The 55,299-nt window shown below is 74.3% G+C and carries 52 protein-coding genes and 1 pseudogene (1 of these 53 only partly in view); 30 read left to right on the top strand and 23 right to left on the bottom strand.

Features of this window, described 5'->3' with window-relative positions; genetic code table 11:
* Positions 1 to 834: the 3' portion of a glutathione S-transferase C-terminal domain-containing protein gene (locus tag ACWD3O_RS15485; protein WP_451416201.1), read on the top strand. Its footprint begins 90 nt before the window's first position; the window shows 834 of its 924 coding nt (coding positions 91–924); the start codon falls outside the window, past its left edge; the stop codon is at positions 832 to 834.
* A 31-nt stretch (positions 835 to 865) separates the two neighbouring features.
* Here the strand turns inward: ACWD3O_RS15485 and ACWD3O_RS15480 are convergent, their stop codons facing one another.
* Both ACWD3O_RS15480 and ACWD3O_RS15475 read right to left on the bottom strand, forming a co-directional pair.
* Positions 866 to 2,824, bottom strand: a complete 1,959-nt coding sequence (locus ACWD3O_RS15480) for an FAD/NAD(P)-binding protein (RefSeq protein ID WP_451416200.1) — start codon at positions 2,822 to 2,824, stop codon at positions 866 to 868.
* Positions 2,821 to 3,822 (bottom strand): amino acid ABC transporter permease, encoded by a 1,002-nt coding sequence (locus ACWD3O_RS15475; protein WP_451408866.1) that lies wholly within the window; start codon positions 3,820 to 3,822, stop codon positions 2,821 to 2,823. Before ACWD3O_RS15475 ends, ACWD3O_RS15480 begins: the two co-directional genes overlap by 4 nt.
* A gap of 628 nt (positions 3,823 to 4,450) precedes the next feature.
* On the opposite strand from ACWD3O_RS15475, the gene ACWD3O_RS15470 reads away from it, so the two are divergent.
* The 5 genes from ACWD3O_RS15470 (at position 4,451) to ACWD3O_RS15450 (ending at position 10,692) form a co-directional block, all read left to right on the top strand.
* Positions 4,451 to 5,422, top strand: a complete 972-nt coding sequence (locus ACWD3O_RS15470) for an ABC transporter substrate-binding protein (protein WP_451416199.1) — start codon at positions 4,451 to 4,453, stop codon at positions 5,420 to 5,422.
* 101 nt (positions 5,423 to 5,523) lie between these two features.
* Positions 5,524 to 6,276, top strand: coding sequence for an amino acid ABC transporter ATP-binding protein (locus tag ACWD3O_RS15465; RefSeq protein WP_451416292.1), 753 nt, complete (start codon positions 5,524 to 5,526; stop codon positions 6,274 to 6,276).
* Positions 6,277 to 6,405: 129 nt separating this feature from the next.
* On the top strand, positions 6,406 to 7,668 hold the full coding sequence (locus ACWD3O_RS15460) for an LLM class flavin-dependent oxidoreductase (RefSeq protein ID WP_451416198.1): 1,263 nt from the start codon (positions 6,406 to 6,408) through the stop codon (positions 7,666 to 7,668).
* The gene (locus ACWD3O_RS15455) at positions 7,665 to 9,071 is read left to right on the top strand and encodes an NtaA/DmoA family FMN-dependent monooxygenase (RefSeq protein WP_451416197.1); all 1,407 of its coding nucleotides are present in this window, start codon (positions 7,665 to 7,667) and stop codon (positions 9,069 to 9,071) included. The genes ACWD3O_RS15460 and ACWD3O_RS15455 overlap by 4 nt, the downstream gene beginning before the upstream one ends.
* Before the next feature lie 166 nt (positions 9,072 to 9,237).
* Positions 9,238 to 10,692 (top strand): amino acid permease, encoded by a 1,455-nt coding sequence (locus ACWD3O_RS15450; protein WP_451416291.1) that lies wholly within the window; start codon positions 9,238 to 9,240, stop codon positions 10,690 to 10,692.
* A gap of 105 nt (positions 10,693 to 10,797) precedes the next feature.
* On the opposite strand, the gene ACWD3O_RS15445 is transcribed toward ACWD3O_RS15450, so the two are convergent.
* Positions 10,798 to 11,469 carry a lytic polysaccharide monooxygenase auxiliary activity family 9 protein gene (locus tag ACWD3O_RS15445; protein WP_451408861.1) on the bottom strand — a complete coding sequence of 224 codons (672 nt, stop codon included), beginning with the start codon at positions 11,467 to 11,469 and terminating at the stop codon, positions 10,798 to 10,800.
* Between the two features lie 207 nt (positions 11,470 to 11,676).
* Between ACWD3O_RS15445 and ACWD3O_RS15440 the strand changes: the two genes are divergently transcribed.
* The gene (locus ACWD3O_RS15440) at positions 11,677 to 12,153 is read left to right on the top strand and encodes a macro domain-containing protein (protein ID WP_451416196.1); all 477 of its coding nucleotides are present in this window, start codon (positions 11,677 to 11,679) and stop codon (positions 12,151 to 12,153) included.
* 15 nt (positions 12,154 to 12,168) lie between these two features.
* Here ACWD3O_RS15440 and ACWD3O_RS15435 read toward each other — a convergent pair whose 3' ends face one another.
* The 3 genes from ACWD3O_RS15435 to ACWD3O_RS15425 form a co-directional block, all read right to left on the bottom strand.
* Positions 12,169 to 12,837 (bottom strand): class I SAM-dependent methyltransferase, encoded by a 669-nt coding sequence (locus ACWD3O_RS15435; RefSeq protein WP_451416195.1) that lies wholly within the window; start codon positions 12,835 to 12,837, stop codon positions 12,169 to 12,171.
* Between the two features lie 26 nt (positions 12,838 to 12,863).
* The gene (locus tag ACWD3O_RS15430) at positions 12,864 to 13,742 is read right to left on the bottom strand and encodes a fructosamine kinase family protein (protein WP_451416194.1); all 879 of its coding nucleotides are present in this window, start codon (positions 13,740 to 13,742) and stop codon (positions 12,864 to 12,866) included.
* Positions 13,743 to 13,831: 89 nt separating this feature from the next.
* Complete coding sequence (locus tag ACWD3O_RS15425; RefSeq protein ID WP_451416193.1) at positions 13,832 to 15,127, bottom strand: MFS transporter; 1,296 nt, start codon at positions 15,125 to 15,127, stop codon at positions 13,832 to 13,834.
* Positions 15,128 to 15,290: 163 nt separating this feature from the next.
* Here ACWD3O_RS15425 and ACWD3O_RS15420 point away from each other — a divergent pair, with 163 nt between their 5' ends.
* Both ACWD3O_RS15420 and ACWD3O_RS15415 read left to right on the top strand, forming a co-directional pair.
* The gene (locus ACWD3O_RS15420) at positions 15,291 to 15,944 is read left to right on the top strand and encodes a ThuA domain-containing protein (RefSeq protein ID WP_451408856.1); all 654 of its coding nucleotides are present in this window, start codon (positions 15,291 to 15,293) and stop codon (positions 15,942 to 15,944) included.
* Between the two features lie 116 nt (positions 15,945 to 16,060).
* Positions 16,061 to 16,966, top strand: coding sequence for a DUF72 domain-containing protein (locus ACWD3O_RS15415; protein ID WP_451408855.1), 906 nt, complete (start codon positions 16,061 to 16,063; stop codon positions 16,964 to 16,966).
* Here ACWD3O_RS15415 and fahA read toward each other — a convergent pair.
* Genes fahA through ACWD3O_RS15400 form a run of 3 tightly spaced genes read right to left on the bottom strand, consistent with a single transcriptional unit; the run spans position 16,935 to position 20,231 of the window.
* A complete protein-coding gene (gene fahA, locus ACWD3O_RS15410) occupies positions 16,935 to 18,137 on the bottom strand; it encodes a fumarylacetoacetase (RefSeq protein ID WP_451416192.1) in 1,203 nt (400 codons plus the stop codon). The two genes, ACWD3O_RS15415 and fahA, sit on opposite strands and share 32 nt — an antisense overlap.
* Positions 18,138 to 18,162: 25 nt before the next feature.
* Positions 18,163 to 19,035 (bottom strand): hypothetical protein, encoded by an 873-nt coding sequence (locus ACWD3O_RS15405; protein WP_451416191.1) that lies wholly within the window; start codon positions 19,033 to 19,035, stop codon positions 18,163 to 18,165.
* Positions 19,032 to 20,231, bottom strand: a complete 1,200-nt coding sequence (locus tag ACWD3O_RS15400; protein ID WP_451416190.1) for a cupin domain-containing protein — start codon at positions 20,229 to 20,231, stop codon at positions 19,032 to 19,034. Before ACWD3O_RS15400 ends, ACWD3O_RS15405 begins: the two co-directional genes overlap by 4 nt.
* A 258-nt stretch (positions 20,232 to 20,489) precedes the next feature.
* On the opposite strand from ACWD3O_RS15400, the gene ACWD3O_RS15395 reads away from it, so the two are divergent.
* Entirely contained in the window at positions 20,490 to 21,176 is a 687-nt protein-coding gene (locus ACWD3O_RS15395) for an IclR family transcriptional regulator (protein ID WP_451416189.1), read from the top strand.
* Between the two features lie 132 nt (positions 21,177 to 21,308).
* Here ACWD3O_RS15395 and ACWD3O_RS15390 read toward each other — a convergent pair whose 3' ends face one another.
* Genes ACWD3O_RS15390 through ACWD3O_RS15380 form a run of 3 tightly spaced genes read right to left on the bottom strand, consistent with a single transcriptional unit; the run spans position 21,309 to position 24,392 of the window.
* Positions 21,309 to 22,799, bottom strand: coding sequence for a tripartite tricarboxylate transporter permease (locus ACWD3O_RS15390; protein ID WP_451408850.1), 1,491 nt, complete (start codon positions 22,797 to 22,799; stop codon positions 21,309 to 21,311).
* A gap of 1 nt (position 22,800) precedes the next feature.
* Positions 22,801 to 23,412, bottom strand: a complete 612-nt coding sequence (locus ACWD3O_RS15385) for a tripartite tricarboxylate transporter TctB family protein (RefSeq protein WP_451416188.1) — start codon at positions 23,410 to 23,412, stop codon at positions 22,801 to 22,803.
* Positions 23,409 to 24,392, bottom strand: coding sequence for a Bug family tripartite tricarboxylate transporter substrate binding protein (locus tag ACWD3O_RS15380; RefSeq protein WP_451416290.1), 984 nt, complete (start codon positions 24,390 to 24,392; stop codon positions 23,409 to 23,411). Before ACWD3O_RS15380 ends, ACWD3O_RS15385 begins: the two co-directional genes overlap by 4 nt.
* A gap of 90 nt (positions 24,393 to 24,482) precedes the next feature.
* Here ACWD3O_RS15380 and ACWD3O_RS15375 point away from each other — a divergent pair, with 90 nt between their 5' ends.
* The 4 genes from ACWD3O_RS15375 to ACWD3O_RS15360 all read left to right on the top strand — a co-directional run bounded on the left by ACWD3O_RS15375 (position 24,483) and on the right by ACWD3O_RS15360 (position 29,215).
* Positions 24,483 to 24,662 carry a hypothetical protein gene (locus ACWD3O_RS15375; protein ID WP_451416187.1) on the top strand — a complete coding sequence of 60 codons (180 nt, stop codon included), beginning with the start codon at positions 24,483 to 24,485 and terminating at the stop codon, positions 24,660 to 24,662.
* 150 nt (positions 24,663 to 24,812) lie between these two features.
* Positions 24,813 to 26,462 (top strand): ATP-binding protein, encoded by a 1,650-nt coding sequence (locus ACWD3O_RS15370; RefSeq protein WP_451416186.1) that lies wholly within the window; start codon positions 24,813 to 24,815, stop codon positions 26,460 to 26,462.
* Positions 26,459 to 27,223: a response regulator gene (locus ACWD3O_RS15365; protein ID WP_451416185.1), complete on the top strand. Its 765-nt coding sequence runs from the start codon at positions 26,459 to 26,461 to the stop codon at positions 27,221 to 27,223. The genes ACWD3O_RS15370 and ACWD3O_RS15365 overlap by 4 nt, the downstream gene beginning before the upstream one ends.
* Before the next feature lie 567 nt (positions 27,224 to 27,790).
* Complete coding sequence (locus ACWD3O_RS15360) at positions 27,791 to 29,215, top strand: FAD-binding oxidoreductase (protein ID WP_451416184.1); 1,425 nt, start codon at positions 27,791 to 27,793, stop codon at positions 29,213 to 29,215.
* A 125-nt stretch (positions 29,216 to 29,340) separates the two neighbouring features.
* Here the strand turns inward: ACWD3O_RS15360 and ACWD3O_RS15355 are convergent, their stop codons facing one another.
* On the bottom strand, positions 29,341 to 29,811 hold the full coding sequence (locus ACWD3O_RS15355) for a DoxX family protein (RefSeq protein ID WP_451416183.1): 471 nt from the start codon (positions 29,809 to 29,811) through the stop codon (positions 29,341 to 29,343).
* 731 nt (positions 29,812 to 30,542) lie between these two features.
* Between ACWD3O_RS15355 and ACWD3O_RS15350 the strand changes: the two genes are divergently transcribed.
* The 4 genes from ACWD3O_RS15350 (at position 30,543) to ACWD3O_RS15335 (ending at position 36,225) form a co-directional block, all read left to right on the top strand.
* Positions 30,543 to 33,047 (top strand): glycoside hydrolase family 2 protein, encoded by a 2,505-nt coding sequence (locus ACWD3O_RS15350; RefSeq protein WP_451416182.1) that lies wholly within the window; start codon positions 30,543 to 30,545, stop codon positions 33,045 to 33,047.
* Positions 33,044 to 34,069: a LacI family DNA-binding transcriptional regulator gene (locus ACWD3O_RS15345; RefSeq protein WP_451416181.1), complete on the top strand. Its 1,026-nt coding sequence runs from the start codon at positions 33,044 to 33,046 to the stop codon at positions 34,067 to 34,069. Before ACWD3O_RS15350 ends, ACWD3O_RS15345 begins: the two co-directional genes overlap by 4 nt.
* 30 nt (positions 34,070 to 34,099) lie before the next feature.
* Entirely contained in the window at positions 34,100 to 34,831 is a 732-nt protein-coding gene (locus tag ACWD3O_RS15340; RefSeq protein ID WP_451416180.1) for a Type 1 glutamine amidotransferase-like domain-containing protein, read from the top strand.
* Positions 34,832 to 34,971: 140 nt separating this feature from the next.
* Positions 34,972 to 36,225 carry an MFS transporter gene (locus tag ACWD3O_RS15335; RefSeq protein WP_451416179.1) on the top strand — a complete coding sequence of 418 codons (1,254 nt, stop codon included), beginning with the start codon at positions 34,972 to 34,974 and terminating at the stop codon, positions 36,223 to 36,225.
* Positions 36,226 to 36,260: 35 nt separating this feature from the next.
* On the opposite strand, the gene ACWD3O_RS15330 is transcribed toward ACWD3O_RS15335, so the two are convergent.
* Positions 36,261 to 38,102 (bottom strand): glycoside hydrolase family 3 protein, encoded by a 1,842-nt coding sequence (locus ACWD3O_RS15330; protein ID WP_451416178.1) that lies wholly within the window; start codon positions 38,100 to 38,102, stop codon positions 36,261 to 36,263.
* A gap of 90 nt (positions 38,103 to 38,192) precedes the next feature.
* On the bottom strand, positions 38,193 to 39,086 hold the full coding sequence (locus ACWD3O_RS15325; protein WP_451416289.1) for a pentapeptide repeat-containing protein: 894 nt from the start codon (positions 39,084 to 39,086) through the stop codon (positions 38,193 to 38,195).
* A 435-nt stretch (positions 39,087 to 39,521) separates the two neighbouring features.
* Here ACWD3O_RS15325 and ACWD3O_RS15320 point away from each other — a divergent pair, with 435 nt between their 5' ends.
* From ACWD3O_RS15320 to ACWD3O_RS15305, 4 genes are all read left to right on the top strand, one after another.
* Positions 39,522 to 39,617, top strand: coding sequence for a putative leader peptide (locus ACWD3O_RS15320; RefSeq protein ID WP_359270157.1), 96 nt, complete (start codon positions 39,522 to 39,524; stop codon positions 39,615 to 39,617).
* A gap of 261 nt (positions 39,618 to 39,878) precedes the next feature.
* Positions 39,879 to 41,285 carry a sulfatase family protein gene (locus tag ACWD3O_RS15315; RefSeq protein ID WP_451416177.1) on the top strand — a complete coding sequence of 469 codons (1,407 nt, stop codon included), beginning with the start codon at positions 39,879 to 39,881 and terminating at the stop codon, positions 41,283 to 41,285.
* A 198-nt stretch (positions 41,286 to 41,483) separates the two neighbouring features.
* Positions 41,484 to 42,131, top strand: coding sequence for a maleylpyruvate isomerase family mycothiol-dependent enzyme (locus ACWD3O_RS15310; protein ID WP_451416176.1), 648 nt, complete (start codon positions 41,484 to 41,486; stop codon positions 42,129 to 42,131).
* A 428-nt stretch (positions 42,132 to 42,559) separates the two neighbouring features.
* Positions 42,560 to 42,865 carry a peptidoglycan-binding domain-containing protein gene (locus ACWD3O_RS15305; protein WP_451408838.1) on the top strand — a complete coding sequence of 102 codons (306 nt, stop codon included), beginning with the start codon at positions 42,560 to 42,562 and terminating at the stop codon, positions 42,863 to 42,865.
* Positions 42,866 to 43,003: 138 nt separating this feature from the next.
* Here ACWD3O_RS15305 and ACWD3O_RS15300 read toward each other — a convergent pair whose 3' ends face one another.
* Entirely contained in the window at positions 43,004 to 43,900 is an 897-nt protein-coding gene (locus ACWD3O_RS15300; RefSeq protein WP_451416175.1) for an AraC family transcriptional regulator, read from the bottom strand.
* A gap of 49 nt (positions 43,901 to 43,949) precedes the next feature.
* On the opposite strand from ACWD3O_RS15300, the gene ACWD3O_RS15295 reads away from it, so the two are divergent.
* Positions 43,950 to 44,402, top strand: coding sequence for a DUF2000 family protein (locus tag ACWD3O_RS15295; RefSeq protein ID WP_451416174.1), 453 nt, complete (start codon positions 43,950 to 43,952; stop codon positions 44,400 to 44,402).
* Between the two features lie 175 nt (positions 44,403 to 44,577).
* The gene (locus tag ACWD3O_RS15290; RefSeq protein ID WP_451416173.1) at positions 44,578 to 45,318 is read left to right on the top strand and encodes an SDR family NAD(P)-dependent oxidoreductase; all 741 of its coding nucleotides are present in this window, start codon (positions 44,578 to 44,580) and stop codon (positions 45,316 to 45,318) included.
* On the opposite strand, the gene ACWD3O_RS15285 is transcribed toward ACWD3O_RS15290, so the two are convergent.
* Together ACWD3O_RS15285 and ACWD3O_RS15280 are read right to left on the bottom strand one after the other, a co-directional pair.
* A complete protein-coding gene (locus ACWD3O_RS15285; protein WP_451416172.1) occupies positions 45,311 to 45,679 on the bottom strand; it encodes a hypothetical protein in 369 nt (122 codons plus the stop codon). The genes ACWD3O_RS15290 and ACWD3O_RS15285 overlap by 8 nt on opposite strands.
* Positions 45,680 to 45,810: 131 nt before the next feature.
* Positions 45,811 to 47,250 carry an FAD-binding oxidoreductase gene (locus ACWD3O_RS15280; RefSeq protein WP_451416171.1) on the bottom strand — a complete coding sequence of 480 codons (1,440 nt, stop codon included), beginning with the start codon at positions 47,248 to 47,250 and terminating at the stop codon, positions 45,811 to 45,813.
* A gap of 263 nt (positions 47,251 to 47,513) precedes the next feature.
* On the opposite strand from ACWD3O_RS15280, the gene ACWD3O_RS15275 reads away from it, so the two are divergent.
* The 4 genes from ACWD3O_RS15275 to ACWD3O_RS15260 all read left to right on the top strand — a co-directional run bounded on the left by ACWD3O_RS15275 (position 47,514) and on the right by ACWD3O_RS15260 (position 49,477).
* Positions 47,514 to 48,251 (top strand): SOS response-associated peptidase, encoded by a 738-nt coding sequence (locus ACWD3O_RS15275; RefSeq protein ID WP_451416170.1) that lies wholly within the window; start codon positions 47,514 to 47,516, stop codon positions 48,249 to 48,251.
* Positions 48,252 to 48,330: 79 nt separating this feature from the next.
* The gene (locus tag ACWD3O_RS15270) at positions 48,331 to 48,762 is read left to right on the top strand and encodes a glutaredoxin domain-containing protein (RefSeq protein WP_451416169.1); all 432 of its coding nucleotides are present in this window, start codon (positions 48,331 to 48,333) and stop codon (positions 48,760 to 48,762) included.
* A gap of 86 nt (positions 48,763 to 48,848) precedes the next feature.
* Positions 48,849 to 49,004 (top strand): hypothetical protein, encoded by a 156-nt coding sequence (locus ACWD3O_RS15265; RefSeq protein ID WP_451416168.1) that lies wholly within the window; start codon positions 48,849 to 48,851, stop codon positions 49,002 to 49,004.
* Positions 49,005 to 49,039: 35 nt separating this feature from the next.
* Positions 49,040 to 49,477: an ankyrin repeat domain-containing protein gene (locus ACWD3O_RS15260; RefSeq protein WP_451416167.1), complete on the top strand. Its 438-nt coding sequence runs from the start codon at positions 49,040 to 49,042 to the stop codon at positions 49,475 to 49,477.
* Positions 49,478 to 49,492: 15 nt separating this feature from the next.
* On the opposite strand, the gene ACWD3O_RS15255 is transcribed toward ACWD3O_RS15260, so the two are convergent.
* Entirely contained in the window at positions 49,493 to 50,038 is a 546-nt protein-coding gene (locus ACWD3O_RS15255) for a GIY-YIG nuclease family protein (RefSeq protein ID WP_451416166.1), read from the bottom strand.
* 195 nt (positions 50,039 to 50,233) lie between these two features.
* Here ACWD3O_RS15255 and ACWD3O_RS15250 point away from each other — a divergent pair, with 195 nt between their 5' ends.
* Together ACWD3O_RS15250 and ACWD3O_RS15245 are read left to right on the top strand one after the other, a co-directional pair.
* Positions 50,234 to 51,160: a phosphorothioated DNA-binding restriction endonuclease gene (locus tag ACWD3O_RS15250; protein ID WP_451416288.1), complete on the top strand. Its 927-nt coding sequence runs from the start codon at positions 50,234 to 50,236 to the stop codon at positions 51,158 to 51,160.
* Positions 51,161 to 51,223: 63 nt separating this feature from the next.
* Positions 51,224 to 51,880 (top strand): DUF1963 domain-containing protein, encoded by a 657-nt coding sequence (locus ACWD3O_RS15245; protein WP_451416165.1) that lies wholly within the window; start codon positions 51,224 to 51,226, stop codon positions 51,878 to 51,880.
* A gap of 78 nt (positions 51,881 to 51,958) precedes the next feature.
* Here the strand turns inward: ACWD3O_RS15245 and ACWD3O_RS15240 are convergent, their stop codons facing one another.
* The 4 genes and pseudogenes from ACWD3O_RS15240 to ACWD3O_RS15225 all read right to left on the bottom strand — a co-directional run.
* Positions 51,959 to 52,357, bottom strand: coding sequence for a VOC family protein (locus tag ACWD3O_RS15240; RefSeq protein ID WP_451416164.1), 399 nt, complete (start codon positions 52,355 to 52,357; stop codon positions 51,959 to 51,961).
* Positions 52,354 to 53,919: a PH domain-containing protein gene (locus ACWD3O_RS15235; RefSeq protein WP_451416163.1), complete on the bottom strand. Its 1,566-nt coding sequence runs from the start codon at positions 53,917 to 53,919 to the stop codon at positions 52,354 to 52,356. Before ACWD3O_RS15235 ends, ACWD3O_RS15240 begins: the two co-directional genes overlap by 4 nt.
* Positions 53,916 to 54,449, bottom strand: coding sequence for a PH domain-containing protein (locus tag ACWD3O_RS15230; RefSeq protein ID WP_451408812.1), 534 nt, complete (start codon positions 54,447 to 54,449; stop codon positions 53,916 to 53,918). The genes ACWD3O_RS15235 and ACWD3O_RS15230 overlap by 4 nt, the downstream gene beginning before the upstream one ends.
* Positions 54,450 to 54,707: 258 nt before the next feature.
* Positions 54,708 to 55,196, bottom strand: a pseudogene (locus ACWD3O_RS15225) (sugar nucleotide-binding protein); the annotation flags it as partial.
* Positions 55,197 to 55,299 lie beyond the last annotated feature (103 nt).

Below are 55,299 nucleotides of genomic sequence, written 5' to 3'. Positions count from 1 at the left end.
CGCTACCGGCTCCACCTCGCCCTCTCGTGTCCGGACGGCCTGCGGATCGCCGTCACGCACAGCCTGCTCGGCCTCGGCGACACCCTTCCCGTGACCCTGCTGCCCGCCGTGCCCGACGCGCCCGGCGGCGGACACCGGGCACTGCGCCCGCTGTACGAGGCCAGCTCGCACGCCTACGCCGGTCCGGCCGTCGCGCCCGTGCTCAGCGACAACTGGACCGGGCGGATCGTCAGCACCCACGCCCCCGACATCCTGCGCGACCTGGTCGCGCGGTTCGGCGGACACGGCCCCGACCTGCGGCCGCACGGCGTGGAGGAGGAGCTGGAGGACGTGCGCCGGCTCTGCGCGGAGGACATCGGCGAGGCCGCGCAACGCGCCGGGCAGGCCGACGCGGGCACCGGCAGCGGCACAGGCACCAGCACCGGCACCGGCACGGACGCCGCGGTGAGGCGTGACGCCGCGTCGGCCACCCTGCTGCGCACCCTCGACGTCCTCGAACGGCGCCTCGCCTTCCGCAAGTTCATGGTCGGCGGGCACATCACCCTGGCCGACGTCGACCTGTGGGTGGCCCTGGTGCAGCTCGACACCGTGCACCGCCACCACCTCGACGCCGTCGCGGTGCACCGGATCGCCGACCACCCCCGGTTGTGGGCCTACGCGCGCCGGCTGACCGCGCACCCGGCCTTCGGCGTCCACCTCGACCTGGACGGCATCGCCCGCAGGCACCACGCCCACTGCCGGGGCGAGGAGGCCGCGGGCGCGGCCGTGCGGATCGTGGACTGGGAGGCGCACACCGGCCGGCGGCGGCCCGAGGCGGACCGGCTCACCGGCTGACCGCCCGGCGCGCGCGTGGTCCAGGGGCCGCTCAGCGCGACCGCTGGACCACGGCAGGGGCGGGGTCCGCGGCCAGTGCGCGCAGCAGGGTCCGGGCCGTCGCGTCGTTGTACCGGAAGGCGGGGGCGTCGGTGAGCGGTCGGGCGAAGGCGGCGACGGCGCGCTGGTTGGTCGGCGCCCCGAGCGCCAACCGGCGGGGGTGCGGGCGCCCGCCCAGCCGCGGATCGACCAGGCGGCCGTCCGCGGGCGAGACGCTGAGCAGCCCGGAACGGTGCGTGTGGGTGCGGTCGGTGAGGACCTCCTCGGCGACCGCCCCGCGGACGTCGAGGTCCCTGAGCAGCGGGTCGGTGGTGCGCCGCAGCGAGGGAGCGGGCAGGCGGGCCTCGACCAGACCGGTGGCCCGCACGGTGTGCCCCGGCACCGTGGGACTGGTCGCGGTGAAGACGCCGGCCTCCTCGTCGGTGCCGATCAGCGGCTCCGCGCCCAGGAACCGGACCACCCCGGCCCGGGACAGCGCGAGCAGCTGCCGCAGACGGAAGCCGGGCGGGCCGGAGGCGAGGGAGTTGAAGAAGCCGTGCCACCAGCCGTCCAGGTCACGCGCGACGGAGCGGGCCGTCAGGGCTCCCGTCTCCACCAGGCGGGGGAGCTGACCGTACACGGAGAGCAGCGCGAGGAAGGCGCCCAGGTCCGCGCTGTGCGCCGGGTCGGCCCGCCGGGCCACGTCGCGCCGGACGTGGTCGCGCAGGTGTTCCTGGAACGCCTCCGGGGAGGGGAAGGAGAGACCGGCCAGGGGGCGGTCCAGGGCCTCCAGATCGAGCCGGTCGGCCGGGTCGGGGACCGCGGCGGCGACCAGGGCCCGCAGGTCGGCGGAGTACCAGCCGAGTTCGTCGTAGGCGGCCTCGAAGTCCGCCCAGGCCACGGTGGTGCGGTCCGGGTGGGCGTGGAAGAGCTCGTGGTAGTGGCCGTAGCCGATCTCCTTCGCCATCAGGGGCCAGACGTCCCGCCGGAGGTCGAGCGGACCGGCCGCGGCCGACCGCGCCACCTGCGCCGGGCCGAAGTACCTCGGGAGCGGGGGCCTCGGTCCCCGCAGCCGGTAGTGCGTCTTGGAGTGGTACGGGACGCCGCGCCGGGACGCGACGTGCAGCACCGGTTCGCGGCCGGACGGCCGGTAGGCGAGGGTGCCGTCTGCCTCCCGGCGGTACGTGCCGCCACGGCCTTCGGTGAGCAGGGCCATCAGATCGACGAAGGCCAGCCCGAACCCGCGGACCAGGAGGTGCTGCCCGGGCCGCACCGCGGACAGGTCGACGTCCGCCGTGTAGGCGGGCGGAAGGTGGAACAGGCCGTGCCTGCGGGCGAACGCGGCGTGGGTCCGGTGCTCGGCGGGCGGCGCGGAGCCCAGGTGGCCCTGGGCGAGGACGACCAGGTCGGCGGTGAGCGGCAGGTCGCGGCCGGCCAGGTGGAGCCGCTGCGGGCCGTCGGCCGGGCCGGTGACGGAGGTCGCGGTGGTGGCGTGCCACTCGACCCGCACCCATGGCGGGAGTTCGGCCAGGACCCGCCGGAACACCCAGTCCAGGTAGGCGCTCTGGGCGCGGCGGGTGGGGAAGTCCGCGCCGCCGAGGGAGCGGAGCTCGGCGAGGACCTCCGGATCCGCGGGCTCGGCGTACGGCTCGTGGCGTGGACCGCGCCCGGAGAACTGGGCGGCCCACGCGGCGAGGGAGGGCCCCGGACGCACCGGCCCCTCCACGGTGGACGACTCGTCGGTGAACATGGTGACGTCCTCCGCCATGGAGTTCATCCGCAGCAGCGGGGACTGGTCGTGCCGCCAGACGCGCCCGGGCCCCGGCGGGTGCGGATCCACCAGGTGGACGTGGAGCGGACGCCGCTCGGGCCAGAGCTCGGCGAGGTTCGCCGCGATCCGCTCCAGCAGGCCGGTGGCGCGCGGCCCCGCCCCGACGACGGCCAGCACGGCGGGACGTCCGTCCGCCGTCACCGCGCACCGCCGGAGCTCCGCACGACCGCACGCGACCGCCGTGCCAGGCGGCCCAGCCCGTCCCCGAGCCGCCGCACCGGGGTACGCGGCAGCGCGCGGGCCGACCCGCGCGCGTAATGGCGCTCGACGTAGAACTGGCCGACGCTCAGGACGCTGGTCACCGCGACGTACCAGAGGGTGGCCACCATCAGCAGCGGGATCACCTGGTAGGTCTGGTTGTAGACCAACTGCACCGAGAACAGCAGGTCGTGGACGGCCAGCACGCTCACGATGCTGGTGCCCTTGAGCGTGCCGATCAGCATGTTCCCCGCGGTGGGGACGATCGACCGCATCGCCTGCGGCACCACGATCCGGCGCAGCGTCCGCCACCGGCCCAGGCCCAGCGCCCTGGCGGCCTCGGTCTGGCCGTCGTCCACCGAGAGGATCCCGCCGCGGACCACCTCGGCGGCGTACGCGGCCTCGTGCAGGGTCAGGCCCACCACGGCGGTGAGCGTCGGCCCGAGCAGGTTCACCGTGTCCACGCTGACCAGCTGCGGGCCGAACGGCACGCCGAGACCGATCCGCGGGTACAGCGCGCCGATGTTGAACCAGAACAGCAGCTGCACCAGCAGCGGAGTGGACCGGAAGATCCACACGAAGCCCCAACTCAGCGTGGCGAGCACCGGGTTGGACGACAGCCGCATGACGGCGAGCGGAATGCCGAGCAGGAAGCCCAGCACCATGACCACGGCGGTCAGCCACAGGGTCAGCAGCAGTCCGTCCAGCACGGCCGCGGTGGTGAGGTACCGGCCGACCACGTCCCACCGGAACGCGTCGTTGCGCAGCACCGAGTTGACCACCATGGCCAGGACCAGCAGTCCGAGGGCGCCGGCCAGCAGGCGTCCGGGCCGCCTGCGCGGCACGATCTCGGGCAGCGCGTCCGCGGCGGCGGGGCCGGAGGCCGCCGGCAGGGCGGAGGGGGACGGCGGAAGGGAGGCGGTACCGGTCGGGGTGACCATCGGATCCTCCGGGAGGGAGTCACGGGGCGTAGGGGACCGTCCCGGGGCGCCGCTGTGCGCCCGGGGAGGTTCGTCGTCACGCCCGGCGTGTCCCTCAACACGGCCGGTCCCACCACCGTATGCCCGTGTGCGGGCCCGCTGTCAACAAGTCCGTTGTACGGACGCCCGGTTGACGAACGCTCCGGGCCGGTGCTCAATGGTCCGCATGAACTCCCGTCGGCAGCGCCTGGTGACGCGCGGCCACATCGACTTCGGTCGCGTGTGGTCCGCCTCGTGTCGCCCCTGCTGACCGGACTGTCGCAGGCCGTCCGGAACGGCCCGATCCCTCCCTCGGTGACCCCGTCGCGGGCCGAGATCTCCCTGTCGCATCCCTGACGCACGGCCGGCACTCCCGCCTGTCGCGCACCGCCGGCACCTGCCCGGACGGGGCCAACCGCCCGTCCGCCCGTTTCCGGCCCCCGTCGTCACGCGTCCCCGCCGGTCCCTCGGGACCGCTTCCCGCCGCACACCCTCGCAGGGGCACGTCCGCATGCCGTGTCCCCCGCACCGCCGGGCTGCCCTGCGGCATCCCTCCCATCCCCGCCTTGTCTCGTGCCCGTCCCACCGCGAACGGAAAGGTTCTGGACCTGTGACCCACCCACGTATCCGAGGCCGACTGCGACGTGCCGTGAGCGGAGTGATCCTGCTGTCCGTCCTCGGCCTGAGCGCGTGCGGGGGCGGGGGCGGCGGCACGGCCGCGGGGCCGGCCGGCGCCGCGGCGGCCGGCTCACCCGCCCCCACCGGCGACCCGCTGGCCGGCGTGCGCGAGGTGGAGGCCGTCTCCGCCCTGCTCCCCGCCGACGTGCGGGCCAGGGGAACACTGCGGATCGGAAGCTCCGTCGGAAGTCCGCCCGGCGCCTACTACCCGAACGGCCAGGGCGAGCCGCCGGCCGGCCAGGACATCGACATCGCCGAGGCCGTCGCCCGCGTGCTGGGCATCGAGCTCCAGCGTGAGGACGCCGCCTTCGAGACCATCCTGCCGGCCCTGTCCAGCGGCAAGTACGACGTCGGCACCGGCAACTTCGGGGTCACCGCGGAACGGCTGCGGACCGTCGACTTCGTCACCTACATCAACGACGGCCAGGGCTTCGCCGTCAAGAAGGACAGCACCCGGCTGACCGGCAAGGTCGAGGACCTGACCGAACTGTGCGGGCTGACCGTCGGCACCAACGCGGGCACCACCTTCGAGGCCACCCTGCACGAGAACAAGGGCGTGTGCGCCGAGGCCGGGCGCGAGCCGTACGAGGTCAAGGTGTACGCCGAGAGCGGGGCCGTGGTCACCGCGCTGCAGCAGGGCCGGATCGACGTCGTGATGTCGACCATCAACGGCCTGCGGTACCAGGCCGCGCAACCCGCCGCCGGCACCCGCTTCCTCGGCGAGTACCACCGCCTCGACGTGGGCTTCGCCTTCCGGAAGGGCTCCCCGCTCACCCCCGCCTTCCAGGCCGCGGTCGACGAACTGATCGAGAGCGGCGTCTACGCCCGGATCCTCGAGGAGTGGGGCACCACCGCGTCCGCCCTCGAGAAGTCACGCGTCAACCCGCCCGAGCAGCGGCCCTGACCCACGGCCCCCACCCACCGACCCCTCGGAGGAACGGCATGAGCGACACCCCGAAAAGCCCGGCGCCTGCACCACCACCCGGTCCCGGACCCGGGGACCTGATGCTGGACGTCCGCGGCGTCCGCAAGAGCTTCGGCGCCCTGGAGGTGCTGCGCGGCGTGGACCTGGCCGTGCGGGCCGGAGAGGTCACCGCCGTCCTCGGCCCCTCCGGCTCCGGCAAGTCCACGCTGCTGCGGACCATCAACCACCTGGAGAAGGTCGACCAGGGGGTGATCCGCGTCGACGGCGAACTGGTCGGCCACCGCCGGCGCGGCGGGAAGCTTCACGAGCTCAAGGAGAAGGACGTCCTGCGGCAGCGCACCCGGATCGGGTTCGTCTTCCAGAACTTCAACCTCTTCCCGCACCTCACGGTCCTGGAGAACCTGATCGAGGCCCCGGTCTCCGCGCTGGGCAGGCCCCGCGAGGACGCCGTGGCCGCCGCCGGACGCCTCCTGGCCAGGGTCGGCCTGGCCGACAAGGCGGACGCCTACCCCCGCCGGCTCTCCGGAGGCCAGCAGCAGCGGGTGGCCATCGCCCGGGCGCTCGCCCTGGACCCCAAGGTGCTGCTCCTCGACGAGCCCACCTCCGCACTCGACCCCGAGCTGGTGGGGGAGGTGCTGGAGGTCGTCAAGGACCTCGCCAGGACCGGCACCACGATGGTCGTGGTCACCCACGAGATCGGCTTCGCCCGCGAGGTCGCCGATCGCGTCGTCTTCATGGACCAGGGCGTCGTCGTCGAGCAGGGGCCGCCCGCCGAGGTGCTGGACAACCCGCGCCACGCACGCACCCGCGCCTTCCTCTCGAAGGTCCTCTGACTCCCGACGGTCCTCCGACTGCCGAAGATGCTCCGACTCCCGGCGGTTCTCCGGCGCCCGAAGAGCCTCTCACTCCCGCAGGCCGTCCGACCGCCGTCCGCAGACCACCCCTCTCCAGGAAGGCCGCCCATGCCCGCCTCCTCCCCGCCCCCCGCCGGTTCCGGGCCGGCGTCCCAGCCGCTGCACCTCGCCGTCGCGCTGGACGGCGCCGGCTGGCACCCGGCCGCCTGGCGCGACCCCCGGTCCCGCCCCCGCGAACTGCTCTCCGCCCGTTACTGGGCGGAGTTGGTGACCGAGGCCGAGCGCGGCCTGCTCGACTTCGTCACCCTCGAGGACGGCCTGTCGCCGCAGTCCTCGCACCCCACCCACCGGGACGACCGCACCGACCAGGTCCGCGGCCGGCTCGACGCGGTCCTGGTGGCGGCCCGCGTGGCCCCGCTGACCCGCCACATAGGCCTGGTCCCCACCGTGGTGACCACGCACACGGAGCCGTTCCACATCTCCAAGGCGATCGCCACCCTCGACCATGTGAGCGGCGGCCGTGCCGGTGTTCGCGTCCGGGTGTCCGTCCGCACCGACGAGACCGCACACTTCGGCCGCCGGACCCTCCCGCCGCTGGACCTCTCCGACTCCGGCGCCCTCGGCCCCCTCCACGCCGTCGAGGAACTGTTCGACGAGGCCGCCGACCACGTCGAGGTGCAGCGCCGGCTCTGGGACAGCTGGGAGGACGACGCCGAGATCCGTGACGTCGCCACCGGCCGCTTCGTCGACCGGGAGAAACTGCACCACATCGACTTCCACGGGCGGCACTTCAGCGTCAAGGGCCCGTCCATCACCCCGCGTCCGCCCCAGGGCCAGCCGCCGGTGACCGCACTCGCCCACGCCACCGTGCCCTACCGGCTGGTCGCCCGCGCCGCCGACGTCGGATACGTCACCCCGCACGACGTCGACCACGCCCGCGCGGTCATCGAGGAGATCCGCGCCGAACAGGCCGCCGCCGGACGCGAGCACGAACCCCTGCACGTCTTCGGCGACCTGGTCGTCTTCCTCGGCGAAACCCCCGCCGGGGCCGCCGCCCGCCGGGACCGCCTCGACGACCTCGCCGGCGAGGAGTACACCTCCGACGCGGAGATCTTCACCGGCACCCCCGCCCAGCTCGCCGACCTGCTGCTGCACTGGCGGGAGGGCGGCCTCACCGGCTACCGGCTCAGGCCCGCCGTCGCCGCCCACGACCTGCGCGCGATCACCCGCGGTCTGGTGCCCGAACTCCGCTCCCGGGGCGTCTTCCGCCACGCCTACGAGGCATCCACCCTGCGCGGACTGCTCGGCCTGCCCCGCCCCGCCAACCGCTACGCGTCCGCCGCCCGACCGGAAGGAGACCACGCCGCATGAGCACCGCGGAACCGAACCGGGCCCAGCCCAAGCGCGTCCACCTCGCCGTCCACTTCCCCGGCGTCAACAACACCACCGTGTGGAGCGACCCCGCCTCCGGCAGCCAGATCGACTTCAGCTCCTTCGTCCACCTGGCGCGCACCGCCGAACGCGCCAAGTTCGACTTCCTGTTCCTCGCCGAGGGGCTGCGGCTGCGCGAACACGGGGGCGAGATCTACGACCTGGACGTGGTGGGACGCCCCGACACCTTCACCGTGCTGGCCGCGCTGGGCGCGGTGACCGAGCGGATCGGCCTGGCCGGCACCATCAACTCCACCTACAACGAGCCCTACGAGGTGGCCCGGCAGTTCGCGAGCCTGGACCACCTCACCGGCGGCCGCGCCGCCTGGAACGTGGTCACCTCCTGGGACGCCTTCACCGGCGAGAACTTCCGCCGCGGCGGATTCCTGCCCGAGTCCCGGCGGTACTCCCGCGCCGAGGAGTTCCTCGCCACCGCCACCGAACTCTTCGACTCCTGGACCGGCGACGAGATCGTCGCCGACCAGGACACGGGCCGGTTCCTGCGCGACGCCGGGGCGGGCGCCTTCGCGCACCGGGGCGAGGAGTTCGACATCGAGGGCCGGTTCGACGTCCCCCGCGGCCCCCAGGGACGCCCGGTGATCTTCCAGGCCGGGGACTCCGACGAGGGACGCGAGTTCGCCGCCTCCTCCGCGGACGCCATCTTCAGCCGCCACGGCACGCTCACCGCGGGTCAGGCGTTCTACGCCGACGTCAAACGGCGGCTCGCCCGCCACGGACGCACCCCCGACCAGCTGCTGATCCTCCCGGCCGCCACCTTCGTGGTCGCCGACACCGACCACGAGGCCGCCGAACTCGCCCGCGAGGTGCGGCGGCAGCAGGTCAGCGGGGCCACTGCCCTGCGGCACCTGGAGTTCGTCTGGAACCGCGACCTCTCCGGCTACGACCCGGACGGCCCGCTCCCCGACGTCGCCCCGGTCCCCGGCGAGCACACGGTGGCACGCGGCAGGGCCCAGGTGCGGATGTACCGCGACCCGGTGGCCACCGCGCGCGAGTGGCGGGAGCTGGCCGAGGCCAACAAGTGGTCCATCCGGGACCTGGTCATCCACACCGGCAACCGGCAGACCTTCGTCGGCTCCCCGCAGACCGTGGCGCGCGACGTCGACGCGTTCGTCCAGGCGGACGCCGCCGACGGGTTCATCCTGGTGCCGCACCTGGTCCCCACCGGTCTGGACGTCTTCGCCGACACCGTCGTGCCCCTCCTCCAGGAGCGCGGGGTGTTCCGCACCGAGTACGAGGGCACCACCCTGCGCGACCACCTCGGCCTCGCCCACCCGGACACCCGCCCCGCCGGAAGCCGCGGAAGCCGACCGCGGCACCGTTGACAACGCGTGTGGCGCACGCCACTCTGATCGCCCGTCGTCGTCGGTGAGGAGTCGCCGGGTGTCCGCACAAGAAGGAATTCCGCCACAGACCGAGCCGGAGCGGAAACCGGCGGCCGGGCCGGGGCCGGGGGCGGTGCTGGACGAGGACGCCGCCCGCCTCGCCGAGATGGGGTACCAGCAGGAACTGCACCGCGGGATGAGCGGGTTCTCCAACTTCGCCGTCTCGTTCTCGATCATCTCCATCCTGGCCGGCTGCATCACCTCGTACGGCATCGCCCTGAAGTCCGGCGGCCCCTCGGCCGTCGTGCTCGGCTGGGTGGTGGTCGGGCTCTTCGTGACCTGCGTGGCGCTGGCCATGGCCGAGGTGTGCTCGCGGTACCCCACCGCCGGCGGGCTGTACTTCTGGGCCGGTGAACTCGCCCGGAAGAACAAGCGGGCCTGGGCCTGGTTCACGGGCTGGTTCAACTTCATGGGCGAGGTCGCGGTGACCGCGGCCATCGACTTCGGGTGCGCCACCACCTGGATGGCGTTCATGAACCTCGTCTGGGGCACCGAGGTCACCCCCGGCCGCACCTATCTGCTCTTCCTCGCGATCGTCCTGGTGCACGCGCTGCTCAACACCTTCGGCGTCCGGCTCGTCGCCTTGCTGTCCAACGTCTCCGCCTGGTGGCACGTCGGCGGCGTCCTGGTGGTGGTCGGCGCCCTGTGGATCCTGCCCGAGCACCACCAGTCCGCGGAGTGGACGCTGACCGGCTGGCACAACGCCACCGGGTGGACCTCGGGCCTCTACGTCTTCCTGATGGGCCTGCTCATGGCCCAGTACACGTTCACCGGGTACGACGCCTCCGCCCACGTGGCGGAGGAGACCAGGGGAGCGGCCCGCAGCGCGCCGCGCGGGATCGTGATGAGCGTGGTCGTCTCGGTCGTCGGCGGTTTCGTCCTGCTCTTCTCGATCACGGCGTCGATCCAGGACAAGACCCCGGCCGGCCTGGACAAGCTGGCCACCTCCAGCACCGGGCTGCCGCCCGCCCAGGTCTTCCTGGACTCGCTCAACAGCCCCGGAACCGCGAAGTTCCTGCTGTTCATCGTGTGCGTCGCGCAGTTCTTCTGCGGCATGGCCTCGGTGACCGCCAACTCCCGCATGACGTACGCCTTCGCCCGCGACAACGCCCTCCCCGGCTCGAAGATCTGGGCGAAGGTCAACCCGCGCACCGGGACGCCCACCAACTCCATCTGGTTCTGCGTCGCGCTCTCCGCGCTCCTGACCCTGCCGGCGCTGTTCAACACCACCGCCTACCTGGCGGTGACCTCGATCGCCGTGATCGGCCTGTACATCGCCTACGTGACGCCGGTGCTGCTGCGCCGCCTGCGGCGTGACGAGTTCGTCCCCGGCCCGTGGCACCTCGGCCGCTGGAGCGGGGTCGTCGGCTGGATCGCCGTGGGGTGGGTGGCGGTCATCTGCGTGCTGTTCGTGCTGCCGCCCAGCCGCCCCGTCACGGTCGACAGTTTCAACTACGCGCCGGTGGCGGTGGCCGTGGTCGCCCTGTTCGCGCTGGTCTCCTGGTTCGCGGGCGGCCGCAAGCACTTCATGGCCAGGCGGGACGACCCGCGGGAGCGGTGAGGGCGAGGACGTGTTCCGCCGGACCGCGCCCCGTGCGGCGGAACACGTCGGAGGGACCGATCGGGTCGTTCGCCCGCTCGCCCGTTCGCCTGTTCGCCCGTTCGCTCAGCGGAAGTTGACGTCGCTGCAGAGGAAGTACGTCTGGTCCATGTGCGAGGCCTGCCAGATCGTGTACACCACCGCACGCCCGCTGCGTCCGGAGAGGCTCACCGGGACGTTGTAGTCGGAGCCCGGGGCGTAACGGCTGGTGCGGGTGACCAGTTGGAGGTCGTTCCAGGTCAGCGGCTGGGTGACCGGGTCGAAGCCCTGCCGGGTGACGTAGACCAGGATGTAGTCGGCGCCGTGGCGGGCCTGGTCGTGCAGGCGCAGGGTGAAGTTGGCGCCGACGTCGGTGGCCTTCCACGCGCCCACCGCGTCCATGGCGTTGTACCGGCCGCCCTCGGCCCGGCCGCCGCTGCAGAGCTGGCCGTTGGGGACGACCGCCTGGAAGTTGCCCGCGGAGCCGTTGCGGTACAGGCCGTTCCAGTTCCACATGGCGTTGGTGTCGGTCTGCCAGGCCTGCCAGCACATGGGGTCCTGCTGCTGCATGGCCGGGTTCTGGAAGTCGCTGCCCCAGCGCAGCCAGCAGCCGTAGTTGCGGGTGGCGGGATCGACCACGGACCCGTGGGCGTGGGCGGTGCCGTTCGACGGCACCAGGGAGAACAGCGCGGCCAGGACCAGGCCGAGCAGGAGGAACGGGGCGCGGCGTAACCGGCCGGCCGTGTCGGAGCGTGTCATGGGTGTCCTCTCGCGTACCAGGGGGCTGTGTCGTCACTCGGCTTGGGAGCGCTCCCAATTCCAAGGTTGCGGACATGTCAATTCCAGGCAACGCGTGATTGCGCCACTTTCCGGCGGCGGCGCGACGCCTCCCCGCGCGGCGGTGCGACCGCACGGCCGGCGACAAAGCGATGGCCCTTGCCGTACCGGTTGGGGCACCATGCCCCGGTGGAACCCTTGACGATCATCACCGGCGACGCGACCAGCCCCCAGGCGAAGGGGCAGAAGATCATCGCCCATGTCTGCAACGACCGCGGAGGATGGGGCAAGGGCTTCGTCCTGGCGGTCTCCCGCAAGTGGTCCGAGCCGGAGCGCGCCTACCGCCGCTGGCACCGCGAGCGCGCGGACAACGACTTCGGGCTGGGAGCCGTGCAGTTCGTAGCCGTCGGGGCGGACGTGCGGGTCGCCAACATGGTCGCCCAGCACGGCATCCGCACCGGAAGCGGCGGGCCGCCCATCCGCTACGAGGCCGTCGAGCGCTGCCTGGACGCCGTCGCCGAGCACGCCCTGACGAACGGGGCGTCCGTGCACATGCCCCGCATCGGCTGCGGCCTGGCCGGTGGCCGGTGGGAGCGGATCGAGCCGATCGTCACCCGGACCCTGTGCGCCCGCGGTGTCGCGGTCACCGTCTACGACCACGGCTGACCCGCGGGCCCGCCCTCACCCGGGCCGCCGGGCCATCACCACCACGCCCGGCCCGCTGAACTCGTCAGCCGGGAGCCGGAGTTCGGCCACCGGGTGCAGCCCCGCCCGCTCGATCAACGCGACCAGCTGCTCCGGCCGCCACCGGTAGGTGGTCCAGCGGACCGGCACGCCCCCGTACGCCTCGGTCCGGGGGAAGTCCTCGTCGCCGACGTGGGTGCCGGTGATGAGGTGGCCGCCCGGACGCAGCGCCCGCGCGAACATGCCGAGGACCTGGGGGAGCACGTCGCGCGGCAGGTTGAACAGCGACCACCAGCCGAGCACGCCACCCAACGACGCCTCGGCCAGGTCGAGTTCGGTGGCGGAGGCGACCTCGAAGCGGCACTCCGGGTGGAGGCGGCGCGCGTTCTCGACCATCCGGGGGGAGAGGTCCACCCCGGACACGTCGAGCCCGCGCTCGGCGAGGTAGGCGGTCACCGTGCCGGGGCCGCACCCGACGTCGAGGACGGGGCCGAGCCCGGCGACGCTGTCGGCGAAGGCGTCGATGGACGCCTTCAGCCACGGATGGCGGCGGATGTCGCCCATGCCGGTCGTGGCCACCATCTCGGCGTAGTTGTCGGCGACCCGGTCGTAGGAGTCACGGACCACGTCGAGATCGGTCGGCCGGTCGATGTGATGTGCACGCATCCGCACACGATAGGACGGCGGAACGGTCAGTCGCGGCGGAACGGCCTGACGAGCGCGCGGACCTGTTCCGCCGCCCCCCAGTCGTGGTCGAACATGGCGATCAGAGCGAGGCTCTGGCGGAGCTGGACGACGGGCATGCGGGCGCGCCAGCCGCCGTCCAGGCCGGTCAGCTCCGCGTACACCTCGAAGAACCGCCGGGCCTCCGGCGGGTGCGGTGAGCACCACAGGTGGGCCAGGTCCACCTCGGCCCACGTGTAGGAGACGGCCGGGTCGATGAACGCGGGCCGGCCGTCCCCGGTGGCCAGGACGTTCTGCGCCCAGAGGTCACCGTGCGTCAGGCAGGCGGGCCGGGGCGGCAGCAGTTCGGGGAGCCGGTCGCACAGGCGCTCCAGGGCCTGCCGGTCCCGCCGGTCCAGCGCCGCCCGGACCCGCGGCTCCGGCAGCCAGCGCAGCACACGCCGCCGGGCGAAGAACTCGAACCCGTCGTCGGTCCAGGCGTTCTCCTGCCGATGGCGGCCGAGCCAGTTGTCGTGCTCCCAGCCAAACCGGTGGTGCGTCGTGGAGGTGTGCAACCCGGCCACCGCGTGCGCGGCCCGCTCCCAGAAGTCCTCCCGCGCCGGCCGCTCCCGCAGCACGGACAGCACGAGCAGCTCCCGCGTCGCCAGCCGGACCTCCGGCGTGGTGAGCCCGCCACGCTCGCGCAGCGCTGCCAGCCCCTCCGCCTCGGCGGCGAACAGGTCACCGTCCGGGACCTCGGCGAACGACTTGACGAACAGCGGCGTCCCCCCGGGCCGGACCGCCAGCCCGGACACCGCCGCCATCCCGCCCTCGACCGGCTCCACCCCCGTGACGTCACCGAACCCGGCCGCGTGGAGACGCTGCAGCAACATCGACGTGGTCCGCACGTGGCGGACCCTACCCCGCCCCGGTGCGGCGGGGAAGGCGTCAGCCGTGGTGGCGACGAGGCGAGAGGGACCGCCGTTTCGGGGTCGGGTCAGGCCGCGGTCTTCCGGAAGTCGAGGTCGGCGTGGCGGACGGCGCGGGAGGCGGTGGAGACCGTGGCGCCGAGCATGCTGATGCAGCCGAAGAGGAGGAAGGTGGGGCCGGCGCCCCACAATTCGACCAGGAGACCGAAGAGCGGGAACATCACCGGCGTGATGCCGACCGCGCTGAGCGCCTGGACGGAGGCGACCCGGCCCTGGAAGGCGAGGGCGGTGTTGGCCTGCATCAGGGCCAGGGCGAGACCGCCGCAGAGGCCGGAGACCAGGCCGGAGACGAGCGCCACGACGACGGCGAGGGCGAGGTTCGGCATCACGCCGATCAGGCCGATGCCGGCGGAGGCGACGAGCAGGGTGATGTTGTGCCAGTGGCCGGCCCGGGGGAAGCGGCCGCGCACGACGAGCAGGAGCGAGGTCGCGCAGACGCCGACGCTGAGGGCGGCGTTCACCCAGGCACCGCCGGAGGGGCCCCAGCCGCGTTCCTCGGCGAGCACGATGACGCCGATCGCCATCGGCGGGACGCAGCCGATCATCGAGAGCAGCCCGGAGAGGACGAGCGGGCCGACGACGGGCTCGTGGCGCAGGTAGACGATGCCGTCGACCAGGTCGCGGCGGGCGGTGGAGTCGGCGGCGGGCTGCTCCTCGGGCGGCAGCGGGGCGAGCCGGACCGCGACCAGCAGGAACAGCGAGAGGGTGAAGAGGACGCCGGTCACGGCGAACGCGGCGGCGGGCCCGCCGAGCCCCATCGCGAACCCGGCGAGCGGCGGACCGGCGATGTGGCCGGACCGCTGCACCAGGTTGCGCAGGCTCTGCACCCGCATCAACTGGTCGCGGCCGGTGAGCCGGGGCGGCATCGCTCCGACCGCCGGCATGAACAGGGCGTCCACGACGCCGAAGACGAGGGCGAGCGCGACGAGCAGCCAGAGCCCGGGCGTGCTGAACGCGAGCACCGCGGCGGCCGCGAGGATCACCACGGCGCGGACCGCGTCGGAGGAGATCACCACCAGGCGCGGGCCGAACCGGTCGGCTATCACACCGCCGCCGAGCATGAGGACGGCCCGGGGTATCGCGCCTATCGCCATCACCAGGCCGACCTGGGCCGGCCCGGACACCTTCTGAGCGGCCCAGCCGAGCGCCACGAAGTAGGCGGCGTCGCCGACCACGGAGAACGTGTAGGCGACGAGCCAGCGCAGGACGTTGCCGTCCCGGTGCACCGGGGTGGAGGGGGCGACGGCCACGGCGGTCGCGGGCGGGGCTGCCGCGGCAGCGGGTTCATCTGGTCGCGAGGTCACGAACGCGCATGATCTCCCACAACGTCCGTGCCCGACAACGGCATTACCGGCCGGACGGCACGCTTCCGTTCGGGGAAGCGCTCTGGCACGCAGGTGCGGGCGGGCCTCACCCTGGTGGGGTCCGCGCGTCGTGCGTCGTCCGAGAGTCCTGGAGCAGAGCACCATGAGCCCGCAGATCCTGCTGTACACCCGCACCACCGACTACCGGCACGACTCCATCCCCGACGGGATCACGGCGTTCACCGAACTCGGCGCCCGGCACGGCTTCACGGTGGAGGCGACCGAGCGGCCCGAGGCGTTCGAGGGGCGGGAGCTGGACCGGTTCGCGGCGGTGGTGTTCCTCTCCACCAGCGGCGAGGTCCTGACCGACGAGGGACGCGCCAACCTCACCGCCTTCCACCGGCGCGGCCGCGGCTTCATGGGCGTGCACGCGGCGGCCTGCACCGAGTACGGCTGGCCCTACTTCGAGACCCTGCTGGGCGCCCGCTTCGACCGGCACCCGGCGCTCCAGCCCGGCACCGTCGTGATCGAGGACGCCGGCCACCCCGCCACCGGACACCTGCCGCCCCGCTGGGAGTTCACCGACGAGTGGTACGACTTCCGGGGCAACCCCCGCCCCTTCGTCCGGGTGCTGGCGACCGTCGACGAGGAGTCCTACGAGGGCGGCCGGATGCCCGGCGACCACCCCGTCGCCTGGTGCCACGACAACGACGGCGGGCCGGTGTTCTACACCTCCCTCGGCCACACCCGTGAGGCCTTCGGCGACCCGCTCTTCCGCTCGCACCTGTGGGGCGGGCTCAGGTCGGTCCTGGCCTGAGCGGCGCGGGACCACCCGGTCCGGTCCCCGCCCGCGCGCCGGAACGGGGAAACGACGGGCCGGGGAGCCCGCGGCCGCCCCGTCTGCCCCCGGAAGTCCGGGGTAACGGCACGGCCATGGGTGAGATCCTCGTGGGCACGTGCTCCTGGACCGACCGCGCGCTGGTGGGCAGCGGCTGGTACCCGCCGGGGCGGCGGGACGCCGAGGGACGGCTGCGGCACTACGCCGAGCGGTTCCCCGTCGTGGAGGTCGACGCCTCCTACTACGCGCTGCCCTCCGAGCGGAACAGCCGCCTGTGGACCGAGCGGACCCCGGACGGCTTCGTGTTCGACGTGAAGGCGTTCTCGCTGCTCACCGGGCACCCCACCCGCGCCGCCGTGATGCCCGAGGGCCTGCCCGCCGACGCGCGGGACCCGGGCGTGCTCGACGAGGCGTGGGCCCGGTTCGCCGAGGGGATCGCGCCGCTGCGCCGGGCCGGACGGCTGGGAAGCGTGCTCTTCCAGTTCCCGCCGTGGTTCCGGCCCGGCCGCCGCGCGGAGGCGTTCCTCGCCGCCACCGCGCGGCGGACCGAGGGCTGGCCGCTCGCCGTGGAGTTCCGGCACCCGGCGTGGTGGCGGGAGGACCGGGCGGAGGCCACGCGCGCGCTGCTGGCGGAGCACGACATGGCGGCGGTCGCCGTCGACATGACGCAGACGCTGTCCGCCTCCGTGCCGCCCGTCACCCCCGTCACCTCCCCGCGCCTGTCCGTGGTGCGGTTCCACGGACGCAGCACGGCCTGGGGCGCCGGAAGCAAGGAGGACCGCTTCCGGCACGCCTACGACGAGGACGAACTCGCCGAGTGGCTGCCCCGGTTGACCGCCCTCGCCGAGCGGGTCTCCTGCCTGCACGTGCTGTTCAACAACTGCTGCGGCGACACGGCCGTCCGCAACGCGGAGACCATGGCCCGGCTGCTCCCGCCCCCCGGCACGGCGGGGAGCGGCCGCCGCACCGTCACCCGGCCGCCGGAAGGATCCGGCCGGTGACCGAGCCGAACCCGATGGTCACGCCGTCGGCGCCGGGCGCGGTGGCGGAGATGGACACCTCGTCGCCGTCCTCGAGGAAGGTCCGCGCCGTCCCGTCGGGCAGCTTCAGCGGCTCCGCGCCGCCCCAGCTCAGCTCCATGAAGGAACCCCGCTGGTCCGGCTCCGGGCCGGACACCGTCCCCGACGCGTAGAAGTCGCCGGTGCGCAGGGAGGCGCCGTTGACCGTCATGTGGGCCAGCATCTGGGCGGGCGTCCAGTACATGGTGGCGAACGGCGGGGTGGCGACCAGGTGTCCGTTGAGCCGGACCTCCAGGGTGAGGTCCAGGCCCCAGTCCTCCCGCTCCGCCAGGTAGGGCCGCAGCTCGTGCTCGCGCGCCGGCGGCGCAACCCGCGCGGCCTCCAGGGCGTCCAGCGGGACGACCCAGGGGCTGACGGACGTGGCGAAGGACTTGCCGAGGAACGGGCCGAGCGGCACGTACTCCCAGTTCTGGATGTCGCGCGCCGACCAGTCGTTGACCAGGGTGACGCCGAAGACGTGCTCCCGGAAGTCCTCGACGGGCACCGGGTGGCCCAGCGGGGAGGGAGTGCCGACGACGAAGCCGACCTCGGCCTCGATGTCCAGGCGGGCGGACGGGCCGAAGCCCGGCAGCGCACCGGCCTCGGCGGGCCGCCGCTGCCCGTGCGGGCGGACCACCGGGGTGCCGGAGGGCACCAGGGTGCCGGCCCGGCCGTGGTAGCCGATCGGCAGGTGCTTCCACTGGGGGGTCAGCGGGTCGCTGCCCGGGCGGAACATCCGCCCGATGTTGGAGGCGTGGTGCTCGGAGGCGTAGAAGTCGACGTAGTCGGCGGCCTCGAAGGGCATGGCGAGGTCGACGTCCGCCTGCGCGTACAGGTGCGGCTCGACGGCGGGCCGGTGCGCCTCGTCGGACAGCAGGTGGGTGATCCGGGCGCGGGCCTCCTGCCAGCGGGCGCGGCCGCGCGCCATGAAGGCGTTGAGCGAGCCCCGGGCGAAGACGTCGTCGCCGAGGGCGGCCGCGAGGTCGAGGACCTGCTCGCCGACGGCGACGCCGACCCGGGCGGGGCCGCCGGCCTTCGGGGTGAAGACGCCGTAGGGCAGGTTCTGGATCGGGAACGGGGAACCGTCGGGGACGGGGACCCAGGTGGTGGTCATCGGTGGTCCTTCACAGCGAGGTGGTTCAGGAGGTCGGTCGGCGGGCCGGGGCGAACAGCTGCCGGGCCTCGCGCACGGGCGCGGCGGTCGAGCACGACCCGTAGGAGACCAGGGACCGGCGCGCGGCCGCGGCCTCCTCGGCGGTCAACCGCTCGGCACGGCCCACGAGTTCGGCGGCGTCCTCGGTCTCCAGGACGTCCCGGACGGCGTGCCGGTCGCCGCCGGATGCCGCGACGGCGGTGGCGAGCAGCAGGTTGAGGTAGCCGTGGTGGGTGAAGCCGGTGGTGGCGGAGGTGTGGCGGACCGCCTCGTGGAGCCCGGCCGTCGCCTTGAACGGCACACCCGCGGCGACGCACGCGGTGACGAACGCGGCCACCTGCCCGGTACTCGGGAACAGGTCGGCCCGCACCCCGCCACAGCGGAGCTTGGCGCCCAGCGGCCGGGCGCCGGCCTGCCGCGTCAGCGTGGTGAGCAGCGGCTCCGGGCGGGCCTGCGCCACCGGCTCGGCGTACAGGGGGACGTGGTCCGGCACGTCCTTCAGCTCCGCCAGCAGCGCCCGCAGCGCGTCCGGTTCCCGCTCCCCGAAGGCGGCCAGCGGCGCCTCCACCAGCGCGAGCCGCAGCCTCGGGTCGGCGGCGATCTCCGCGCCCGCCGCGGCCAGGCCCTCGGCGCCGCGGTCGGCGATCAGCCCGAGCGCGAACACCTCGCCCTCGCGCAGCAGCCGGCGCAACTCGCCCACCCGGGAGGCGGGGACCAGGAAACGGTGCGTGTGCATCGCCGCGTCGGCCTCGGCGTCGGCACGGTGGCGTTCCACCGCGCGGTCCATGGGCAGCGAGGTCGGCGGGAACAGCCCCGCGTCGTCGACCAGCGCGGCCAGCAGTGCGGGCGGCACGGTCATGCGCGGCGGCCTCCCGCCCAGCTCCACGCGTAGGCCCCGTCGTCGCAGGCCAGTCCGCCCTCGCCGAGCTCCAGCGGGCGGAAGGTGTCGACCATGACGGCGAGCTCGTCGAAGAACTCGGCCCCGATGGACCGCTCGTAGGCCCCCGGCTGCGGCCCGTGGGCGTGACCGCCGGGGTGCAGCGAGACGGAGCCCTGGCCGATGCCGGACCCCTTGCGCGCCTCGTAGTCGCCGCCGCAGTAGAACATGACCTCGTCGGAGTCCACGTTGGAGTGGTAGTAGGGCACCGGGATGGACAGCGGGTGGTAGTCCACCTTGCGCGGCACGAAGTTGCAGATGACGAAGTTCTGCCCCTCGAACACCTGGTGCACCGGCGGCGGCTGGTGGATCCGGCCGGTGATCGGTTCGAAGTCCTCGACGTTGAAGGTGTACGGGTACAGGCAGCCGTCCCAGCCGATCACGTCGAAGGGGTGGTGGGCCTGGAGGAACCGGGTGCCGACGATCTCGCCGCCGGAGCCGCGGTGCTTGACCAGGATCTCGACGTCCGTGCCCTCGCCGCGGACCAGTTCGGCCGGGCCGCGCAGGTCGCGCTCGCAGTACGGCGCGTGCTCCAGGAACTGGCCGTAGCGGGAGAGGTAGCGCTTCGGCGGGGCGATGTGGCTGTTGGCCTCGACGCAGTAGGCGCGCAGCGGCTCCCCGCCGCGCGGGATCCAGCGGTGCGTGGTGGCGCGGGGAACGACCACGTAGTCGCCGGCACGGGCGTCGAGCACCCCGAAGACGGTCTCCACGCGGGCGGCCCCCGACTCCACGTAGACGCACTCGTCGCCGACGCCGTTGCGGTACAGCGGGGACGGCTTCCCGGCCACCACGTAGGAGATCCGCACGTCGACGTTGCCGAGGACCAGACGGCGGCCGGTGACCACGTCGGTGTCCTGCCAGGCGTCGTCCTTGAACAGCTCGTGCAGCCTGAGGTGGCGCGGCTTCATCGGGTGGTTGGGCGCCGTGCGGGTGTCCGGCAGCTCCCAGACCTCGGAACCGGTGATCGCCGACGGGATGTACCGGTGGTACAGCAGCGAGGAGTCGGAGGAGAAGCCCTCCTCGCCCATCAGCTCCTCGAAGGCGAGGTCCTCGCCGTCGGGACGGAACTGGGTGTGCCGCTTCGGGGGGATGGTGCCGAGGCTGCGGTAGTGGGCCATGTCCCGGCCTCCTTTCGGATGGGTGCGTCCTCGTTCAGCGTGCGTCGTCATGGGCGCCGGTGGCGGACGGCGCACCGGCGCCGGGCCGCTCCGGGCGACCTGCGCGAGCACCCCGCACCCGCGGTTTGTTGCAGATAACGAAACGCGCCACTATGAAGGTTGCAACACGATGCGAGCGGCAGGGGTGCCCCGTCAAGGGGGCAGGCCCGGAAAGGTCTCCGCCGCCGCCTCGAACGACCTGGTGGGAGGGGTGCGGACATGGCCGCGGAGGGCTCGCAGACGCTGGAGCGGGGGCTGATGGTGCTGCGCATGATCGCCGAGGAACCCCGTGGCCTGACGGCCAGTGAGGTCGGGGCCCGGCTGGGGGTGCACCGCTCGGTCGCCTACCGGCTGCTGACCGCCCTGGTCCGGCAGGGCTTCGCGGCCAAGGACGCCGCCCACCGCTACCGGGTGGGGCTCGCCTTCTTCACCCTCGCCGAGCTGACCCGGCCTCCGCTGCTGGACGCCGCACGTCCCGTCCTGCGGGACCTCGCGGCCGAACTGGGCGTCACGGCCTGCCTGGTGGTGCCCGAGGGGAAGGAGGCGGTGGCCGTCGCCGTGGTCGAACCCCCGGGCTCCGGCGCCCGGCTGTCCTACCGCGTCGGCAACCGCGACCCGCTGGACCGCGGGGCCGGCGGCCTCGCCCTGCTGGCCGCGGCCCGGCCCACGGAGGGGGAGCCCGAACGGGTCGCCGAGGTACGGGAGCGGGGGTACGCCCTCACCCGCGAGGAACTCCTCCCCGGCGTCTTCGGCGTGGCTTCGCCCGTGGTCCGCCGGGCCCACGAGCAGCCGGCCGCGGTCACCATGCTGACCCACCGTGAGGACCTGGCCGAGCAGGCGGTCCCCGCCGTCCTCGCGGCCGCCCGGCGCCTGTCCCGCGCCCTGGACACCCCGGGACCCCGGTGAGCGCCCGTCCGGGCCCCGTCCCGCGGTGAGCGCGGTCGGGGCCCCGTTCCCCGGTGAGCGTGGGACCCGCCCGGACGCACGACAGCGCGTGCCCCCGCCGAACGGCGGGGGCACGCGCTCGCGGGCAGCGGGTCAGCTCCGGCGGGTCCGCCTCACCACGCGGCCCAGCAGGGGCCAGGCCAGCAGCAGGACCACCACCGCGTAGACCGTCACCGAGAACGGCGTGTTCACCAGCCCCGTCACGCTGCCGTCGCTGATCTGCAGCGCCCGGCGCAGCTGCTGCTCGGCGCCCGGACCGAGGATCACCCCGATCACGGCGGGCAGCACCGGGAGCCCGTAGCGCCGCATCCCGAACCCGACCAGACCGATGACCAGCAGGATCACCAGGTCCACCACCTCACCGCCGACCGCGTACGCGCCGACCGCGGCGAAGAAGAGGATCCCCGCGTACAGGTAGGGCCGCGGGATGCGCAGCAGACGCGCCCACACCGGCGCCAGCGGCAGGTTGAGCGCCAGCAGCAGCACCATGCCGACGAACAGCGAGGCGATCAGCCCCCACACCAGCTCCGGCTCCCGCTCGAAGAGCAGCGGCCCCGGCTGGATGCCGTAGCTCTGGAACGCGGCCAGCATCACCGCGGCGACCGCCGTGGTCGGCAGGCCCAGCGTCAGCATGGACACCAGGGTGCCCGCCGCCGACGCGGAGGCCGCCGACTCCGGCCCGGCCACGCCCTCGATGGCGCCCTTGCCGAACTCGTCCCGGTGCTTGGAGAGCCGCTTCTCCGTCACGTACGACAGGAACGTGGGGATCTCCGCGCCGCCCGCCGGGATCGCGCCGAACGGGAACCCGATGAACGGGCCGCGCAGCCACGCCTTCCACGACCGGCGCACGTCCTCCCGGCCCAGCCAGGGCCGTCCCGCCGGGATCGCCCTGGCCGCACCGCGCCGCAGGTGCGCCGCCACCCACAGGGCCTCCCCGATGGCGAAGAGACCCACGGCGACGATCACCACGTCGATGCCGTCGGCGAGCTGCAGCGAGCCGAACGTCAGCCGCTGCTGCCCGGTCATCCTGTCCAGGCCCACCATGCCGACCGTGAGACCGATCAGCAGCGAGGCCGTGCCCCGGATCCGGGAGGAGCCGAGCACCGAGGTCACCGCGATGAACGCCAGCACCATGAGGGCGAAGTAGTCCGGCGCCCCGATGTCCACCGCCAGGCGGGCCACCACCGGCGCCAGCGCCACCAGCAGCACCGTGCCGACCAGGCCGCCCGTGAAGTGGCCGATCGCGGCCGCGGCCAGCGCCTGCCCGCCGCGCCCCGCCTTGGCCATCGGGTTCCCCTCCATCGCCGCCACCACGGCGGCGCTCTCACCGGGGGTGTTGAGCAGGATGGAGGTCGTCGAGCCGCCGAACATGGCGCCGTAGTAGATGCCGGCGAACATGATGAACGCGCCCACCGGCTCCAGCCCGTAGGTCACCGGCAGCAGCAGGGCCACCGCCATCGCGGGGCCGATGCCCGGCAGCACGCCGATCGCCGTGCCCAGCAGCACGCCGACCGCGGCCCACAGCAGGTTCACCGGGGTCAGGGCGGTGCCGAAGCCGTCCAGCAGGGAGTTGAGGGCATCCATGTCACAGCACTCCCATCAGCGGGCCGCCCGGCAGCGGGACCCCGAGCAGGTTGTCGAAGACCACGAAGGTCACCAGGGACAGCACGGCGGCGATCAGCGGGTCCCGGTCGAGGCGGCGGCTGCCCAGGGCGAAGGCCGAACCCCAGAACAGCAGGGCACCGGCGACCGGGAAGCCCAGCGGCTCGATCAGGACGGCCGAGCCGAGGAAGATCCCCGCCAGCAGCAGGACGGTCCGCCAGTCGGCGGGCGCGGACAGGTCGACGTCCTCGCCGGCCTCGGCCTCGCCGCGGCCGCCGCGCAGCACGTCGATCGCGAGCAGGACCGCCACCAGCAGCAGCGCCGCGCCCACCACCAGCGGCATGGTGGTCGGTCCGACCGGGCCGCGGCGGGCGATGTCGACGTGCATCGTCAGGGCATCGGTGAGCACCAGCCCGCCGAGGACCGACAGCAGGAGGCTGACGCCCAGCTCCGAGTGGCGGGCCGCCCAGGAACGGGGCTCGCCGTCGCCCGGCTGCGCGGCCGCCCCGCCGCTTCCGGCGAGGGCCTTGTCGGGGGACTGGTCGGGGGACTCGTCCGGGGACTCGTCGGGGGTGGGGTCGAGGTCGGCGTTCACAGTCCCAGCTCCTTCAGCACCGACACCACGCGCTCGTCCTCGGACGCGAGGAAGTCGCCGAACCTGTCGCCGGTGAGGAAGGCGTCGTCCCAGCCGTTCTGGCGCAGGGACTCCTGCCACTCGGGGGAGCCGTGCAGTTCCTCGAAGAGCCGGACCAGCTTGGTCCGTTCCGCCTCGGACAGGCCGGGCGGGGCCACCACGCCCCGCCAGTTGGTGAAGTTCACGTCGTAGCCCGCCTCCTGGAGCGTGGGCGCGTCCAGGCCGTCGATCCGCTCCGGACCGGTCACCGCGAGGAGCCGCAGCTCGCCCGCCTCGATCTGGTCGAGGTACTCGCCGACGCCGGAGACGCCGAAGGCGACCTTGTTGCCGAGGATCGAGGCCAGCAGCTCTCCGCCGCCGTCGAACGGCACGTAGTTGACCCGCTTGGGGGGAATGCCGGCCGCCTCCGCCATCAGCATGGGGGCGAGGTGGTCGGGGCCGCCGGGGGAGGACCCGCCGCCCACCGGCAGCTTCGCGGGATCGGCCTTCCAGGCGTCGACCAGGTCATCGATGGTGCGGTACGGGGAGTCCTTGGCGACCACCACCACGTCCTGCTCCTCGGTGAGCCGGGCGATGGGGGTGGTGTCGGCCAGGGTCTTCGGGGAGTCGTTGGAACGGGCGGCGCCGACGACGCCCAGGCCCATGGACATGGCCAGCTTGCCGTTGCCGTGCTCGCCGACCAGCCGGCTCAGGCCGACGGTTCCGCCGGCGCCGGGCAGGTTGAACACCTCGATGCCGTGGGTCAGTCCGGCGTCCTCGGCGTTCTTCGCCGCGGTGCGCGCCGTGATGTCGTAGCCGCCGCCCGGCGTGTTCGGGACCATGAAACGCAGGCCCGGGATGCGGGTGCCGGTGTCGGCGCCGTCGTCGGGGCTCAGCAGCGGCGGTCCGAGCAGGACGAGCAGGGCGGCGCCGAGCAGGGCGAGGGGGGTGCGCGGACGCACGAGTGCCACCACCTGTCGGTCGTAGTGGGACGGGGAAGGGCCTCATGATGCCCACCGGCCGCCCCGGAGGTCTCTCTTGCGGAACCAACGGTGGTTCTGTTCCTTGTGGTCACGGCGATCGCGGTCACGGCGGTTACGGTCACGGCGATCGCGGTCACGGCGGTTACGGTCACGGCGATCGGTTACGGTCACGGCGATCGCGGTCACGGCGGTCGTGGTCACCATGGTGCGGTCGTGACCACCATGGTGGGGGTGACGGGCCCGCGGTGACGGGGCCGGCGGCGCGTCGGGGCCGGTCCGCTTTCCCACCAGCCCTTTTCATCCGCGCGGCGCGGCTGCATCATGGACGGCCCCGGCACCCGGCGCGTCCCCCCACCCGCGTCATGCCCCGCTCGTGCCGGAGGAGAGATCGAGTACGCCGTGTCCGTCCCCTTCCGCCGCCAGACCCTCGCCGGCGAGATGCTGGTGCTCCAGCTCGCCATCGTCGTGGTGGTGCTGCTCGCGGTGGCCTGCGTCTCGCTCGCCCAGTCCGAGGCGACCTTCCGCCGCGTCGAGGGCCGCCGGGTCACCGCGCTCGCCGAACAGCTGGCCGCCAACCCCCTGGTCCGCAGCCGCCTGCTCAGCGCCACACCCCGCGAGGGCCTCGCCCCGCTGGTCGACTCCACCCGCACCCACTCCGGCGTCACCTCGGTGACCGTCGCCGACGCCGGCGGCCGGATCGTCGCCGCCACCGACCCCACCCTGCTCGGCGACCCGCTGCCCCGCGGCGAGGGCGCGGGACCCGGCCGGGGCTGGTCCGGCAAGGTCGGCCACGGCGGGCACCCGGAGCTCGCCGCCCAGGTGCCCGTCCTCGGCGCCTCCGCCGAGAACCTCGGCCGCCACCTCGGCACCGTGCACGTGGGGGAGAAGGACCCCACGGTGTGGCAGCGGGCGAGCGGGGCGTCGTCCTACCTGCTCGTCTACCTCGGCGTCGCCAGCGCGCTCGGGGTCGCCGGATCCTGGCTGCTCGCCCGCAGGGTCAAGCGGCAGACCCTGGGCCTGGAACCACGCGAGATCGCCGGCCTCGCCGAACACCGCGAGGCCATGCTCTACGGCATCGCGGAAGGCGTCGTCGCCCTCGACCCGCAGCACCGCGTCACCCTCGTCAACGAGGTCGGCCGCCGCCTGCTCGACCTCCCCGACGGCTGCGTCGGACGGAGCCTGGAGGAACTCGGCATCGAGGGCCGCCTCCGCGACGTCCTCGCCGGAGCGCCGCCGGAGGCGGACCGCCGCACCGACGAGGTGGTCGTCCGCCAGGGCCGGGTCCTGGTGATGAACCGGATGACCGTCGAGAAGGACGGCCGCGCGCTCGGCTCGGTCACCACCCTCCGCGACCGCACCGAGCTCGCCCGGCTGGAGCAGGAGCTCGGCTCCTTCCGCAGCACCTCGGAACTGCTGCGCGCCCAGGCCCACGAGTTCGCCAACCAGATGCACACCGTCTCCGGGCTGGTCGAGATCGGCGCCCACGACGAGGTGGTGCGGCACATCCGGGCCCTGACGCGGCGGCGGGAGTCCCTGGACGTCACCCTCAGCCGCCGCGTCCGCGACACCGCCGTCGCCGCCCTGCTCGCCGCCAAGGGCTCCCAGGCCGCCGAACGCGCCGTCACGCTGCGGATCTCCGACCGCACCTCGCTGGACCGCCTCGCCCCCGAGGACGCCGCCGACGTGGCCACCGTCGTCGGCAACCTGGTCGACAACGCGGTCGACGCCGTCGCCGCGCAGCCCGACCGGCAGGGCCGGGTGGAGGTGGAACTGCGGCAGGACACCACCGGCGTGGTGATCGTGGTCCGCGACTCCGGCCCCGGTGTCGCGCCCGGCCTCGCCCGCGAGGTCTTCGAGCACGGCTTCACCACCAAGGCCGCCCGCGAGGGCGGACGCGGCATCGGCCTGGCGCTCACCCGCCTGGTCTGCGAGCGTCACGGGGGCGAGATCTCGGTGGCCAACGCCGAGGACGGCGGCGCCGTCTTCACCGCCCGCATGACCGTCAGCCACCTCGACGACGCGGTGGCGGAAGGAGCGACGACCCCATGACCCGTCCCACCGGACCCTCCGGTGTCCCGCCCGAGCCGATCGACGTCCTCGTGGTCGACGACGACTTCATGGTGGCCCGGGTGCACCGCGCGTTCGTGGAGGACGTCCCGCCCTTCCGGGTCGCCGGGGTGGCCGGGACCGGGGAGCAGGCGGTGGCCGCGGTCGCCGAACTCCGGCCCGACCTGGTCCTGCTCGACCTGTACCTGCCCGACATGTCCGGGCTGGACGTCATCTCCCGGCTGCGCGCCGCGGGTCACGACTGCGACGTGATGGTGGTCAGCGCCGCCCGCGAGGCCGAGACGGTGCGCGGGGCGGTCCGCCAGGGCGTCGTGGACTACCTGCTCAAGCCCTTCGCCCGCGACGACCTGCGCGCCCGGCTGGAGCGGTACGCCGCACGGCGCCGCCGCCTGCTGGAGACGGTCGTGCGCGGGCAGGCCGACGTGGACCGGGTCCTGGCCGGCGCGGTCGCCCCCTCGCCCGCCGTGGCCGCGCTGCCCAAGGGCATGAGCGTGGAGACCGCCGAACTGATCGAACGCGCGCTCCGCGAGGCCGACGGCACCCTCTCGGCCGGTGAGTGCGCCGCCGTCACCGGCCTGTCCCGCGTCAGCGCCCGCCGGTACCTCGAGCACTTCCACGCCCTCGGCACCGCCGAGGTCACCCTCCGCTACGGCGCCACCGGCCGCCCCGAACGCCGCTACCGGTACGCGGGCCGGGCCGGCGCGACGGTCCCGGCGGCCGCCGAGGGGGCGGCCCGGGCCTGACAGCCGGACGCCCCGGCGTCGCGGCACGGGACACCGATCCCGCACGGCCCGGGACAAGGGCAGCGAGGCGGAAGCCCATGCCGCGCCCGCCGTCGGCCGGCCCCGCGCCCCTGCGCGGCCTGCGGCGGCCTCGAGCACGCCGGAGCGCCCGGCTGCGCCCGGCTGCGTCCGGCTGCGGCGCACTGGTGGACGGCATCCTGGAGGACGCCTGGGCCGCCTTCCTCCGCCGGTGGGACGCCCGCACGCCGCAGGACGCCGACGACCTCGCCGCCATGGTGGCCGCCGAACCGGTCCGCCACGACCGGCGCGTGGTGGACGCCGCCCTCGACCGCCCGAGCCGCGTGCGCGGCCGCGCTCGGCAGCGGTCCCCTCGGCCGCGTCGGTCTCCTCCCGGCCACCGCCGATGCCCGGCGGCTGAGCGCCCGGCTCCAGGGAGCCTCCCCGGCGCACGCGGCACGGGCCGTCGCGCGGACGACGGCCCCGCCCGTCCCCGGGTCCCGGGCACGGGCCCGCGCGGCTCGCGTCCCGTGCCGAGCGGGGGGACGCTGGAAGTGGGAGGTGATCCGCATGGCTGTGGAGGACAGCCGTCCGGCAGAGGTCCCCGTCTCCGCCGTCGAGGCGCTCCGGAGCGTCCTGCGGGGCACGCTGATCCGCCCCGACGACGCCGCGTACGCCTCGGCCCGGCGGCTCTGGAACGGCATGATCGACCGGCGGCCCGCCCTGGTGGTGCGCTGCGAGACCGACGAGGACGTCGCCGCGGCGATCGGCTGCGCCAGGGAGTACCGGCTGCCCCTCTCGGTACGGGGCGGCGGCCACGGCGTGGCGGGGCAGGCGGTGTGCGACGGCGGCCTGGTCGTGGACCTGTCCCGGATGACCGAGGTCGACGTCGACCCGGTGGCCCGCACGACGCGGGCCCAGGGCGGCTGCACCCTGGGCCACGTGGACCGGGCGACCCAGCGCCACGGTCTCGCCGCCCCCCTCGGCGTGGTGTCGGAGACCGGCATCGCCGGCCTCACCCTGTCCGGCGGCATGGGCTGGCTCCGCCGCGCCCACGGCCTGAGCTGCGACGCGCTGCTCTCCGCCACCGTGGTCACCGCCGACGGCAGCGTCCTCGCCGTCGACGCGGACCACCACCCCGACCTGTTCTGGGCCCTGCGCGGTGGCGGCGGCAACTTCGGCGTCGTCACCTCCTTCACCTACCGGCTCCACCCGGTCGGCCCCGAGGTGCACCTCTGCAACGTCACCTACCCGGCACGGCACGCCCGCGAGGTGCTGCGCCGCTGCGCGGACCACCTGGCCCGCACGCCGGAGCGGAACGGCCCCGCGCCCCTCGGCGTGCTCGGCCGGGTCCCGCCCGACGAGGCGCTGCCGGCGGACCTGCACGGCGAGCCGTTCGTCGCGCTGCTCGCCCTGCACCCCGGAGACCCGGCCGAGGGCGAGGAGGCCCTCCGCCCCCTCAGGGAGATCACCGAACCGCTCTTCGACCTCAGCGGCGCGACCACCTACCTGGACGCCCAGACCCTGCTCGACGAGGAGTACCCCGACGGCGCCCGGTACTACTGGAAGTCCGTCACCCTGCCCGGCCTCGGCGACGAGGTGGTCGACGACCTGGTGCGTCACGCGGCGAGGGCGCCGTCGCCCGCCTCGACGGTCGACGTCTGGTTCCAGGGCGGCGCGATGGCCGGCGCGCCTCGGGAGGGCACCGCCTTCACCGGCCGGGATGCCCCGTACCTCATCGGCATCGAGGGCAACTGGCAGCAGCCGGCCGACTCGGAGCGGAACGTGGGCTGGGTCCGCGACACCTTCGCCGCCCTGCGCGCGTACTCCGCGAGCGGCATCTACCTCAACTTCCCCGGCTTCCTCGAGGAGGGCGAGCAACTGGTGCGCGAGAGCTTCGGGGACCACTACGAGCGGCTGGCGGCGGTCAAGGCGGCGTACGACCCCGGCAACCTCTTCCGCCTCAACCCCAACGTCTCCCCGAAGGCCGGGTGAACCGGCCCGAGCCGCCGGCCGGCGTGCGGCGGCTCGGGCCGTCGGGGACGTGGGGCCTGCCGCGGGCTCCGCCTGTCGGCAAGGAGGGCGCGGCAGGAGCAAGGGGGCCCAGGGGGCCCAGGGGTTCAGGTGGTGCTGACGGGGCGCGCGTCCTGGTCCGCCGCACGGCGGGCGGGCTCCCGCCGCAGCGCGGTGTCGAGGGCGAAGGCGCCGGGACCGATGAACGCGATCAGCAGGAACGCCCAGCAGAACATGACGGACGCCTCCCCGCCGTTCACGATCGGGAACAGACCGTTCGACTGATGGACGATGAAGTAGGCGTACGCCATCGAGCCAGAGCAGACGACGGCGGAGACCCGCGTGAAGAGGCCCAGGGCCACCAGCGCTCCGCCCGCGAGCTGGATGGCGGCGGCCCACCAGCCGGGCCACTGCAGGGTGGGCACGGTGCCGCCGCCGTGGGCGCCGCCCAGAACGCCGAAGAGGGACGCGGCGCCGTGACAGGCGAACAGGAAACCGACCACCAGGCGGAAGGCGCCCTGCGCCACGGGGGTCGCCGTGCGTAACAGCTCGGGGGGTTCGTTCGACGGCACGCTCATGACTCGCTCCTAGTGGGGGATTGGAGAAGTTTACGTTTTGACGATCATGATCTGATCGTTCATTCAACCCTCGAACGGAGAATAGCGACGCCCACCAGTCGCGCACATGTTCCCCAGCCGCCATTCCTTGCGGCACTCCTTCGGTACACGGACCACTCGCACCCTGCGGAACGCCCCTCGCACGAGGCGTCCACGATCCGTGCGCATCGGGGCGGGCGGCGCGTACGCCGCGTTCCGCAGGCGCGGTGGACCCGGCGGGCGGAGCGCGCCCCGGTCGCCGCGTTCGCCCTGCTCCGGCCGCCTTCCCGGTCGTCGCCCCGGACCGGCCCGTCGGGGCGGAGAGCGTATGTGTAGCGTCCAGCGTGTTCGCATACCGACGATCACCCCCGGCCGCCGGACGCCTTCCTGGCGCACGTCCGTGCCCAGCGCCACCGGATGCCGCCCCTGGTCCGTGCGGACTGCGCGCCCGGAGGAACCCGAGCCACGCGGACGCGGGCGGGGTCGACCGGGGCCTGGCTTCGCCACGCGATTCCGGATGTGAACCGGTAAAGCGGAGGTCCGTTCGAGGTGGGCGGTGTCCGCCGCATGGTTGCGGTACCGGCCGCTCATTCCGCGGGCCGAGGCGGCCGCCACTCGGGGATTTCCGGGGCTGGACCGGTTCACCCGGGGCCGTTAGGTTGAGCGCGCTGCTCACCTGTCAGGCACGCGCGCCCTGCCGAAGGAGTCCGCCCATGATGGAACTCGTCCAGCTCGCCGACGGCTGGAGCCTCGACCACGACGGGCACCCGCTGCCCGCCCAGGTGCCCGGCTGCGTCCACACCGACCTCCTCGCGGCCGGCGTCGTCCCCGACCCGTACCTCGGCCTCAACGAGAAGGAGGTGGCCTGGGTGGGCCGCAGGGCCTGGCGGTACACCCGGGACCTCGCGCCGCAGGAGACGGCGGCGGGAGGACCGTACGAGCGGACCGATCTGGTCTTCGACGGCCTGGACACCGCCGCCGTGATCGGACTGGACGGGCAGGAGCTGGGCCGGACCCGGAACATGCACCGGCGGTACCGCTTCGACGTCACCGGCCGGCACGGCCTGCTGGAGGTCGCGTTCACCTCCGCCTACGACGAGGCCGCCGCCGTGCGGGAGACGACGGGGGAGCGGCCCAACGTCTACCCGGAGCCCTTCCAGTACATCCGGAAGATGGCCTGCAGCTTCGGCTGGGACTGGGGGCCCACGCTGGTCACCGCCGGCATGTGGCGGCCGGTCCGGCTGGAGCGGTGGTCGACGGCGCGCCTGGCACGCGTACGGCCCCTGGTGACGGTCCGCGACGGCGTCGGCAGGGTCGAACTGCACGTGGACGTCGAGCGCACCGAGCGGGGCGCGGACCGCCGCCTCGCGGTGCGCGCACATCTCGGCGGCGTCCACGCGAGCACGACGGTGGACGGGAACACGGCCGTCCTGACCCTCGAGGTGCCCGGCGTCGAGCTGTGGTGGCCGCGCGGCTACGGCGAGCAGCACCTGTACGACCTGCACGTCACCCTGGCGGAGGAGGGCGCGGAGCCCGACGGCCAAGCGGCCGCGCCGCTCGACTCCTGGACCCGCAGGACCGGCTTCCGCGACGTCGTGCTGGACCGCGCCCCCGACGAGCACGGCACCCGCTTCACCTTCGTCGTCAACGGCGTTCCCGTCTTCGTCCGCGGCGTGAACTGGATCCCCGACGACGTCTTCCCCTCCCGCGTCACCCCCGGGCGCTACCGCGCCAGGCTCCGGCAGGCGGCCGAGGCGGGCGTCGACCTGGTGCGCGTCTGGGGCGGCGGCATCTACGAGGACGACGCCTTCTACGAGACCTGCGACGAACTGGGCCTGATGGTGTGGCAGGACTTCCTCTTCGCCTGCGCCGCCTACCCCGAGGAGCAGCCGCTGCGCTCCGAGGTGGAGGCCGAGGCCCGGGACAACGTCGTGCGGCTGATGCCCCACCCGAGCCTGGTGCTCTGGAACGGCAACAACGAGAACCTGTGGGGCTTCCGCGACTGGGGCTGGGAGCCCGAACTCGACGGCGACTCCTGGGGCGGCGGCTACTACCTCGACCTGCTGCCCCGCGTCGTCGCCGCACTCGACCCCACCCGCGCGTACACCCCGGGGAGCCCCTGGTCGGGCTCCTGGGACCACCACCCCAACGAGCCCGCGCACGGCACCCACCACTCCTGGGAGGTCTGGAACCGCCGGGACCACGCCGAGTACCGCGACACGGTCCCCCGTTTCGTCGCCGAGTTCGGCTGGCAGGCGCCGCCCACCGTCGCGACCCTGCGGCGCGCGCTGCCCGGGGAGGACCTCGCCCCCGACTCGCCCGGCATGCTCCACCACCAGAAGGCCGAGGACGGCAACGGCAAGCTGCACCGCGGCCTCGAACGCCACTTCGCCCCGCCCCGGGGCGACTTCGACCGCTGGCACTACCTCACCCAGGTGATGCAGGCCCGCGCGGTGGCCGCCGGGATCGAGCACTGGCGGTCGCACTGGCCGGTGTGCGCCGGGACGGTGGTCTGGCAGCTCAACGACTGCTGGCCGGTGACCTCCTGGGCCGCCGTCGACGGGGACGGCCGCCCGAAGCCCCTCCACCACGAACTCCGCCGCGTCTACGCCGACCGCCTGGTGACCCTCCACCCGGGCGACGGCGCGGGCGGACCCGTACTGGCCGTGATCAACCAGTCCGCCGAGCCCTGGACCACCTCGGTGACCCTGCGCCGCCTGCGCGCCGACGGCGCCACGATCGCCGAGCGGGTCCTCGACGTCACCGTCGCCCCGCGCGCGGTGCACCGGCAGCCCGTGCCGCGCGACCTCGTCCCGGACGCGGCGTCCGCGAAGGAGTTCCTGGTCGCCGACGGACAGGCGGCCCCGGTCGGTTCCGGCACCGCGGCCGGCGCCCCGGCCGCCCTCCGCGCCGTCCACTTCCCCGTCGTGGACAAGGAGTTCGCCTATCCCGCACCGGCCTTCGAGGTGGCCGTCGAGCAGGAGCCGGCCGGTGCGGAGGACGGCGCCGGTGGCGGTAATGTCGAGGTCGTGGTGACTGCACGCACTCTGGTACGCGACCTCCTCCTGCAGGCGGACCGGCTGGGCCCGGACGCCGTCTGCGACACCGGTCTGCGGACCCTGCTGCCCGGCGAGAGCCTCCGCCTCCGGGTCCGGAACGCCGACCGGACCGGCGCCGACGCCGTGCGCGCCGCCCTCTTCTGTGTGGAACCCGCGTGAGCACACCCCCACGCGTCACCATCAAGGACGTCGCCGCCGCGGCCGGAGTCTCCAAGGGCGCCGTCTCCCTGGCCTTCAACAACAAACCGGGCGTCTCCGAAGCCACCCGCGACCGCATCTTCGCCGTGGCCCGGCAGCTCGGCTGGGCGCCCAACTCCGCGGCGCGCAGCCTCTCCCGGCAGTCGGTCGGCACCGTCGGGCTGGCCCTGTGCCGGCCCGCGCGGCTGCTCGGACTGGAGCCGTTCTACATGGAGTTCGTCTCCGGCATCGAGAGCGTCCTGGCGGAGCGGGACTGTTCGCTGCTGCTGCGCCTGGTCGGCTCCCTGGAGGAGGAGATCACGCTCCAGGAACGCTGGTGGCGGGAGCGCCAGGTGGACGGCTCGATCCTGGTCGACTTCCACCAGGACGACCCGCGCATCGGCCCGCTCCGCGAACTCGGGCTCCCCGCCGTGGGCGTGGGGCACCCCGACCTCACCGGAGGCCTCCCCTCGGTGTGGACCGACGACGCCACCGCCGTCGCCGAGGCCGTGCGCTACCTGGCCGCCCTCGGCCACCGGCGCATCGCCCGCGTCGGCGGCCCCGGCGACCTGGGCCACAGCCGGATCCGGGCGGCGGCGTTCGAGCGGACGATGCGGGAACTCGGCCTGGACGGGGGCCGGCACGTCGAGACGGGCTTCTCCGGGGAGGAGGGGGCCCGGGCGACCCGGATGCTGCTCGTCACCCCGGAGCGTCCCACCGCGATCGTCTACGACAACGACATCATGGCCGTCGCCGGACTCGGCGTCGCCGCCGAGATGGGCGTCTCCGTGCCGGACGACCTGTCCCTCCTGGCCTGGGACGACTCGCAGTTGTGCCGCCTGACCCATCCCACGCTGTCGGCGATGAGCCACGACGTGCACACGTTCGGCGCAGAGGTGACCCGGATCCTCTTCGACGTCCTGGCCGGGCGGCAGTTCACCTCCCGGCCGGTGGCGACACCCTCGCTGGTGCCCCGCGGCTCGACCGCGCCGCCCCGCGCCTAGCGGTTCACCGGTGCCGATACGATCATCGGCATGACGGCAGCGGAACCGACCATCCTGGCCACCTCCGGCGGACACCGTGTCGGGGACCGCACCCGGGTCACCTTCGACGCCCTGGTGCACCACGCGGTCGACCTCTCCGGGGTCCACGGCAGGCGTCCGCGCGTGATGTACGTCGGAACCGCCATCGGGGACGCCGAGCACTTCACGGCCCGGATGGGCGAGGCCGCGCGGGTCGCCGGCTTCGACCTCACGCCGCTGCACCTGTTCCCCATGCCCAACCTCGAGGACGTCGAGGGCACCGTCCTGGAGCAGGACGTCGTGTGGGTCATGGGCGGCTCGGTGGTCAACCTGCTGGCCGTGTGGCGGGCCCACGGCCTGGACCGGGTCATGCGCCGCGCCTGGCAGGCCGGCGTCGTGCTCAGCGGGGTCAGCGCGGGGTCCCTCTGCTGGTTCCAGGGCGGGGCGACCGACTCCTTCGGTCCGGAACTCCGCCCCGTCACCGACGCCCTCGGTCTGCTGCCCTACGGCAACGGCGTGCACTACGACTCCGACGAGGACCGCCGCCCGCTGATCCACCGGATGGTGGCGGACGGCACCCTGCCCACCGCCCACTGCACGGACGACGGCGTCGGCCTGGTGTACCGCGGAACCGAACTGGTCGAGGCGGTCACCGAGATCCCGGGCAAAGGCGCCTACGTCGTCGAACGCGACGGCGATACGGCCGTGGAGCACCGCGTCGAACCGCGCGACCTGACCACCTGACCGCCTGACCGCCTGACCGCCTGGCCCCGACCGCCCGACCGCCTGACCCGTGCCCGGGCGGGTCCATGCGCTGCGTGTACATGGCATCCTTTCCGCGGTGGCGGCCCCGGCCGGGAGGGCCGCCGCGGGGAGGGGACGGGATGACGCGCACGGACGGAAAGGCGGGCGGCCGCACGGCCGAACGGCGGCGGATCGGCGTGCTGGTGCTGGGCAACCTGCTCGGCGGTGTGGGCGTCGCGTCCGGCATCACGGTGACCACGCTGCTGGTGGAGCGGCTCGGGGCCGTGGAACTCGCCGGTCTCGGCCAGGCGGTCGGGGTGCTGGGCGCCGCGGTGGCGGCCGTTCCGCTGGCCCGGCTGGCGGCCGGCCGCGGACGCCGCTGGTCGCTGGGCGTGGGCTACGGGATCGCGGCCCTGGGCGCGGCCCTGGTGGTCGCCGCGGCGACGGCCGGGCAGCTCGCCCTCGTCATGGCCGGCTTCTGCCTCTTCGGCGTCGCCTCGGCCTGCAACCTGCAGACCCGGTACGCCGCCGCGGACGGCGTCGCGCCCGAGGTGCGGGCGCGCACCATGGCCGTGGTGGTGTGGGCGACCACGGTGGGCTCGGTCGCCGGTCCCAACCTCACCTCCGCCGGGCAGGCCGTCGGCGAGTCCCTCGGCGTCCTCGGACTGGCGGGGCCGTACCTGCTGTCCGGGGCGGCGTTCGCCGGGGCCTGCGCCCTGGTCGCGCTCCTGTACCGCGGTGACGCCGACAAGGCCGCCCCGGACCGGACCGCGGGGCCCCGGCCCGCCACCTTGGGGGCGCTGGCCGCGCTCCGCTGGGCGGCGCGCCGCCCCGACGCGCTGTTCGCCGTGGTCCTGCTGGCCACCGCGCACTCCACCATGATCATGGTCATGGTGATGACACCGCTCCACATGCAGCACCACGGGATGTCCCTGCGGATCGTCGGCGTGGTCATCAGCGCGCACATCGCCGCCATGTACGGCCTCAGCCCGCTCTTCGGCCGCCTGACGGACCGCTGGGGCCCGCTGCGGACCGCGTTCCTGGGCATCGGCGTCCTCTTCGCCGCCGCCGCCCTCGGCTACGCCGCCGCGTCCGGCGGCGGCGAGGCGCTCACCGCGACGGCCCTGGCGGTGCTCGGTCTGGGCTGGTCGCTGTCCACCCTCTCCGCCTCCGCGCTGCTGGCCGCCGTCGACGACGACCGGGTGCGGGTGCCGCTCCAGGGGGCCGCCGACGCCGGGATGAGCTACGCCGGAGCCGCCGTCGCCGCGCTGGCCGGGCCCGTTCTGGCCGTCGGCGGCTTCCGCGCCGTCAACCTCGTCGGTGCCGCCCTGCTGCTGCCCGCCCTGGCCCTGGCCGTGCTGCTGGCGCGACGTCAGGCTCCGGCGCCCGCCTGAGCCGCCCCGGCGAGGCGCCGTACTGGGCCGTGCCGTCAGCCCACCGCCCAGGTGAGCCCGTGGCCGAGCGGATACAGCACCACGCCGGGATCGTCGGCCGTCGGCACGTCGACCGGCAACCGGCCCTCGGGGGCGATCTCCCCGAGGAGGATCCGGGCCACGGACTCCATCAGCATCGGCGTGTGCGCGTAGGTCGTCAGGCAGGTGGGCGCCTCGGGGAACCAGGCGACGTCGTAGGGATCGCGCACCGCGACCACCACCACCGGCGTCCCGGTCCCCACCAGCCGGCGGACCAGCTCCCGCTGCCGGCCCGCCTTGTCGGTCACCGCCGTGTCCCACGCCTTGGTGGTGAGCACCACCGTCAGGTCGTGCCCCCGCGCCGCCTCGGCCGCCTCGGCGACCGCCGCCTCCGTCGGCATCGCCGGCAAGGACGACAGCGGGCGGGCCACCGCGGTCCCGCCGCGGGCGGCGAGCCGGTCCGCGAGGGTGGCCACCGGCCGCAGCCCGTTCTCCTCCACCCCCGTCACCAGCACCGAACGAGCCGTCCCCGCCGCCTGCGGCAGCAGACCGGCGTCGTCACGGAGCACGGTCACCGCCCGGTCGGACAGGCGCTGGGCCGTCCGCAGGTGGGCGGGGGCGCCGACGACGCGGCCCAGGGCGACCGGGTCCTCGTCGACCTCCACGGGCGTCGCCCCGGTCAGCCCGCGCCGCGCCTTCAGCTCCAGGATCCGCCGCACCGACAGGTCGAGGCGTTCCTCGGTCAGCTCCCCCGAGGCGAGGGCCGCGCGGATCCCGTCCCGTGCCACCGCGATCCGCGGCGGCATCAGCATCATGTCCACGCCCGCCAGCAGGGCGAGCACCGGCACCCGGTCGTCCCCGTACTTCTGCCGCACGCCCGCCATGGACAGCGAGTCGCTCATCACCAGCCCGTCGAAGCCGAGTTCCTCACGCAGCAGCCCCGTCATGATCGGCCGGGAGAGGGTGGCCGGCTCGCCCGACGGGTCCAGCGACTCCACCACGATGTGCGCGGTCATCACCACGTCCACGCCCGCGTCGATCGCGGCGCGGAACGGGGGCAGGTCGATCTCCTCCCACTCCTCGCGGGTGTGGTCGATGAACGGCAGACCGGTGTGGCTGTCGGTCGCCGTGTCGCCGTGCCCGGGGAAGTGCTTGACCGTGGAGATCACCCCGGCGCCGCGCTGGAAGCCGCGCACCTGCGCCGCGGTCAGCCCCGCGGTGAGCCGCGGGTCGCTGCTGAAGGCGCGCACCCCGATCACCGGGTTGCGCGCGTCGACGTTCACGTCGGCGATCGGCGCGTGGTCCGTGTTGACGCCCACGGCCGCCAGCTCGCGCCCCGCGACCACCGCCGCCTGGTAGGCGTTGCCCGCACCGCGCCCCGCCCCGAGGGCCATCGAGCCGGGGAGCTGGGTCGCGGCCGGCGGCCCCATCCGCACCACCGCGCCGTGCTCCTGGTCGACGCTCAGCAGCAGCGGCACGCCCGTCCGGTCCAGGGCGGCCCGCTGCAGACCGTTCGACAGCCGGGCGATCTGCGGCGGGGACGCCAGGTTCGCGGACCAGCCGAAGTAGATGACACCGCCGAGGGCGTACTCCTCGACGATCCGCGCGGGGGTGTCGACGCCGAAGGCGGCCCGGTTGCGGCTGTCCACGGTGTCCGGCGTCTGCCCGTAGACGAAGGTGCAGAAGAGCTGGCCGATCTTCTCGTCCGGCGTCATCCGGGCCAGCGTGGCCTCCACCCAGGCCGTGTGGTCGCCGCCGCCCTGCCCGGCGGACGCGCCTCCCGCCGAGCCGAGGAGCATGCCCGCGGTGAGGGCGGTTCCGGTGGCGAGGAAGGTGCGGCGTTCCAACTCGGCCTCCACGGTGTGCTCGGTGTGACGGCGGGCCGCGGGGGCCCGCGGCCCGAGATCGTGCCGGTCCGGGGCGGAAGCTATCCGTAGGTCATGAACGCGTCAATGGGGCGTGGTGAGGTCCGCGGTGCCGTCCGGCTGGCCGGCCCCCCGCCAGTGCGCGGGCCTGCTCAGCCCCTCGGGCACCCGGGTGGAACCGTCGCCCCTGGCGGCGTTGAGCTGGGCCTGGGTGACGAACAGGGCGCCGGTGAGGTCGGCCCCGCACAGGTTGGCGTCGCGCAGGTCCGCCCCGATGAGGTCCGCGTCCCGCAGGTCCGCGCCGCCGAGGTCCGCGGCGACCAGCAGGGCGCCGCGCAGACTCGCGCCCCGGAGGTCGGCGCCGGCCAGACGGGCCCCGACCAGATCCGCGCCGCGGTGGTTCCGCCTGCGCCCCGGCACCTTCGCCCGGGACAGCTCGCTCGCCCTCAGCAGCAGCGGGTTCACCTCGCCCCGCAGCGCGTCGACGTCGAGCGCGACGATCGACTCCGCGCTGCCCCGCGTCAGGCCGTCCACCCGGGCCAGCGCCCGCCGCAACTCCCGGTGCACCGGGCGGGCGGGGGCCAGGTCCAGCGCCTCGATGACGTACTGGAGCAGTTCGTGCAGCTGCCGCATCACCGGGAAGACCGCGAACATCGACCGGGCCGTCTCCGGTGAGCGCCGCCAGTCGGCGCCGCCGAAGGTGACCTGCGAGACCTTCTGCCCGGCGCCGTGGCAGTCGAAGACGGTGCAGCCCTGGTAGCCGCTGTCGCGCAGCCGGGCGTGGATGCCGCAGCGGAAGTCCTCCCGCAGATTCCCGCACGGCCGCCCGGCGGGCTTGTCGGCGGCGAAGTCCGCGGACCGGGCGAAGGGCAGCGCCACGCAGCACAGGCCGAAGCAGTTCGCGCAGTCGGCCCGCAACTCCCCGCGCCCCGGGCCGCTCCCGGTGGGCGGTTCCTCGCGTTCGGGGCCGCTCCCGATACGCGGCTCCTCGCGGTCCGGGCCGCTCCCGGTGCGCGACGGCGTCCGTTCGCCGGACCCAGGCCGGGCACCGTTCCGCGTCTTCTTCCCCCCGGCGGCCCGGTCGTCGCCCCGGGGGGCCCGCTGCTCGCCGCCGCGGGTGCGCTCACGCTCCTCCGCGCGGCCCTGCCCGCCGGTGGGGGAGGACCGCCGGCGGCCTCCCGGGGACGCGGGCTTTCCGTGCTGTGCGGACACCGTCGACTCCTGTCGTGACTCCTGTCGGCCGACGGGCGCCGGCTGCGGCGGCGTCCGAAGGGCCGGTCACATTTTCGCAGAGCCACGGCAGCCCGCGTGACAACCCGTGTGACCGGCGGGCGGCCCGTGCCGCCGGGCCCATGTCCACCGGCTGGACAGCCCGTTGACGCACCGGCGGCACCCCTGGCATCGTCCCCGCCCATGAGGCCCGTTGCCGATCACCCGCAGGCGCTCGTCGCGCTGGTCGCGCGGCGGCACGTCGACCTGTGCCGTCAGTCCAGCGCCATCTGTCGCTGACCTCCGGGCCTTCTCCCGCCCCACCCCCGCGTCCCGCCGCGCCCGCGTTCCGGTCCGTTCCGTGCCCGGACCTCCGGCCGCCGCGACGACGGTTCCCCGGGTGCCGCCCCCGCGTTCCTGAGGTCCCTGCCGCTGTAGGGGCCTGAGCCCGCGCGTCCGGCCGCACCCGCAGCATCCCGGCGCGCCCGCGCACCGGGTGGCTCCCCTGTCGACCCCTGACGCGCCCGGTCTCCTGCGGGCGCGCCGTTCGAAGGATCTCGCATGCCCGAAATATCCCGTCGCGCCTTCGGTGGCCTGGTGGGCGCCGGCGCCGTCGGCACCGTCGCAGCCTCCGCCTCCGCCTCCGCCGAGGCGGCCGGCCGCGCCCCCGCCGAGCGTCCCTTCCGGGCCCGTCCCGGCTCCGGCTCGGGCAGACGCCCCAACCTGCTGTTCATCCTCGGCGACGACCTGGGCTGGGCCGACCTGTCCTCGTACGGCGCCCCGCACATCAGAACGCCGCACCTCGACCGGCTCGCCGCCCAGGGCGTGCGCTTCACCGACGCCTACGCGGGCTCCGCGACCTGCTCCCCGACCCGCTTCAGCCTCTACACCGGCCGCTTCCCCGGCCGCACCAAGGGCGGCCTGGCCGAGCCCATCGGCAACCGGACCCAGGGCCTGGACCCCCACCACCCCACCCTGGCCTCCCTGTTGAAGAAGGCCGGCTACGACACCGCCCTCATCGGCAAGTGGCACTGCGGCTGGCTGCCGGACTACAGCCCCACCAAGTCGGGCTGGGACGAGTTCTTCGGCAACTTCGGCGGCGCCCTGGAGTACTTCTCCAAGCTGGGCCAGCTCGGCGACTACGACCTCTACGAGGGCGACGCCACCTACCAGGACCTCCGCTACTACACCACCGTCCTCACCGAGCGCGCCGTCGAGTACGTCGGCCGCGAGCACCACCGGCCGTGGCTGCTCAACCTCAACTTCACCACCCCGCACTGGCCGTGGACCGGCGAGAAGGACGAGGAGGCCGGCGCGGAGATCGCCGCCCGGATCCGCGCCGGAAACATACTGGGCGCGCTCCGCCACGACGACGGCGGCTCGGTGGAGAAGTACCAGGAGATGGTGGAGAACCTCGACGCCTCCGTCGGCAAGGTGCTCGCCGCCCTGCGCCGCTCCGGGCAGGAGGACAACACCGTGGTGGTCTTCGCCAGCGACAACGGCGGCGAACGGTTCTCCTACCAATGGCCGCTCAGCGGCAGCAAGTCGCAGCTCCTGGAGGGCGGCATCCGGGTGCCGACCATCCTGCGCTGGCCGGACCGGATCGGCGGCCACCAGGTCAGCCACGAACCGGTGTACTCGCCCGACTGGACGGCCACCCTGCTGGAGTTGGGCGGCGCCCGGCCCGACCCGGCCTACCCCCTGGACGGCCACAGCTTCGCCGGATACCTGCTGCGCGGCGAACGCGTCCCCGAGCGGGACCTCTTCTGGCGCATCCGGAACAACCGGGCGCTGCGACGCGGCGACTGGAAGTACTACCGCGACGCCTCCGGCAAGGACCACCTGTACAACCTCGCCGCCGACGAGCGCGAACAGGCCGACCTCGCCACCGAACGCGCCGACCGGCTCGCCGAGTTGCGGACCGCCTGGGAACGGATCAACGCCGGACTCCTGCCGTACCCCTCCTGACGGCCCCTCCCCGGACCGGTGCCGCTCGCCGTCCCCCGACGGCGGGCGGCACCGGTCGTCCCTCCGGGGCGGGAGGCACCGCGGTCGTGGAGAATCAGGAGCACCGGGAGCGATCACTTACCGCCGTCACCGGAGTCACCCTTCTCCCGGCGCCCTCTCCTCCGCGGTGAGGGCCGCGCCCCGAGACAGGAGACCCCCATGACCGACCTGGCGACGACGGCGGACATCTGGCGCTCGATCCACGCCGAACGCGCCGCACTGGCCGCCGACCTGGCCTCCCTGCCGGAGGAGCGGTGGGCGACGCCGTCGCTGTGCGCCGGGCTCACCGTGCGCGAGGTGCTGGCCCACCTCACCGCGGGCGCCCGCCTGAACGCCGTGCGCTGGATGGCCGGAGTGATCCGCTGCCGCTTCGACTTCGACCGGCAGGTCGCCATGCGTCTCGCCGAACAGCTCGGCCCCACCCCCGCGGCGACCCTGGAGCGCTTCCGGAACACCGTGGGGAGCACCACCAAGCCGCCGCTGCCCGCCATCGCCATGCTGGGGGAGACGATCGTCCACGGCGAGGACATACGGCGCCCGCTGGGCATCACCCGCGCCTACCCGGTCGACGTGGTCACCCCGGTGGCCGAGTACTACGCGGGCACCGACATGGTGGTCGTGGCCAAGGGCCGCATCGGCGGCCTGCGGCTCGTCGCCGACGACGGTCCCTTCGCGACGGGCGCGGGGGCGCCGGTGTCCGGTCCCACGCCGGCCCTGGTGATGGCCATGACCGGCCGCGCCGCGCACTGCGACGACCTCCGGGGCGAGGGCGTGGACCTCCTCCGCGGCAGGTGCGGGACGACCTGACACCGCCCTCGGCGGCGGACCCGTTCCTGCCCGACAGCGGGCAGATGTCGCGAGCTACGGGTGCCGCGGAGCGGCGTGCGGCGGGTGTCCCGGTCGACTGCCCGATCCGGCCATTCGCCTCCCGGCCGGGGTACCGGCGGTCACGGGGCTGAACAGGGGAGCGCGGCGAACGACGTGGAAAGGATCGCGTCACGCCCGAGATCGCCCATTGCCGCCGTGACGGCACGTGACAAGGATTGTCGTCACGGCGACGGAAATCGCGAGAAATGCGTCGCCGGACCGAAAAGCAGTCTTTCCGTCACCCGTCACCGAAAGGCCACGACGATGGAATTCCGTCGCCCCGCACCCCGGGCACCGCTCGCCCCCGCGCCCGCCGACGGCGCTCCCGCGGTGGCGGCCGGACCCGCGGCGGCGCGTCCGGTGGCACGGTGACGACCGAACCCGCCGCCGGACCCTCCGACAGCGCCGAGGCGCCGCGAGGGCCCGCCGGCTGGTACTGCGGCTTCGACAAGCGGGTCATCCCGCCCACCGTGTCCTACGGGTGCACCGGAGTCACGGTCCGCGAGGCCCAGTGCCTGCTGCTGGCCCTCGGCTACAACGTGGGCCATGCGGGGATCGACGGCGTCTTCGGCCCCGGCACGCGGTCGGCGGTCCGCGCCTTCCAGTCCGACTACGGACTCCTCGTCGACGGCATCGTCGGCCCGCGCACCTGGAACGGGCTGCGGTACTACTGAGAGCCCGCGGCAATGGGAATGCGAACCCCAGGAATTACGGCCCGCCGGTGTCGCACCCGAAAACCTCGGCCGGAATTCCCCGACCGGCACGCCGAATTGCGCCGTTCCCTCCGCGTCGCCGCCGATGACGCGACTCGCTCACCCGTCGCCGTCGCCGTCGCCGTCGCCGTCGCCGTCGCCGTCGCCGTCGTCGTCGTCCGGCATCCGCCCGCGCCCGTACCGGCCGGGGGTGACCCCGAGGTGGCGGCGGAAGTGGCGGGTGAGGTGGGACTGGTCGTGGAAGCCCGCCGCGACGGCCACCTCCGCGGCGGGCATGCCGTCGAGGAGGAGCCGCCGGGCCCGATCGATCCTGCGGGCGGTCAGGTACTGATGGGGCGGGATGCCGAAGACGGCGCCGAAGGCCCGCACGAGGTGGGTGGGACGGGCCCCCACCACTCGGGACGCCTCGTCCAGGGTGAGGCCCTCCACCACGTGCTCATCGAGGAGTTCGCGCAGCCGCCGGGCCACGCCCCGGCCATCTGCGGCGGTGGGCGGGGACCCGGCCGCGGGGCCGCGGGGGCGCAGGTGGCCGCGCAGCCGCTCGGTGATCAGGGCGAGCCGGCTCTCCGTCTCCAGCTCGTCGCCCGGCCGCGCCAGCGACGTGTGCAACCGGGCGACGCGGTGCCGCAGGACCGGATCGGACAGGTCCGGACCGTCCACCGCCGGGCCCACCAGGCTCTCGTCCAGCCGGCTCAGGTCCAGGTACACGACGCGCTTGCGGAACCCCTGCGGTGTCGCCGGCGCGCCGTTGTGAGGCACGTGCGGCGGCAGCAGGGTCACCACGTCCCGCCGCGTACCGTGCCGCCGGTGCCGCTCCAGGTCGTAGCGGACGGCACCGTCATCGACGATCAGCAGCGTCCACGTGTCGTGCACGTGCATCGGGTAGGCGTGCTCGGCGAAACGGGCGTGGAAGACCTCCACCACCCCCGACACGCGCGGCCGCCACGCCGTCACCTCTGTCCGCTCCGTCCGCTCCGTCCGCGGCCCCGCACCCATGTCAGGAACGTACAAGACGGCGCCCCGCACCGGCGGCGATGCTCGCACCATGAGATCCGAGACCACCGGCAGCGCCCTGACCGCCCCGCAGACCCGCTGCGACACCAAGATCGCCGTCCTGCTCCGCGACGACCTGGAGCCCTGGCAGCGCCTCAACGTGACCGCCTTCCTGGTCAGCGGCCTCGGCGCGGAGCTGCCCGAGCTGATCGGCGAGCCCTACGCCGACGCAGACGGAACCCCCTACCTGCCGATGTTCCGCCAGCCCGTGCTGGTCTTCGAGGGCACAAAGGAGACTTTGACCGCCGCGCACGGCCGCGCCCTCTCCCGCGCGCTGCCCCGCGCCGTCTTCACCTCCGACCTGTTCGCCACCGGCAACGACCACGACAACCGCGCCGCGGTCCGCGCCGTCCACCGCGACCAACTCGACCTGGTGGGCCTCGCCGTCCACGGCCCGCGCAACCCCGTCGACAAGGTCCTCAAGGGCGCACGCATGCACCCGTGAGGCCGGACGGCCGGGCGACACGGCCCGCACCGCGACCCGCACCAGGCCCCCGGATCACCGGCGTCGCTCCGGCAGCGGCGACAGCCCGACCGGTCACCCTCGTCACCGTCGTCTGCACCCGCTGAAGGCGCACCTCGCCGCAGCTCGGGGCCGTCGGCGTGACAGGATCCGCGGAATGAGCAACGAACGAGCGGAACGGCCGGTCGCCCTGGTCAGCGGGTCGACGTCGGGCATCGGCGAGGCCGTCGCGCGGAGGCTGGCGGCCGACGGGATGCGGGTCGTGGTGCACTCGCGCTCCAGCGTGGCGGCCGGTGAGGCACTGGCGGCCGAACTCGGCGGGGAGTACGTGCGGGCGGACCTGGAGGTGGAGGACGAGGCCCGCGCGCTGGTCGGGACCGCGCTCGACCGGTGCGGTCGACTGGACGTGCTGGTCAACAACGCCGGCATCAGCTGGCCCGTCCCGCACGCCGACCTCGCCGCCGCGACCCCCGCCGACTGGCGGCGCCTCCTGGAAGTCAACCTGATCGCCCCCTGGGTGCTCTGCACCGCCGCGCTCCCCGCCCTGCGCGAGGCCCCCGGCGGGGGCAGCATCGTCAACATCACCAGCCACGCCGGGGTGCGCCCCAAGGGCTCCTCCGTGCCGTACGCGGCGAGCAAGGCCGCGCTCAACCACGTGACACGGCTGCTCGCCGCCGCGCTCGGCCCCGACGTGCGGGTCAACGCGGTCGCGCCCGGGCTGGTGGACACGCCCATGACCAAGGACTGGGCGGACGCCCACGCACTCTGGCGCGAGCGCTCGCCCATGCGCCGCCCCGCCCGGCCGGCCGACGTCGCCGACCTGGTGGCCTCCCTGATCGCCGCGCCCTACCTCACCGGCGAGGTCGTCGTGCTGGACGGCGGACTGAACCTCACCTGACCACCCCTCGGCGGAACTCGTGCACGACCTCGATCGGGCCGACGATGTGCGCGTTGAAGTCGTCCAGCTCCTCCGCCGGCACCCACAGTTCGAGGATCGTGCGCCCGCCCGCCTGCCGGACCGGGTACCGGCGCAGGAAGGCGGAGTCGACCTCGAACCGCGTGACGTAACCGGCCCCGTCGTGCTTGACGTTCCAGTCCCGCGCGATCCGCACCGCGTAGTCCTCGTTCAGCACCGGGTAGAAGATCGGCTGCTCCGGCAGCCGCGGCGGCCAGGCACGCCACCCCGACTCGCGCACCAGCTCCAGCTCCTTCGTGCCGGTGGGGCGCCACAGGGTCGTCGTCGGTCGGGGGCTGGTCATCGGAACGGCTCTCCTGGTTTGGGCGGACGCCGGCAGCGCCCGCCGGGAGGACCGACGCTAACGGCAACCGGAGGCGGTGACCAGCGGGTTTCGTCGACCTGGGGGGCCGGCCCGGGCCCCGGCCGGGCGGCTCAGGCAGCGGCGGGACGGATGTTCTGGTTCCGGTGGAAGAGGTTCTCCGGGTCGTAGGCGCGCTTGACCTCGGCCAGCCGGTCGTAATGGCCGCGGTACGTCGCCCGGACCCGCTCCGTCCCCTCGTGCTCGCCGATGAAGTTGACGTAGCCGCCCCCCATCGAGTGCGGGTGCAGCGCCTCCCAGTAGTCCACGCACCACCGGCGCAGCGCCTCCGCGTTGGCCGGGTCCGGGTCGATGCCGGCGATCACGCCCGACCAGACGGCGTCCCGGTAGGCCCAGGCCGTGTCGTCGGCACCCACCCGGTGGGCGGCGCCGTCGATCGGGTAGAGGTGCATCGTCGACAGCCCGCTCGGCAGGTCCGCCCCGAACCGCTGGTGCACCTCGACGGCCCCGTCGGAGATGTCGTCGAAGAAGTCGCCCCGCCAGTACCACTGCAGGCCCTTCGGGAGCAGGTCGTCGAACATGCTCTGCAGGGCGGGCAGCGGCAGGGGCGCGGTGAAGTGGAAGGCCGCGGGCGCCGGTTCGTTCACGGCGGCGAGCAGCCGCTCCAGCCGGTCGCCCTCCCGCTCCCCGGCCCAGCACCAGACCACCGCCGCGACGGTCCGCCCGTACATCTCCTCCGGGAACGGCGGCCCGGGCGGCACGGACATCGCGGCGTAGAAGCCGTTGAGCTCCTCGGGCGCGGCCGGCAGGAACTCGCGGTACCAGCGCAGCACGTCGGAGGCGCGGTCGACCGGCCACGCCGTCAGGCCCACGGTGACCGTGTCCACCGGGTGCAGCCGGAACGTGAACTCGGTGACCACCCCGAAGTTGCCCCCGCCGCCGCGCAACGCCCAGAAGAGATCGGGGTGTTCGTCCTCGGACGCGGTCACGAAGGAACCGTCGGCGAGGACCACGTCGGCGGAGAGCAGGCTGTCGACGGTCAGGCCGAACGTGCGGGTGAGATGCCCGTGGCCGCCGCCCAGGGTCAGGCCGCTCACCCCGGTCGTCGAGTTGATCCCGGACGGAAGGCCGAGGCCGAAGGTGTGCGCCGCGTGGTCGAGGTCGCCCAGCTGGCTGCCGCCCCCCACCTGGGCGGTCCGTGCCTCGGGGTCCACCCTGACCCAGCGCATCGGCGACAGGTCCAGGGCCACCGCGTCGTCCGCCACCCCCAGCCCCGGCCCGCTGTGGCCGCCCCCGCGCACGGTCAGCTCCGCGCCCGTGTCCCGGGCCAGCGACAGCACCGCCCGCACGTCGCCGACGTCCACGCAGCGCGCCACCGCGGAGGGGCGCCGGTCCACCATCGCGTTGTAGACGCTGCGCGCCTCGTCGTAACCGGGGTCACCGGGGGCGACCACCTCGCCCCGCATCGCCTGGCGCAGCTTGTCCAGCACCGCCGTGTCCAGCGCGTCCGTCGCGCCTCCGGCGCCCGTGGCGCCGTTGCCGGTCGTGGCCATGATGCACACCTCTGTCCGGAGTCCGTGAGCGGCGGACGGACTCAGGGGCACGCGACGTCCGGCAGGGCCGAGCGGATCGTGGCGCGACGGGCCGTTCGCGCTCGGTATCTCGGTATCTCGGTATCTCGCCGTTCCATTCTCCCTCCGCCCCGCGGGCCCGTGCACCCGGACGGCGGCAGGGCAGCCCGTGCGGCACGGTCAAGGGGGTGCGCCGGTACCGGGAACACCCCCGACCGCGGGGCGGACCGTGCCAGAGTGGAGGCATGTGCGGCCGATACGTCTCCACCCGGAGCCCTCAGGAACTGACCAAGCTCTTCGACGTCGCCGAATGGCGCCCCGAGGAGACCCTGGAGCAGAGCTGGAACGTCGCCCCCACCGACCCGGTCTACGCCGTCCTGGAGCGCGCCCGGAAGGGAGCCGAGGACGACACGCCGGTACGCCGGGAGCTGCGGACCCTGCGCTGGGGCCTGGTGCCCTCCTGGGCGAAGGACCCGAAGATCGGCTCGCGCATGATCAACGCCCGCGTGGAGACCGTGCACGAGAAGTCCGCCTACCGCGCCGCGTTCGTCCGCCGCCGCTGCCTGCTCCCCGCGGACGGCTTCTACGAGTGGGAGCAGGTGAAGGACGAGCAGACCGGCAAGGTCCGCAAGCAGCCGTACTTCATCCACCCCACCGACGGCGAGGTGATGGCCCTCGCCGGGCTGTACGAGTACTGGCGCAACCCCGAGGTCAAGGACGGCGACGACCCGGCCGCCTGGCTGCTGACCTGCACCATCATCACCACCGAGGCCACCGACGCGGCAGGCCGCGTCCACCCCCGGATGCCGCTCGCCCTCACCCCCGACCACTACGAGGCCTGGCTCGACCCCCAGCACGACGACACCGCGCACCTCCGCGACCTCCTCACCCAGCCCGCGGAGGGCCGCCTCCACGCGCGCCCCGTCTCCACCGCCGTGAACAACACCCGCAGCAACGGGCCGCAGCTCCTCGAAGCGGTCTGACTCGACGGTGCCGTCGCGCCTCGCTGCCCCGCCCAGGGCGGCGCGACGGCATCGTCGACCGGTCGGTAGGGTCGCCCCCATGGCCCGCCCCTGGGCGCTCCCGGCGCTCTTCCTCACCGCCGGCGCCCTCCTCGCCGCCGCGCGGCTGTCCCGCGGCGACGTCGACGTCGCCGTCGCGACCCTGCTCGCCTTCGCGCTGCTCGCCGGCGTGTACTCGCCGCTCTCCTTCCCGCGGCCGGTGACGGCCGCCGAGGCGCACCGCCGCAGCCAGGCCGACGGCCGGCCCGTCGTGTTCTGGCGCCCCGGCTGCACGTACTGCCTCCGCCTCCGTCTCCGGCTGGGCCGCCGCGCCCGCGAGGCACACTGGGTCGACATCTGGCGCGACCCGGCCGCCGCGGCGGAGGTCCGGGCCGCGAACGACGGCGACGAGACCGTACCGACCGTGCTCGCCGCCGGCCGGTACCGCACGAACCCCGCGCCGGGGTGGGTACGCGACCAGCTCCGCCGCTGACGAGGCGACCCCCTTCTATTGACATTCGATAGATCGTTGCCGATAGTCGATAGGTAGATGTGGTGGCCCACCCTGGGGGGAACTCGATGAAGACGGCCGTGCCGGCAGGCATCAGCGCGATCGGACTCGCGCTGATGGTGCTCATGATCACCACGGAGGGCGAGCCCGGCGCGCTGCCGCTGTTCCTGGTCGTCCTGGGCGCCGTGTGGTTCGCCGTCGTCCGCCTCAGGCGAGCCGGGTAGCCCCGGCGTATGCGTTCTCGTCAGCTTCGGCGGTCATGAAGCGGCGCGCGCAGAAGAAGCTGTCCCGTCGGCTGTTCGAGGCGGTGCTGGCCGGCGACGTCCCGCGCACGCGGGCCCTGTTGCGCAGGGGGGCGAGTCCGGAGGGGCGGAACGGTGAGGGCGCCACTGCGCTGTACCTGGCCTCGGTGCAGGGCGAGGCCGAGGTGGCCCGGGTGCTCATGGAAGCCGGAGCCTCGCCCGACACCGAGAGCCGTGGCCTCGGCTCGGAGGGCACGCCGCTGTGCGCGGCCGCCTGCTGGGGGCACACCGCGACGATCCGCCAGCTGCTGGCCCACGGCGCCGATCCCCACCTGCGGGAGGACCACGGCACCGGCATGTCCCCGCTGGAATGGGCGAACCGCGGACCGCACCCGGAGGCTGCCGGGCTCCTCCGGGCGGCAGAGGCGCAGGCGGCGACGCGCCTGTCTCGGTGACCGGTGCCGCCCCCGCTACGCGGTGACGGGCAACTCCCGTGCCGTGGACCTGGCCTGGGCCCGGATGCTCCGGAGCCGCCCGTAGAAGGCGTTGTGCCTGTTCTGGTCGATGTTCAGCGGCAGGTCGAGCTCGGCTATGAGCCGGGACTCCAGGGCGGTGGGCTCGGCGTGCTCCACCCAGCAGACGCGCGCGTTGTCCGCCATCCACCGGCTCAGCTCGGCCTCGCCCTCCCTGCCGAAGGTCAGGCGCCGGCCGCTGCCGACCCGGCGGAGCTCCAGGCCGAGCAGGCAGCCGAGCGAGAGCCGCAGCGTCGAGCCGGCGGCGTTGCCCCGGCAGTGGTAGCGCACCCGTGTGGCCAGGTTCTGCGTGCTGGTCCCGGTGGTCGTGCGACGCGGAGCCATGCCGACGTAGAGCAGGCGCCCGCCGGGCAGTTCGGGGTGCGGGGGCTTCTCGAAGTGCCAGCCGTACACGCCGGCGGCAGCCGGGACCGGGCCGGGGCTGGACAGCACCTCCTCGACGGACCAGAGCCTGTCGGGGTGGGCGAGGGCGGTGACGTCCACGGAACCTCCAGAGGGGCGGCACGGCTTCCGGCCGGTGGCGCCGCCGTGGCGGGCCGTGCCGACCGCGCACCGCCCGGCGCAGAAAGATCGTCAGCTTATAGTGCTGCACCATGGCGCGGGGAAGGATCGTGCACCCGTGCGCGGACGACAGGGGGCGGTGTGGGGGAGCGCGGTGGCGAGGCCGGGCCGGGGCGGATGACGCGGGACGAACTGATGCGCCGGCTCGCCGCGTTGCGGCAGGCCCAGATCGGCGGCAGGCGGGCGCCGCACAAACCGCTCCTGGTGCTGTGGCTGCTGGGGAGGTTCGCCGGGACGGGCACCACCCACGTCTCCTACGACGAGGCGGAGGAACCCGTCAGCCGGCTGATCAACGACTTCGGGCCGACGGTGAGGAGCCCGGGCCGGGCGCGGGAGCGGGCCGCCATGCCGTTCGTCCACCTGGAGCGGGCCCTGTGGGACGTACGGGACCAGGAGGGGCGGGAGATCGGCCCCGACACCGCAGAGCGGGGCGGACGGCTCCGGGCGCGGGGCGCGCACGGACGGTTGCGGCCGGACGTGGAGCTGCTGCTGTCCCGGCCCGGGGTGCTGGGACAGGCCGTCCGGCTGCTGATGGACCAGCACTTCACCCCCGCGCTCGAGCCGGCGATCTGCGAGGCGGTCGGCCTGGACCCGGCGGGCCTCGGCGCAGTCGCGGACCTGGCCGTGGAACGCGGACGACGACGGAAGCGGCGGGCCGGGTTCACGGAAGAGGTGCTGCACGCCTACGCGTACGCCTGTGCCTTCTGCGGGTTCGACGGGGCCCTCGGGCGGCACCCGGTGGGGCTCGAGGCCGCCCATGTCCGGTGGCACAGCCAGGACGGGCCCGACGAGGTCGCCAACGGGCTGGCGCTGTGCGCCCTGCACCACACCCTGTTCGACGTCGGGGTGCTCGGCCTCCGGCCCGATCTGCGCATCCAGGTCTCCCCGGTGTACGTGGCCCGGAGCGAGGCGGGCCGGGCGGTCGACGCGCTCCAGGGGCGGCCGGTGGCCGCACCCCGGCCCGGACGGCCGAGGCCGGCACCGGTGCACGTCGAGTGGCACGCACGGCAGGTCTTCAAGAGCACCGGAGCCGGGGCGGCGTAGGCCGCGCACGCTGCCGCCGACCCGGCCGGCGGTGGAGCCGTGCGGGGTCGGTAGTGTCCAGGCATGACGACGACATTGCTGACCTACGCCGGGCCCGCGGAGCCGGAGGCGCTGGTCACGCGCACCGGGGGAGTGCCGCTGGCTCCCGCCGGGACGGCGTGGCCGATGTGCGCCGAATGCGAGGGGCCGATGCAGTTCCTGGCCCAGTTCCTGCTCGACGGCCCGACGCGGCCCACGGCACCCGCCAACGGGCGGGCCGGGCTCGTCATGGCGCTCTTCATGTGCCAGACCGACCCCGGCATGTGCGAGGCGTGGAGCCCCACCGACGGGGCCAACGCGCTGCACCTGTACCCCGCGGAGGGGCTGACGCCGATCCCCGCGCCGGCGGCGGAGAGCGAGGAGATGCTGTTCCTCGGGGAGGCCAACGCCGTGGAACTGACGGAGTCGCCGCTGGACGACTACGGCAGCGCCCGCGAGGAGTGGGCCGCCGTCGACGGGCGGACGCTGCGGCACGTGCTGGGTCAACTCGGCGGCCGGCCGGAGTGGTTGCAGGCCGACGAGACGCCGTCCTGCGGGAGCTGCCACCGACGCATGGACCTGGTGGCCCAGTTGGAGGAAGGCCCGAACCACGCCACGGCGATGAACTTCGGCGGCAACGGGGTGGCGTACGCCTTCGTCTGCGGGCCGTGCGGCGAGGGCGCCTTCCTCTGGCAGTGCTAGGGGCCTGCCTCCGGCGGTGCTGAGGACCGGCACCCGGAGCCGGTCAGCCGGTCAGCCGGTCAGCCGGTCGGCCGCCGGTCAGCCGGCGGCGGGCGCCAGCGTGCGCAGCACGTCGAACTCGTTGCCCTCGGGGTCGGCCATGACCACCCAGGTGCGGTCGGTGCCCTCGCCCGCGTCCACCGTGGTGGCCCCCAGCTCCAGCAGCCGGGCCACCTCCTCCCGCGTGCCGCGGTCGACCGGGCTGACGTCGAGGTGGAGGCGGTTCTTCACCGCCTTGCCCTCGGGCACCCGGACGAACAGCAGGGTGGGCGGCATCTGGCGGGCCCGGACCTGCTCCACGGTGGGGGTCCAGGAACCGATCTCGACCTTCCCCTCGCCGCGGTCGATCACCTGGAAGTCCAGGACCGCGCACCAGAAGGCCGCGAGCCGCTCCGGGTCGTGGCAGTCGACGACCAATTCGGTGAACCTGCTGGTCATGGTGCCCCCTCGGAGTGCGGATGTGGGCCGAGCCTACGGGTGGCCCGCGCGTCCGGCACGACCGGTGCCCGGACCAGGAAGGGCTCCAGCAGCCCCGGAACGGCCTCGTCGGCGAAGCGCAGCCCTTCCGGGAGCAGGACGTCCTTGACGTGGTAGGCGCCGCGCCCGCCCGCCGTGGTGGCGGTGAGCCGGCTCAGCCTCGAGCGGCGGTGCCACGCCCATTGAGTGATGTTCCAGCCGATCACCCCGTCGCGGCGCAGGGCGACGGTGCGGCGCTTGAGGGTGCCGTGCCGGGTGACCAGGTAGCGGCCGGTGACGCCGTGCCCGAGGTTGCGGTGGGCGTCGACGGCGAACGGGGCGCCCGCCGCCCAGACGACGAGGGCCGCGATCCAGCCGGCGTGCACCAGGACGGGCGTCAGCAGCACCCCGAGCAGTACCAGGACGCCGCCGACGCCGAGGCCCGCGAGGAGGACCAGGCGCAGCATGCGGTGCAGGGCGAGCCGGGTGTGCGGCAGGAGACGCACCGACTCGGTCGGGTCCCGCTCCTCGCCCAGGACCGCGGCGGCGACCCGGTGCGCCTCGGCCAGGGGAGCGGGAGGCAGCAGCGCGCCGGTGTTGTGGACGCGCAGCTCCTCCTCCACGGTGCCCGCGCCCGTGGCGACCGCGTAGGTGTACGCGCCGCCGCCCCGGCGCAGCAGCAGCGGCTCGGCGATCTCCACCCCGCGCAGCCGCTCCTCCTCCAGCGACACCGAGCGGGTCACCACCAGCCCGCGGGCGGCGCGCAGCGTGCCGTTCGGCTCGCGCGTCAGGCGGAAGTCCCACCACATCTCGACGTACAGCCCGAGCGCCCCGACGACGCCGGCCGTCAGCACCGCCAGGACGGCGAGCGGGACGACCGTGAGCAGGTCGGCCGAGCCGGTCAGCCAGGAGATCAGGCGCGGGACCAGCACGGTGTCGGGTTCGGCGCCGAGCAGGTCCAGCAGGTTGTAGAGGCCCCCGACGGCACTGAGGCCGAGGAGGAGCGGCACGACCGACAGCGGGGCGAACCGCAGCCAGCTCCACCGGATCCGCGCGAGGGTGGCGCTGTCGCCGCCGTCCTCACCCGCACCCCGGCCGCGCAGCAACCGCTCGCCCAGCGCGTCGGAGTCCCGCACGGCGAGCGCGTCCAGGGTGAGCACCGCGTCCTGCCCGGAACCGACGCGGTGACTGGTGCCTATCCTGACCGTGCGGATGCCGAGGATGCGGTGCACCGGGTTGGCCGACACGTCGACGCTCCGCACCCGCTGCCGGGGGACGGACCGGTGGCTGCGCACCGCCACACCGGTCCTCAACTCGACGCGTTCGGAGGTGAGGCGGTAGGTCGTGCGGTGCCAGCGGATCCCCTCGTAGGCCGGCAGCCAGAGCGCGGCCGCCGGGACGGCCGCGTACAGCCACCACGGCGCGTCGCGCCACCACAGGACGGCGAGGGCGACGACGCCCAGCAGCGCGCACCAGACGGCGGTGGCGACGACGATCCGGGGATCCAGGCGCCGCCAGCCGGCGGAGTCGCCGGAGCCGTTCATGTCGCGTCGCCCGGGGTCGCCCGGGTGATCCGGGTCAGCTCCTCCGCCAACTCGCGGGCGAGCGCGTGGTCCAGGCCGTCGATCGTCACCGGTCCCGCCGCCGAGGCGGTGGTGACGGTGACGGTGGACAGCCCGAACAACTGCTGCAGCGGCCCTCGGACGGTGTCGACCGTCTGGATGCGCGACAGCGGCGCGATCCGCCACTGCTGCCGCACCCAGCCCGCCCGGGTGAACACCGCCTCCCCCGTCGTCTCCCAGCGGTGCACCCGGAACCGCCAGGCCGGCATCACGGCGGTGTAGATCAGCCCGGGAACGCCGACGACGGCCGCGGAGAACAGCAGCCACCCGCGGGCCGGAGGGACCAACTGGGCCAGCACGCACAGCACGAGGACCGGCGGGGCGACGGTGAGCACGGCCTGCGCGGTCCACCAGAGGACCGCGCGGCGGTCCACGGCGCGGCCGGGGGGCCGCAGGACCAGTTCCGTGCCGGGAGGCACGGCGGACGGGGCGTCCGGCGTGGCATCGGTCATCGTCGCTCCGGGGGACGTCTCGTACGGGCCGGCCATGACCGTACCCCCGGCTGGTCCGCTACCGGGACGGCGGCGGGACGCGCCCCCTCCTCAGCCGACGGGCGTCGGCCGGTCGGAGGGGACCGCCCCCTCGCCCGCGGGCCGTGCGCCGTAGGCGCCACCGTCACCGCCGTCACCGCTGTCACCGCTGTCACCGCCACCGCTGTCACCGCGGTCAACGCCGTGTCCGCCGTGTCCGCCGTCGTCGCGGTCGGAGGCGGCGAGGAACTCGCGCGCCCCGCGGAGTCGGGTGCGCAGCCGCCGCAGGGTGGCGCCGCAGTCGAGCCGGACGTCGAGGGGGCCGGGCACGGAACTCCCGGCCCGCAGGCCCGCGCGCAGCCGGGTGCCGTCGAGGCCGTCGCGCCGGGCGATGAGCAGGCCCAGCTCGTACCGGTTCAGCGCGTCCGGGCCGGCGAGGTGGACCATGCCCGCCGCGTCGGACAGCGCCACCTCCCACAGGGCGGCGGCCAGGTCGTCGACGTGGACGGGGCAGCGGACGTCGTCGGTGAAGAGGACCCCCTCCCGCGTGCCGGCCGCGAGGTCGCGGACCAGGCGTTCGTGCTCGGACCTGCCGTGACCGACGATCAGCGAGGTGCGGGCCACGACGGACCCGTGCAGCAGGAGCCGCACCGCGGTCTCGGCGGCGGCCTTCGCGGCGCCGTAGGGGGAGACGGGGTCGGGCAGGCAGGTCTCGTCGTAGCGCACCCGCGTGATGGTTATCTCGGGTTTGTTTGGCGTCGTTGCAGCTCAGGGCGTCGCTGCTGTGTGAGGGACGTTAGCCACGGTCCCGCTTCAAATAGGGTGACGGAGT

The organism is Streptomyces sp. NPDC002640 (genome assembly GCF_053592575.1).
This window is presented reverse-complemented; position numbering and strand designations above follow the sequence as displayed.

Coding starts and splice junctions, on each gene's coding strand:
- ACWD3O_RS15475 (WP_451408866.1), bottom strand. CDS start 3,822: ATGGTCACCCCGACCGGTACCGCCTCCCTTCCGCCGTCCCCCTCCGCC.
- ACWD3O_RS15465 (WP_451416292.1), top strand. CDS start 5,524: ATGCTGGACGTCCGCGGCGTCCGCAAGAGCTTCGGCGCCCTGGAGGTG.
- ACWD3O_RS15460 (WP_451416198.1), top strand. CDS start 6,406: ATGCCCGCCTCCTCCCCGCCCCCCGCCGGTTCCGGGCCGGCGTCCCAG.
- ACWD3O_RS15455 (WP_451416197.1), top strand. CDS start 7,665: ATGAGCACCGCGGAACCGAACCGGGCCCAGCCCAAGCGCGTCCACCTC.
- ACWD3O_RS15450 (WP_451416291.1), top strand. CDS start 9,238: ATGGGGTACCAGCAGGAACTGCACCGCGGGATGAGCGGGTTCTCCAAC.
- ACWD3O_RS15445 (WP_451408861.1), bottom strand. CDS start 11,469: ATGACACGCTCCGACACGGCCGGCCGGTTACGCCGCGCCCCGTTCCTC.
- ACWD3O_RS15435 (WP_451416195.1), bottom strand. CDS start 12,837: ATGCGTGCACATCACATCGACCGGCCGACCGATCTCGACGTGGTCCGT.
- ACWD3O_RS15420 (WP_451408856.1), top strand. CDS start 15,291: ATGAGCCCGCAGATCCTGCTGTACACCCGCACCACCGACTACCGGCAC.
- ACWD3O_RS15415 (WP_451408855.1), top strand. CDS start 16,061: ATGGGTGAGATCCTCGTGGGCACGTGCTCCTGGACCGACCGCGCGCTG.
- fahA (WP_451416192.1), bottom strand. CDS start 18,137: ATGACCACCACCTGGGTCCCCGTCCCCGACGGTTCCCCGTTCCCGATC.
- ACWD3O_RS15405 (WP_451416191.1), bottom strand. CDS start 19,035: ATGACCGTGCCGCCCGCACTGCTGGCCGCGCTGGTCGACGACGCGGGG.
- ACWD3O_RS15400 (WP_451416190.1), bottom strand. CDS start 20,231: ATGGCCCACTACCGCAGCCTCGGCACCATCCCCCCGAAGCGGCACACC.
- ACWD3O_RS15395 (WP_451416189.1), top strand. CDS start 20,490: ATGGCCGCGGAGGGCTCGCAGACGCTGGAGCGGGGGCTGATGGTGCTG.
- ACWD3O_RS15390 (WP_451408850.1), bottom strand. CDS start 22,799: ATGGATGCCCTCAACTCCCTGCTGGACGGCTTCGGCACCGCCCTGACC.
- ACWD3O_RS15365 (WP_451416185.1), top strand. CDS start 26,459: ATGACCCGTCCCACCGGACCCTCCGGTGTCCCGCCCGAGCCGATCGAC.
- ACWD3O_RS15360 (WP_451416184.1), top strand. CDS start 27,791: ATGGCTGTGGAGGACAGCCGTCCGGCAGAGGTCCCCGTCTCCGCCGTC.
- ACWD3O_RS15355 (WP_451416183.1), bottom strand. CDS start 29,811: ATGAGCGTGCCGTCGAACGAACCCCCCGAGCTGTTACGCACGGCGACC.
- ACWD3O_RS15350 (WP_451416182.1), top strand. CDS start 30,543: ATGATGGAACTCGTCCAGCTCGCCGACGGCTGGAGCCTCGACCACGAC.
- ACWD3O_RS15340 (WP_451416180.1), top strand. CDS start 34,100: ATGACGGCAGCGGAACCGACCATCCTGGCCACCTCCGGCGGACACCGT.
- ACWD3O_RS15335 (WP_451416179.1), top strand. CDS start 34,972: ATGACGCGCACGGACGGAAAGGCGGGCGGCCGCACGGCCGAACGGCGG.
- ACWD3O_RS15320 (WP_359270157.1), top strand. CDS start 39,522: ATGAGGCCCGTTGCCGATCACCCGCAGGCGCTCGTCGCGCTGGTCGCG.
- ACWD3O_RS15315 (WP_451416177.1), top strand. CDS start 39,879: ATGCCCGAAATATCCCGTCGCGCCTTCGGTGGCCTGGTGGGCGCCGGC.
- ACWD3O_RS15310 (WP_451416176.1), top strand. CDS start 41,484: ATGACCGACCTGGCGACGACGGCGGACATCTGGCGCTCGATCCACGCC.
- ACWD3O_RS15300 (WP_451416175.1), bottom strand. CDS start 43,900: ATGGGTGCGGGGCCGCGGACGGAGCGGACGGAGCGGACAGAGGTGACG.
- ACWD3O_RS15295 (WP_451416174.1), top strand. CDS start 43,950: ATGAGATCCGAGACCACCGGCAGCGCCCTGACCGCCCCGCAGACCCGC.
- ACWD3O_RS15290 (WP_451416173.1), top strand. CDS start 44,578: ATGAGCAACGAACGAGCGGAACGGCCGGTCGCCCTGGTCAGCGGGTCG.
- ACWD3O_RS15285 (WP_451416172.1), bottom strand. CDS start 45,679: ATGACCAGCCCCCGACCGACGACGACCCTGTGGCGCCCCACCGGCACG.
- ACWD3O_RS15280 (WP_451416171.1), bottom strand. CDS start 47,250: ATGGCCACGACCGGCAACGGCGCCACGGGCGCCGGAGGCGCGACGGAC.
- ACWD3O_RS15275 (WP_451416170.1), top strand. CDS start 47,514: ATGTGCGGCCGATACGTCTCCACCCGGAGCCCTCAGGAACTGACCAAG.
- ACWD3O_RS15270 (WP_451416169.1), top strand. CDS start 48,331: ATGGCCCGCCCCTGGGCGCTCCCGGCGCTCTTCCTCACCGCCGGCGCC.
- ACWD3O_RS15265 (WP_451416168.1), top strand. CDS start 48,849: ATGAAGACGGCCGTGCCGGCAGGCATCAGCGCGATCGGACTCGCGCTG.
- ACWD3O_RS15260 (WP_451416167.1), top strand. CDS start 49,040: ATGAAGCGGCGCGCGCAGAAGAAGCTGTCCCGTCGGCTGTTCGAGGCG.
- ACWD3O_RS15250 (WP_451416288.1), top strand. CDS start 50,234: ATGACGCGGGACGAACTGATGCGCCGGCTCGCCGCGTTGCGGCAGGCC.
- ACWD3O_RS15245 (WP_451416165.1), top strand. CDS start 51,224: ATGACGACGACATTGCTGACCTACGCCGGGCCCGCGGAGCCGGAGGCG.
- ACWD3O_RS15240 (WP_451416164.1), bottom strand. CDS start 52,357: ATGACCAGCAGGTTCACCGAATTGGTCGTCGACTGCCACGACCCGGAG.
- ACWD3O_RS15235 (WP_451416163.1), bottom strand. CDS start 53,919: ATGAACGGCTCCGGCGACTCCGCCGGCTGGCGGCGCCTGGATCCCCGG.
- ACWD3O_RS15230 (WP_451408812.1), bottom strand. CDS start 54,449: ATGACCGATGCCACGCCGGACGCCCCGTCCGCCGTGCCTCCCGGCACG.